Source organism: Sorangium sp. So ce363, from assembly GCF_051520435.1.
Classification (GTDB): domain Bacteria; phylum Myxococcota_A; class Polyangia; order Polyangiales; family Polyangiaceae; genus Sorangium; species Sorangium cellulosum_B.
The window spans coordinates 4816593-4874263 of sequence record NZ_CP150333.1 but is presented as its reverse complement, the minus strand read 5'-3'; the positions used below and the strand labels follow the sequence as shown (position 1 = coordinate 4874263).

Genomic DNA, 57671 nt, shown 5'->3' with positions numbered 1-57671 from the left:
TGCCGATCCGCCGCGCCCGGCGCGAGGAGCTCGTGCCGTGGCAGGCGGCGTTCGTCGACGGGTGCAGGGCGCTCGGCCACCCCGAGTGCGCGGACACCAACGATCCGCGCGCGCCCGGCGGCGTCGGGCCGCACGCGATGAACAAGATCGACGGACAGCGCATGAGCGCCGCGCGCTGCTACCTGACCGCCGAGGTGCGCCGGCGCGAGAACCTGCGGCTCCGGCCGCGCACGACGGTGCGGCGGGTGCTCGTGCGGAACCGCCGGGTCGAGGGGGTCGAGATCGAGACGGACGGGCGCGTCGAGGTCGTCGCGACGCGGAAGGTGGTGCTGAGCGCCGGCGCGATCGCGACGCCCGGGATCCTCCTGCGCAGCGGGATCGGACCGCGGGCCGAGCTCGCGCGCCTCGGGGTCGCGCTCGTGTCCGACGTGCCCGCCGTGGGGGCGCGGCTGCTCGATCATCCGGGCGCCGTCATCGGCCTGTGGCCGCGCCGCCGCGGCCTGATCGACGTCCTGCGCCAGCCGCTCGTCCAGACGATGCTCCGCTACACGTCGCGCGGGAGCGAGTACCCGAACGACGTGATGCTCCAGCCGGGCTCGTTCTTCCCGCTGCACCCGCGCCTCACGGTGCCGGCGTTCGCGATCGCGTGCTGCATCGGCAAGCCGCGCGGCGTCGGCCGCATCGAGCACGTGAGCGCCGACCCGCACGCGCGGCCCCGCATCGCCTCGAACATGCTCGTCGACCGGGACGACCTGTCGCGCGCGGTCGACGCGCTCACGCTCGCGTACGAGATCGCCCGCACCGCGCCGATGCGCGAGCTCGGCTGGTTCGTCTGGCCCACGGAGCGCACGCTGATGCGGCGGGAGGCGCTGGAGCGGTGGATCACCCGGAGCTGCGGCTCGGGCTACCACCCGTGCGGGACGGCCCCGATGGGGCCCGAGGGGGACCTCTCGGCGGCGGTCGACGGGCGCGGGCGGGTCCGTGGCGTCGAGGGCCTGGTCGTCGCGGACGCGAGCATCATGCCGACCATCCCGAGCGTGAACACGAACCTGACAGCGCTGATGATCGGCGAGCGGTTCGGCGAGTGGCTCCGCGACGGCGCGGTGTAGCCACCGCCCGGGGGCGAGAGACCCGCTGACAGCGTTCGGCGCGCGCTCGAGGGTCGACCGGCGCTAAGGTCGCTCTCATGACGTCCACCGTGACCCGCAACACGGGCTCCACCATCAAGTACGCCGTCATCACGGCGGTGCTCGCCGGCCTCTCGTTCCTCTGTTTCCGCGCGATGATCGGCCGCTCCGGTCTGCTGTGGCTGCTCTGTCTCGCCGGCGGCCTCGGGTTCGCGGTGTTTTCGCTCGGGTCGCTCCTGGCCGCCAAGGACCTGGCCGGCACCGCGACGTGCCCGCGCTGCCAGGCGACGCTCGAGGAGATCGAGCTCAACCATACCGACGACCCGGCGTTCTGCGACAAGTGCCAGGCCGCGTACCTCGTCGACAAGCGCGTCCTCACCGTGCTCGCCGACGACTACGTCCACCCGACGCCGGGCTTTCCGGTGCCGGTGACGAGCGAGACGATCAGCTGGCCGGCAGGCTGCTGCGTGTGCGCGAAGCCGGCGACCCGCGGCATCGAGGCGAAGGCGCACGACGGCGAGACCGGGACCAACGCGGCCGTCGCCGCGGCCGGGCTCGCGCTCGGGAGCATCGCGGTGCGCACCGGCGGCGGCACGACCTACACGCTGCGCATCCCGCACTGCGCCGAGCACGACGACGGCGCGAAGCTCGAGATCGAGAGCAACAACAAGCCGCCGCTGAAGATCCGCTTTCGCTCGTACGCCTACCAGCGCCGCTTCCTCGAGCTGAACCCGAAGCCGGCGAAGGCCGCGTAGATCCGGGCCCCCCGCTCCCGGCGGGACGAGCTCAGGACGGGCTGGACGAGGGGCAGGAGGCGCCGCCCGCGGGAGCGCTCAAGGCGCCGTCGCGCAGCCGCGACCGCGGAAGACGACCAGACCGTCGAGCTGGACGCCCACGACGTCAGGGCACCCGTTGCAGTCAAAATCGGTGATGCCGACGCCGAAACCGTCGATGTTTTCGAAGGTGCCTGGGAATGGAGCCGCCTCGGCTTCGAACGTGCCCTCCTGGGTCTGGAGGAACGACCACATCTCGGCGGTGTTTCGGCTGACCGCGACGAGATCGCTCCGCCCATCGAGGTTCAGATCGGCGATCTGCAGGCCTCCTGAGACGAAAACCTGGTGGTCATCGATGGTGAGCAGCGGCTGCGGCGCAGTCAGGTGGCCGAGCTCGTCTTGCAGCAGGATCCAGACCCGCATCGGCCCGTCGGAGTACTCGTGCGTGATGGCGGCGACGTCCTGGCGTCCGTCGTTGTTCACGTCGCCCACCGCGACCGAGACGAACGAGACGCCTGAGCTCGGCGGCGTGGTCTCGAAGAAGACCTGCTGTCCGGTCGTGTCGAACCCGCGCTCGATGTCGTGCGGAAAGACGGCGATGCCCGCGCCCACGCCGGTCATCGCGATCACCGCGTCGGGGTGGCCATCCCCTGTCACGTCGCCGGTGACGATGCCGGACATGAACACGCCGCCCGGCAGCTCGTGGGTCAGCTCGAAGCCGCCGCCGCCGTCGCCCCGGTAGACGAGGATCTTGCTGTGATAACCGAGCCCGACGATGTCGAGGACGCCATCCCCGTCATGGTCCACGGCGGTCGGGGAGAACGTGGTTGGCGCGGCGATCGTCCTCGGGGGCTCGAAGGCGCCGCCGCCCTGGTTGCGGAGGAAGGCGAGCCCTTCCTGCTGCGCGACGACGACGTCGAGCGCGCCGTCGTGGTCCGCGTCGAGCAGCAACGTGTCCTCGACCGAGTTGGCCGGCGTGGAAGGGGTGTAGATGACTTCGCCGTTCAGGTCCCGTACCCGCGGATGGGTCTGCAAGTACAGCGCTCTGCGATCCGTGCTCACGAAGTCGAAGCGCCTGTCCCCGTCGATGTCGCCCAGCGACAGCTGACCCATGTACACGCCCGAGGACTCTGCGGGATAGAGGAGACCGGGCTTCAGGTAGTAGCCGCTTCCGTCGCTCGGCTCCTCGCCTGGGAACGGGCCCGCGCATCGATCGCCCACGCCGCCGCCGTTCGGCACATCGACGACGTGCTCGGCCGTCCCCGGCCGGGCAACGGGCCTGTCCGGCGAGTCGACGTCAGCCGCCTCCTCGTCCCGCGGCGGATCGACCGAGTCGTCGTGGGGAGATGGCTCGCGAACGACAACCGAGCTCTCGCACCCCGAGCTGAATCCGATGAGCAAACAACAAGCTACCAACATGCGTCCGCTGCTGTGTCGCGCACACCCCATAGGCTACCTCCGCAAGACAAGTGAAACCCACGAACCTGAACGTCTCCAGGACACGCCCGTCCCCGCGCCCTCGGCGGCTCGGCGACTACGATGCAATGAACGGGCTGCGCATTCATCGGAGCAGGAAAATCGCATCGCGTCATCTGGGGCGCGGCGGCACGTTCTTGCCCGGCGCATCGCGTCGCCGAGCCGGCCACGACGGTTCTCCCTGCCGGCAACGCGTCGTGGTGTAATTTTCCACCACGACGCGCGCCCAGCTCCGTGAATCCCCGGAGCACCTCTTCCGCGAAGGGGCAACAACAGACACCTTGCTCTTTTGCGCCTCTGCGCTCCTGGCGCCTTTGCGTTGAAGTTCTCCCCGCTCGCGAGGCAGAGCCCCGTCAGGATGTCTGACCTGCGGGTTCAGCAGATCATCCCCTGGCCGCGCATCTCGGCGAGATCCTCGTCGCTCGGCCGGCGGTGCCGCCCGAGGAGCAGGTCGCCGAGCCAGAGGAGGTTGTAATTGCAGTGCATGTACCGGTGGTGCAGGTAGTGGTGCCGGGAGATGAAGCGCACGTAGCGCGTGTCGAGCAGCCACCGCATCGGCCGCGACGCGCGGGCCATGGCCTCGGCCCGCGGCATGTGCAGGTACGGGTGGAGGACGAGCGACGACAGCGGGTAGATCACGAGCGGCAGCAAGGCGCCGACGACCACCGCCGCCGGGAGGAAGAGCGCGTACAGCGCGAAGAACGGCAGCACGGGGGCGGCGAACGCGAGGATCCCCAGGCCGGCCAGCGAGACGCCGTATTGCTCGCGGATCATCCGCCGGTCGCCCTGGGTCTCGACGATCCAGCGATCCAGCCGCTCCTGCTCCTCCCGGTTCCGGAACTGCCGCACGTGACTCTCACGGTAGGTCTTGCCGTGATGCACGACCGAATGACTCGTATGTGCGCGCAAGAGCGGGCGGCCCACGAAGCCGAGCCGCTTCGCCGCGCTTCGGACCTTGAGGGTCGCGTGCAGCGCGTTCCGGTGGAGAAACGACTCTGCCATGGAGACGGTGAGATAACCGATCACGACGCCCGCCACGATCTGGACAGCCCCTGTAGACATTGCCACGGGATTCATGGGTATGCTCCTTCGCGCAGACCTCTGGTCTGCAAGGGACGCTGGCGCGGCCGGCGAGCAGCGCGGCCGGGATGCCTTCGTCGATGCCGGTTCGTGCATGGCAACCTCGGTGCCAGCCGGCTGCGGCGCGACTCCGCCCGTCCGGCGCCGCGGTTCGGCGTCCGGAGCCCTCACGCGGCGCCGCGGGGGCGCTCCTCACATGGAGGCCAGGACCTCCAGCTGGCGGCTGGCCCCTTTACCCCGGCTGGCCGCAGGGACCCGCCGGCGGCGCGGCGCGTTGCTCGATCGAGCAAGCGGATGTCCGCGCCGATACAGCCTGGGCTCGCTGAAGCCCCGGGGACGCGCGGCGCGCCCGCGTCGGGGCGGAGGGCGGCCCACGAGGCCCGCTGGAGACTGGCATCCTTGCTGCAATGACGCCTCTCGCCGCCGCACCCACGCCGCCCCGTGCCGGCCGTGGCCGGCTGTCGCTCGGCCCGGCTCCTCGGCGAACACCCGGGGATCAGGAGCTCACGCCGGACAGCGCGCCTCGCGGCGGAGAGGAAGAGGTAGAGGACCCATGATCGAGCAGAACGCCCTTCATCGCGCATCCTTGATGCAGCGTCCCGAGCCCCTGACCGCGCAGCAGGGGGAGCGCGCGTCTCTCGTGCGCCTCGTGCGCGGCCACGCCGCGACCCTCGCGGGCTTCGTCACGAGCAGCCTCACCCCGGAGCTCACGTCCCCGGTCCCCTGGCGGTTCCGCGTCCCTGGCGGACCGTACGGCGCGGCGACGCTGACCGGCCTGTACTTCCCGTCCCCGGGCAGCCGCGAGCTGGTCGTCCTGCTGCACGGCATGGGCGGGGATGTGCGCTCGGCCTACCTGCGCGCAGCGACGGCTGCCCTGCGCGCGCAGGGGCTGTCGGTGCTCCGCCTCGGCCAGCGCGGCTCGTCGTGCGACCCGGAGGATCTCCACCACGCGGGGCTCTGGGAGGACCTCGCGGCCGTGCTGAGCGGCGATCCCATGGTTGCGCGCCAGGAGCGGATCTTCGTCGTCGGCTTCTCGATGGGCGGACACGTGGCGCTCCACCTCGCCGCGGCGGGGCACCCGCGGCTCGCGGCCGTGGCCTCGATCTGCTCGCCCCTCTACCTCGATCGCGCCGTGAGCCACATGGATCGCCCCGAGAGCGTCGTGTACCGGCGCCACGTCCTCGGGGGGCTGAAGCGGATGTACCGGGAGATCGCGCGGCGGCGGCAGATGCCCGTCCCGCCGTCGGCCGTCGATCGGGCGGCGACGCTGCGCGAGTGGGACCGCCTGACGGTGGTCCGCCGCTTCGGTTTCCGCGATCCCACGGCCTATTACGAGGCCCAGGGCGCCGGGAGGATCCTTGGCTCGCTGGCCACCCCGGCGCTGCTCCTGTACTCGCGCCAGGATCCGATGGTGCCCCCGGCGACGCTCGCCGGCCTGGCAGCGCGCGGGGGGCTCTCGTCGCCCGCCCGCGTCGTCTGGATGGACGGCGGCGGCCATATCGCGCTTCCCCGCAGGCTCGATCTCGGCCTCGGCCCGGCCGTGCCTCGGACCCCGTACGAGCAGATCGCCGCCTGGCTGCGGCGCCACCAGGCCCCCGGGGGCGCGTCATGAGCGCTCGAATCATCACCATGGCCATGACACGCCTCGCTTCGCTCGAGACGCAGAGGACGGAGCTCACGATGAAGACCGATGATGCGTTCCCCCGCACCGCGCCCGTGGCGACCGACACGGCCCCTCGCACGACCTCGCTCTCGGCCGAGGATGCCCGGCGGCTGATGGCGGGCATCAAGGCGATCCGCGCCGGCGCCTCGGCCCGGACGGGCGCGGAGGATCTCCGCCATATCAAGCGCCTGTCCCTGCTGGGCCGCGCCTTCTCCGCCCTCGGGTACGCGACGTCCGCGCTCGGGCCCAACCCGATCTCGATGATCCTCATCGCCCTTGGCCGGTTCGCCAGGTGGGTCGTTGTCGCGCACCCGGTCCTCCACAAGGCGTATGATGGCGTCGCCGGCGGCGACCCGGCCTGGAACAGCCGCACGTTCGCGCGGGGCCCGCGCAGCCTGTGGGACTGGTTCGACTGGCTGGACGCCGACGCGTGGCAGGCGCAGCACAACGTCTCTCATCACTGCTACACCGGCGACGAGCGCGACCCCGACCGCGTCGCCGTCAACATGGCGTGGCTGAAGAGCAAGCCGAAGTTCGTCCGCGCGCTCGCGCTGCTCGTGACCGCGTGCACCTGGAAGTGGCTCTACTATGGCCCGGCCACCCGGAGCGCCCTCCGCAAGCGGCGCGAGCGCGCGGCCGAGGCCTCGACGGAGGGGCGCGAGCGCGCGGCCTGGTCGCCCAGCGTGCTGCTCGACCGCGAGATGCTGCTCCGCTCGTACCTGCCGTATGCGCTCGTCCACTTCGTCCTCCTGCCGCTCGCGTTCCTGCCGCTCGGCCGCTGGGCGGCGCTCGGCGTGCTCGTCAACAGCGTGGTGGCGGAGCTCCTGTCGAACCTGCACAGCTTCGCGGTGATCGCGCCGACCCACACGGGCCTGGATATCCCCATCTTCGAGGGCGCCGCGCGCAGCCGCGAGGAGTACTACGTCCGGCAGATCGTCGGCTCGGTGAACTACGAGAGCCCCAGCAGCGCCGCCGACTTCCTGCATGGCTACATGGGGTATCAGATCGAGCATCACCTCTGGCCGGACCTGCCGCTCCGGCAATACCCCGAGGTCGCGAGGGAGGTCGAGGCCCTGTGCAGGGAGGTCGGGCTCCCGTACCGCAGGGACTCCATCTGGAGGCGGATCGCCGAGATGGTCCGCGCGGTGATCAGCGACGAGGAGGTGCAGGCCGCGCGCGTCGCGATCTCCGGCGCCGGCGCGCGCCGCGCCGGACGGAAGAACGGCGGTGGCCTTGAGCTCGCTTCCTTGCACGGATAGGCTCTGAGGCCCATCGATCGCGGGCTCGCGCGGACGTCACGGACGTCACGGACGTCGCGAACGTCGGATTCAGGAACAGGGAGAGAGGGAATCATGACGACGAATCAGGAACGACAGCTGGTGGTGACGTGGCAAGATCCTGCGCCAGCGGTGGAGAAGGTGAGATCGATGTCCGGCCTCGCCTACCTCACGGCCATGATGAACGGCGAGCTGCCGATGGCGCCGATCGCGAGCTTCCTCGGGCTGCGGGTCGCGGCGGTGGAGGGCGGCCGGGTCGTCATCACCGGATCTCCCGGCGAGCAGCACCAGAATCCGATCGCGATGGTCCACGGCGGGTATCTGAGCACGATGCTCGACTCCGCGATGGGCTGCGCCGTGCACGCGTCCCTGGAGGCGGGGGTCGGCTACTCGACCGTCTCGCTCCAGGTCAGCTTCGTGAAGGCCCCGCGCGCCGGCGGGCCCGAGCTCATCGCCGAGGGCCGCGTCGTCCACCTCGGCAAGCGCCACGCCACCGCCGACGGGACGCTGCGCGACGCCGACGGCACCCTCTACGCCCACGCCACCACGACGTGCCTGATCCTGCGGTGAGCGCCGCCCGCGCCGGCTCGCCCGTGAGCCGGCGCGGCTACCGGAGGATCTCCTCGAGCAGCGCGTTCGGCACGCCGCGGAGATCGTCGCCGAACGACCCGACGCCGAGCTCGTAAACCTGGTTCAGGATGGTGAACCAGAGATCGCGGAGCTGGCGATCGTTCCCCACAGCGTCGTAAGCGACGTGCGCGTCGTTCAGGAAGACGCCGTCGCCGCCGAGGAGCACGATGGGCAGGTCGTAGGCGTCGTGATCGTGGGTCCGCATCTCGCTCATGTACACCATGACCGAGTGATCGAGCACCGTGCCGTCGCCCTCCGGGATCGCGTCGAGCCGCTGCGCGAGCTGCGCTGTCTTCTGTCCGAGCCAGCAGTTGATCGCCGCGAAATCGAGGTTGCTCTCCTCGACGACCCTGTAGCGGCCGCCCTCCGTCGCGCGGTCCAGGTAGCCGGGGCCGTGCTGGGAAGCGTGGAAGTGCAGGCTGCTCGCCGGGTTGTGCTCGAGGCCCACCTTCGCGCGGACGTCCTCGGGGATGCACCGGTATTCGAACTCGGAGCGCGCGTCGTCGAGCATGTGGGTGACCACGCGCGTGACGTCGCACTGGATGGCCATGACGATGAGATCGATCATGACGTTCGCGTGATCGTCGTGCCTGTACTCGCCGGCTTCCGTGCTGTCGTTCTCGTTGAGCCCCTCCCCCGGCCCGGGCGGCTCGGGCACCATCCCGGGCTCGCCGATCGGCGCGCAGCCGAGGTTCGCCGGGATCGCCGCCTGGACGCGCGCCACGTTCTTCTCTATCTCCCGGAGCGAGTCCAGGTATTGCTGGACGATCTTGCGATCTTCCGAGCCGACGCGCCTCATGAGCGCGTTGGCGTCCGCGAGCACGGCGTCGATCACGCTCTTCTCGGCCGCCGCGCGGCGCTCGGCCTCGATCCTCGCCTGCTCGGCGGTCAGCCCGGGCACGGGCGCCGCGCTCGCCGCTCCAGCGCTGACGAGCGCGTCGAACACCGCCTTCGGGTTGACCGAGCGCTTCAGCGGCTCGCGCGGGCCCTTCCAGGAGATCGCCTGGTTGTACGCGTAGCTGCGCTCGTCGAAGAAGCCGGGCTTGACCCCGAGCCCCGTCTGCAGCGACGGGATGCGGGTCGCCTGCTCCGGGCCCGCCTTCTGGACGATGAGCTGGTCGACCGAGACGCCGTTGCCCACCCACGCGCCGAGGTCCTGCCCCTCGGCCCTCCCCAGCCGATCGGCGTCGACGCAGGTCGACAGCGCGGCGGTGCACCGCGAGTGGGACGGCTCGATGTACGGAGCCTGCTCGTTGCTCCACGTGTAGTTGCCGAGGCGGCTTATCATGAGCATCTTCGATTTCACCGGCGCGAAGTGCTCGAGCACCCTCGGGAGCTTGAAATCGGCTCCTCTCAGCGTCTTGCCGAACGCGGGGGCCGTCTCCCACCAGTGGTGGGGCGCCCCGTTCGGGAAGGTGCAGAGCAGGAATCGCTTCGGGGCGCCCGGCTCCCCCGCGCGCGCCCCGCGGGGCGAGACGCTCTCGAGCCACGGCAGCGCCAGGCAGACGCCCGCGCCCCGCAGCAGGGCCCTGCGCGACAGTCGCCGCTTCATGTGCCCACCGCTCCTTCCTGCCCGGGCTCGCGCAGCGCCGACGCCGATGACCCGAGCCCCATCATGGCGCGCCTCCCTGCCCGTTCCCGTGCCGCAGGCGGAACGCCTCGCTCGTCACGATCCGCTTCACCAGCTCTCCGATGGTCCCGCCGGACCAGGCCGCGGCGATCGCCTTGATCTCGGGCCTGTCCTGCGACGTCGGGCTCCGGCGCAAGGCGTAGGCGAACAGCTGCTCCGTCGGGCACGTCCCCGACGCGGCGGCCTTCTTCAGCGCGGGCACGAGGCCGGAGACGTCATCGAACGCCGTGCCCTCGTAGACGCCCGTCGCGTCGATCGCGTCGCCGTTCGGGTACGCGGTCCGGTAGGCGCCGATCGGGTCGAAGTGCTCGAGGCTCAGCCCGATGGGGTCGAGCACGTCGTGGCAGCTCGCGCAGTCGGGCGACTCCCGGTGCTTCTCTAGCTTCTTGCGCACGTTGTCGATGGGGATCGCGTCCCCGCCCGCGGCGTCGAGCTCCGGGATATCCACGCCGGCGGGAGGGGCCAGGGGGGTGCAGAAGAGCTGCGCCAGGATCGTCTTTGCGCGGGACGTGGGAGAGGTCCTGTCGGCGTGGGACGACAGCGTGAGGAACGCCGGGAGCGTGAGGAAGCCGCCGCGCGCGCCCTCCGGATCGTTCTCGTAGATCGGCGCGAGCTGCGGGCTCTCCGGGTGAGGCGCCGTCAGGAACTCGGACCAGGGCCGCTCGCCCGTCGTGAAAGCGGCGAAGTACGCGTTGGCCTGGTCGAGCATCGCGCCCCTGAGCTCGTGGCTCCATGGGGGGAACAGGGCCGCGTCGGCCTCGTGGCTGGGGAGCGTGCGGGTCCCGAGCCATTGCCCGAAGAAGTTCCGGAAGAACGCGGCGCTCTTCGGGTCGGCCAGCATGCGATCGACCTGCGGGCGGAGATCGCCCTCGGTGGCCAGCTCATCGCGCGCCGCCGCGTCGAGGAGCGCGTCGTCCGGGAGCGAGCTCCAGAGCAGGTACGAGAGGCGTGACGCGATCTCGTAGCCGTTGAGGGCGCCCGGCGACCCCGCCGCGTCGGGGCCGAGCTCGATCCTGAGGAGGAAATTCGGCGACGTCAGCAGCGCGCGGACGACGTGCTGCACCGCCTCGACCGGGGACATCTCGAGCGCGGTCACCGCGTGGGTGTACTGCGCCGCGTAGCGCTCGACCTCCGCCGCTTCGAGCGGGCGCCGGAAGGCCCGCAGCCCGAAGCGCGCGATGATGTCGCGCGCGCACCCGTCGCCCGCGCCCGCCCCGGGATCACACACGAGGATCGCCGCGCGCCGCGCCTCGTTCGAGAAGGCGTCCGCGGCGAGCTGCCTGGCGGCGTCGTAATACCCCTGGACCAGGACCTGCGAGAGGCTCGAGAGCGCGCCGACGTTTGCGTCGAAGCCCTTCGCGCCGGCGGCCGGGAAGCTGTCCGCCGGTCGCAGGCTCGTCCCGAGGAGGTGGGCGACGGTGCTGTTGTACTCCGCCGCCGTCATGTGGTGCAAAGGCATGCCGCCCGGCGCGGCGGCGGCCGGCGCCGGCGTCGGCGCGTCGTCGCACCCGAGGAGGCCACCGCACGGGACGCTCAGCAGACACCCCAGAGCGGCGAGCCGGAGGCGCGCGGCGGCTCGATCGGGTCGGACGGGTCGGAACGTCATCGTCGGCTTCCCACGTGCGGATTGCGGCCTGACAAATCCCTCATTTGTTGGCATTTTCAGCAGAAAATTGAACAGGGAGGCGGGGAGACGGGGAGATTTTGGGGATTGTACTCCCCGTCTCCCCGCCTCCCTGTTCAATTTTCTCGAAAAATTCGAGAGCGCCGCGGATCCCCGGGCCTGGCGGTGTCAGACGCTCCTCGTCTGCGACGTCTTCCCGGGGCGCGGGACTCGGCACCTCTTCGCCAGGAAGCGGAATCACAGAGGCGCCGAGGACTCCGAGGGAATCGCAGAGAATCGCTGTGCGCTCCTTGCCCTCTGTGCTCACTGCACCTCCCTGGCCGGATCCCGGGCACTCGAGCGACGGGGGCGAAAGGCATCTCCCGCAGGAGGCCCGAGGCTTGCTCTCTCCAGCGCAGGTGCGTCGATGGCACCGGGAGGGGCGCATGTGGACTTCGAAGACGGGGAGAACCAGCGGTAGGTCAACAAGGGGTAAAGGCGTCGTCCAGGGGCTCGCCGGGCTTCTCGGGATCGGCCTCTGTCTCGGCATCTCCAGCGCCTCCGCCGCTGACGCGACGCAGGCGGCCTCGCCTCAGGCCATCTCGCCTCAGGCGCCGGCGCAGGGTCGTGTCACGCCGTCGCGGCAGACCGCGACCATCGCGCAGCGCGCCCCGCAGCGGGTCGCGACCGCCGCCTACGTCGCGAACCCGCGGAGGGCGCGCTGGATCATCGCGGGCGCGTCGACCCTGGGCGGCTTCTGGGTCGCGTCGGCCGTCCGCGGCGCCGCCCTCTCCCTCGCGCAGCCGGAGGTGCGGATCCGGCTGGTGCCGCAGTGCTCCCAGGGCGCCTGCTTCGTCGTCCGGCGCCACGAACGCACCTCGGCCAACCCCGCCTCGCTGCTGATCCCCCTCGCGGGTCCGTGGATCCACCTCGGCACGGGGCGGCCGACGGCGGCCAGCGCGGTCGGCCTCTCCCTCCTCGGCGCCGGGCAAGCCGTCGGCCTGGGGATGCTGCTCGGCGGCATCGCCATGCCTCGGCAGGTGCGCGTGCCGCTGCAGCGCGGCCAGGTCCTCCAGGTGGGCGCAGCCCCGCTCGTCACCCCCGACGGGCTCGGGCTCTCGATCAGCGGATCGCTGTAGGCGCGCCCGTCACCGCGGGAGGCCCAGGATCGCCCGCACGCGCAGCCGCTCCTCGGGCGTGAACGAGCCCTCGAGCAGCGCCTCCTCCTCGGCGCGCCGCGCGTCGGGATCGGCCACCGTCGCCTCGATGTCCGCGCGCGCGCCGGCGAACGCGTCGAGGCGCTGCTGCCAGGCCGCCCGCTGCCGGTCGAGCTCCGCGAGCCGGTCCGCGGCCTCGGGGCCCACGGTCGCGACCCGGTGCGCGTGCAGCGCCTCGTCCGAGGCGCCCGCGTCCCGGAGCGCCTGCTCCTCGGCCTGCTGCGCGAGCGGGCGCGTCGCCGCCTCCCGCGCCTCGCGGACGGCCTCCGGGAGCGCCGCCTCGACCTCCGCGATCCGCGCGTCGCGCTCCTCCGGCGAGAGGGCCTCGTCCGCGAGGATGCGGGACTCCTCGATCGCCGCCTCGATCTCCCGCTCCTCGTCGCCGAACAGCCGCGCCGCGGCCGCCTCGCCGAACCATGCGCGCCGGATCGCGCGCAGCGCGTCGAGGCGCGCCGCCGGATCGGCCTCCTGCTCGACGCGCGCCCCGCCGGCCGCCTCGCGGTAGCCGAGGTACCGGTCGAACAGCGCGATCGCCTGCTCCGCCGCGCGCCCCGTCGCCCGCTCCCGGATCGCCGCGACGACGCGGGCCCTGATCGCCGGCGCCGGCTCCTCGCCGGTGGCGCTGAGGAAGTAGTCGAACAGCCCGAGCAGCTCCGGGCCGACGACCAGATCGCCGCGCTCGTCGGCGATCACCGCGCCGTCGACGCCGGTGCCGCGGAGCGAGGGCGGCGCGGCGATCGCCGGCGGGCGCGGCGCCGCGTGAGGCCGCGAGACCGACAGCGCCTGCCGGAGGCGCGTGGGGGCCGGCGCCACCGACAGCGCGGGCAGCGCCTCCTTCCGACCGGGGCGCGCGGCCCCGTCATTCGACCTGCCAGAGGGCGCCGCCGGTCGAGGCCGCTCCCCCGAGAGGAGGCGCCCCACGCCGACCGTCGCGACGAGCGCCATTGCCACGAAGAAAGCGGTCCTGCCACGACGCGCCACGAAGAGCCCTCCAGAAGGTTAGAGGCCGACGGCCTTCAGCCGGCTCGCGTGCGACCGGAACACGGACTTCGGGTTCGGGCCAGACAGGTTGATAAACCCGAAGAGCTGATTGACCTCGTCGAGGTGGTTCATCGCATAGTCGTCGCGGACCACCTCCCCGAAATGGGAGCTGCACCTGCCCACCATCCCGTCGTTCGACTCCGAATACAGCGTGGAGATGAGCTTGAGCGTCAGGTCCGTCGGATCGATGAGGCTCGTGACGACCGCTGTCCCCGACCACGAGAAGAAGCGCACGCCGCCCTCCTCGGCGGGGCCCTGCCCGCACCGGCCGTCGGGCAGCCCGGCGGGGTAACGCGCGTTGAACTCGCGCATCCCGGCGGCGGACAGCGATCTGACGGCGGCGATCGCGTCCTGAGGCGCCGTGTGCCCGCTGAGCAGGCTGAGCACGGCGCCGAGGCCGTTGGCGAGGAACGAGAGCGCCCCCTCCGCGAACCCGCCCTCCCGCAGGTTCTCCTGGAGGAAACTGGCGAGCTCGGCCCCCTGATGCGGAGACCCGATGGTGGTCACCGAGGCAATGAGATCCGGCCGCACCGCGGCGACATACCGGGCGTCGAGCCCGCCATGGCTGTGCCCGACCAGGTTGACCTTCCCGCTCCCGGTGCGCGCGACGATATCCTCGACCTGCGCGAGCAGCGCCTCCCCCCGCGCCTCGGTGCTGTCGAACTGGGGCACCTCGGTGGCGTACACCTCCGCTCCGCCGGAGCGCAGCGCCGCCGCGATCCCACCGAAGTAGTCGATCACCCCGAACATCGCCTTGAAGCCGGCCATCCCGTGACAGAGCACGATCGGATACCGCGTCTGCGCATAGCTCTTCATCGCCAGCGCGCCCTCGCCGACCTCGGCGCGCTCCACGTCCGCCGGCTCGTCCATCGACGCGACGCATCCTTGCGAGAGCAGCACCACGACAGCTCCCGCCGTGCACCGCAATGCGTCAATCCACATCCGGCGCCCGGCCCATCGTTTTCTCTCGACTCTCTGATTTCGAGCGGGTGTGACGGCGGTGGGTCGTGCAGCGCGCATGCTGGAGGAATGAGCTCGTCTGATCACCTGTCACCTCTGATAGAGTATTTGTTTAATTCGAATCAAGCAGAACTCACAGGCTCTCAGCGCGACAAGCACCTCGCGTATCCTGGACAATCGGAAGACAGGTGTCCTCCCCTTCACGGGTCACGTCGGTCCAGGCGGAGCGACAGGGCATCAGCGCGGGGGCGCCCAACCGCTCATGTCGCGGCGAGGGCCTGGGACACGCGGACGGGCGAGGCGGAGGGCGCGCGCCCTCGGGGCGGCTAGGTCGCCGTGGCGCCGCGGACGATGCGCGCGTTCTCGGGCACCGCCGTCAGGAACCGCTCGCGCCGCCGCGGGTCCGCGATCCGCCGCGCCCGCGCGAGCAGGAGCTCCCTGGCCTCCGAGAGCACCGCGGCCGCCTCGCCGTGGGCGCCGGACGCCGCGAGCGCCTCGGCGTAGGCGAGCCGCACGAGCGACTCGCCTTCTTCCAGGGATCCGAGCGCCGCGAGCTCGCCGAACGCCGCCCGCGCCGCGCCGAGCGCCGCCGCGACCTCGCCCGCGGCGAGCAGCGCCCGCGCGCGCACCGCCACGGCGGCCGCGCGCAGCCGGGGGGCCACGTGCAGCGCCGCCTCGGCCGCGCGCGCCTCCCGCTCGGCGGTCGCGGCGTCGCCGGAGAGGAGCGCGATCTTCGCGAGGTAGGTCCGCGCCACGCCCTCCATGCGGAGGTCGCCCCGCTGCTGGAACGCCTCCACCGCGCGCCGCTCGACGAGCTGCGCCTCGTCGAGCTTGCCGAGCTGCCCGAGCGCGTGGCCGAGGTTGTGCAGCGCCACCGTCTCGAGCTCGCGCAGCCCCATCCGGTCCGCGGCCTCCAGGGCCGCGCGCAGGACGGACTCGGCCGCCCCGAGCTCGCCGAGCTCGGCGTAGATGAAGCCGAGGTTCGCGCCGATCACGCACGCGCTGCGCCTGTCCCCGGCCTGCTCGAAGGCCGCGAGCGCCGCCTCCAGGCCCTCGAGGCACGCCTCGGGATCGCCGCCGGCCGAGGCGCGGATCGCGCGGAGCTGCTGCGCCATCGCGACGAGCTCGGCGTCCGGCGGCGGATGCGCGCGGAGGTCCTCGTCGATGCGCGCGAGCAGCGCGTCGGCCTCGGCGTAGCGGCCGCCGAAGACGAGCTGCGCGCCGCACTCGCAGAAGCACGCGATCCGGGCGCGGCGCAGCGCGGCCGCGCCGGAGGACAGCGCCGCGGACGCGGCGGATAGCGGCGCCGGGGGCGCGAAGGACGGCGGCCCCGCCTGCGCAACGGAGGGCGGCGCCGGGGGCACCCAGGGCGGCGGCGCCGCGGACGCGAACGTGGGAGGCGCCGCGGACGCGTAGGAGGGCAGCGCCGCGGACATCCCCTCGGCGACGGCGGCCCACCGCGCAACGCGGTCGACCGCGCCGAGCTTCCCGGCCGCGGCGGCGATCTGGGTGACCGCCCGGAACCACCCGGCGCAGCCGGCGGGGAGCAGCTCGGCCGCGGACGCGCCCAGCTCCTCGGCCGCCGCGAGGTCGCCCGTCCAGACGTTGACCTCGGCCGCGACCAGCCGGAGCGCGCCGAGATCCTCGCCCTCGGCGCCGCACGCCTCGCCGCACGCGGCGCGCTCGATCGCGGCGCGCAGGTCGTTCGCCTCGAGCGACTGCTCGGCCGCGCGGCGGTACCAGCGCACCGCGCGGCCGGGCTCTCCGCCGCGGCGGAAGTGCTCGGCCACGCCCCGCGGATCGGCGGAGGCGCTCCGCTCGAGCCACGCGCCCGCGAGCCGGTGGCCGAGGGCGCGGTCGCGCTCGGTCAGCATGGCGTACGCGGCCTCGCGGACGAGCGTGTGGCGGAAGACGTAGTCGGCGGCGTCGGCGAGGCCCGCCGACGCCGAGGCCGGCGCGACGAGCTCGCGGTCGGCGAGCGCCGTCAGCCAGGCCTCCACGTCGGCGAGGCGCTCCTCGCCGCCGAGCAGCGCCGCGACGCCGCGCTTCGAGAAGCGATCGCCGAAGATGCTGGCCGCCCGGAGCACGCGCTTGCCCTCGTTGCCCTCGGCGTCGAGCCGCGCCTCCACCGTGCCGAGCACCGAGTCGGGCAGGAGCTCCTCCTTGCCGCTCGCGACCGCGCGGATGAGCTCTTCCAGGTAGAACGGGTTGCCGCCGGCGCGCTCGACGAGGTGCGCGACCACGCCCTCGGGCACGGGCTCGCCGAGCGCGGCGCGCACGAGCTCCGCGCTCGCGCGGCGCGGCAGCGGGCCGAGCTTGATCGTCTGCACCTCGCGCTCGGCCCACAAGCTCGGGAACAGCCGGTGGACGTCCGGGCGCGCGAGCGCGAGCAGGATGAGCGGGAGCTCGCGGAGATTCCGCAGCGTCGCGTCGAGCAGGCGCACGGTGGCGGCGTCGCCCCAGTGGAGGTCCTCGAGCGCGAGGAGCACCGGGCGCGCGGCGCACTCGGCGGCGAGCCAGTCCTCCCAGGCGGCTCCCACGCCGTCGCTCATGCCGGTGGCGCTCTGGCGCGCCGCCCGCACCAGGCGGGCGTGCTCTGGTGACGGCGCGCCGCTGATCTCGCCGAGGAACGCCGCCGCGCGATCGAGCGCCGGGCCGCCCAGGTGACGCCCGAGCCGCTGCTTCAGCTTGCGTTGCCGCGCCCACGCCGGGTCGCGCGCGCGGAGGCCGGCGGCCCGGCAGAGCACGTCCGCGATCATGCCGAACGGCGAGCCGGGAGAGCCCGAGTCGGCGCGGCCCCAGAGGATCTCGATCGGCTCGTCCCGCTGCCGCAGGGCGGCGAAGAGCTCCAGGCGGAGCCGGGACTTGCCGGCGCCGGGCGGCCCGAGGACGAGCACCGCGCTCGCGAGCGCCTCGGAGATGCAGCCGGCGAGCACGCCGTGGAGCATCGAGAGCTCGCGGGCGCGGCCGACGCACGGGGTGCGCTTCCCGAGCAAGGCGGGGGCGATCTCGTCCACGGCGCGCTCGCCGTAAAGGAAGAGCGGCCCGCCCGGCGCCGAGGGTGCGGCGTGCGCGACGATGAAGCGCGGGCCGAGCATGTCGGCGGTCGCGCCGTCGATGCGCACCGCGCGCACCTCACGCTCATCGAGCGCCGCGCGGAGCTCGGCGAGGCCGCGGTCGATCACGTCGCCCTCGGCGAGGCCCGCGGAGAAGACGCCCCGCCCCGTGATGACGCAGAGCGGTGCGCCCGGGAGCTCGGTGCGGAGGGCGAGCGCGCACTGGGCGGCGCGCTCGGCGCGATCCACGGCGCTGCCGGGCCCGGACATCATGACGATCTCCACGCCCGGGACGAGCTGCGTGAGCCTGCCGCCGTGGAGCTCGATGAGCGAGCGGATCTCCGCGGCCCGGGCGCTCGACGTGGACGGCTGCGACCTGCTCGATCCGGGCGGCAGCTGCGACCTGCGCGAGGCGGGCGGTTGCGACCTGCGCGAGGCGGGCGGCGGCTCGCCAGGGGCCTCCTGGGGGGCCTGCGGGGCGGGCTGCGGCGCCCGGGCTGCGCCGTGGCCGGGCTCGCCGAGGAAGACGAGGCTCACGACGCGCTGCTCGCCCAGCGTGAGGGCGGCGCGGTCGCGCGGGGCGAGGCCGTGGGCCGGCGCGTCGGGCGGCGCGCCGCCCGCGAGCGTCGGCGCGTCGGGCGGCGCGGTCCACCCGCCCCGCATCGCGGCGATCCGGTCGAGCTCGGCCGCGACCTCGGCGCCGTCGCGCGGGCGGTCGCCGGGCTGCCTGGAGAGCATGCGCGCGACGAGCTCGTCGAGCGGTGCCGGCGCGTCCGCGCGCACGTCGCGGAGGCGGGGCGGGCTCATCAGCAGCACCCTGCTGAGCGAAGCCATCGGGCTCGCGCTCGCGAAGGCGGGCTGGCCGGCGAGGCACTCGAAGAGGACGCACCCGAGGGAGAACACGTCGCCGCGCGGGTCGGGCACGCTGTGCGCCTCGACCTGCTCCGGGGCCATGTACCCCGGCGTGCCGAGGACGCCGCCGGTGACGGTGACGCGCCCCGCGTCGCTGCTGGGCCGCGCGATGCCGAAGTCGACGAGCTTGACCCGCCCGGCGTCCCCGCCCGGGAGGAAGAGGTTGCTCGGCTTGATGTCGCGGTGGACGATGCCGCGCGCGTGCGCGAACGCGAGGGCGTCGGCGGCCCGGCGCACGAGCAAGAGCCCCTCGCTCGCCGGCAGGACGCGGCGCGCGAGGCGCGCGGCGAGGTCCTCGCCGTCGAGCCACTCCATGGCGAGGTAGCGATCGCCTTCCGGGGTGCTGCCGTGCGCGACGTAGCGAACGATGCCCGGGTGGACGAGCGCGGCGAGGAGGGCGGCCTCCCGCTCGAACCGCTCGATCTGGATCTCGTTCCTCAGCCGGACAATCTTGAGGGCGACCGCCGCGCCGCCGAGGCGGTCGTACGCCTTGTAGACGGTGCCCATCCCTCCGGAGGCGGCCTCGCCCTCGACGACGAAGCGCCCCGCGATGATCTCCGCGTGGCCCACGTCAGCGCAGGAACACGGTGACCGAGCCGGGGTTCGGCGTCCTCTCGACGATGAGCTTGCCCGAGCTGCTGCGGATCTTGCCGCGGCAGTTCGGGAAGCTTCCGTCGCTGTTCGGCTCGTCGCACAGGCTGTCGCACGAGCCGGCGACCTTGATCGCGCACGTCTCGAGCGAGGGCCCGCAGGCGCGCGCGAGCGACGAGGCCTCGGGGGGGAGGCACGCGTTGTAGCGAGGCAGCGGCGCGAAGATGTCACCGTAGTAGGTGGCCTCGCGCGTCGGGTAGGCCGCGCGCTCGACCTTGCCGGCCTGGAGCTCCTTGCGATCTCCGCGGACGGAGATGTTCACCTTGTGCCCGAGGTAATTGACGCGGGCGAGGACGCAGCCGCTGACCCAGGACCGGCACGCTTCGTCGCAGGCGCCGCCCTCCTCGCCCCAGCTCGCCGCGAGGCCGAGCTCCCCTGGGAAGGAGAACTCGTCGCCGTCGACGGCGACGGTGAAGCCTTCACCCGCGGGCAGCGCGCAGCCCGCGACGTACTTCAGCAGGGTGCGCGCGGCCGGGTCGCGGAGCGCCTCGGCCGTGCGCGGGTGGCCCGAGAGCGCCTCGGCCGTGAGCGCGTTCGACGTGAGCGCCTTCGACGTGAGCGCGTTCGACGTGAGCGCGTTCGACGTGAGCGCGTTCGACGTCAGCGCGTTCGCCGTCTGGGCGGCCTGGGACGCGGCGTCCCCGGCGTCCTCGGCCGGAGCGTCCGGATCGAGCGCCACCGCGCACGCGCTCGCGAAGAGCGCAGCGATGGCCAGGAGGAGTGCAGCTAGCTTCGGCGAATGCTCCATGGATAACGCCCCCCTGGGATGCCCATGAGCGCATGGCCCACGAGCTCCCGAAACGACCGGCGCCGAGGCGCGGGCCAAGGGGTACGCGCATCGAACACCGGTGCGTGATCTTGTTCAGATGCACGAGCCGCGAAGAAGCCCACGAGTCGGAGCGGCCGATGGGGCCATCTCCGCTACAGAGACAAATGGAAAGATGTCACTGATACCCCGCCGGGCAAAGACCGACGCGCACGCAATGGTCTCTTTTTTTGTGTCGCGGCGCGATCGCTCTGTTGGCGCTGTTGGCGCGAGACTCCTGCTCTGTCCAAGGCATCACGGACAGCGATGCTGGGCACCGGGGACGGAGGAGCGATGGGGTGCGGTCGAAGTGCGATGGTGGCGACACGATGGCCTGTCGCCGACAGCCAACCTCCTCGCCGGGAGGCGCCCGGAAAGGCGCTCGGCGGGGAGCGATCCATCCGAGCGGACGACGGCCCGGGCCTGCGCCTCCCGGGCCCCGCCGTCGACTCCCTGAGCTCCCCCGGCGGGCCCGCTGGCCGCCGGGGCGGCCGGCAGGGGGTGCCGAGGTCGGCCGAGCCGGCCGGTGCGTTGCGCCCCCGGCCGTCCGCAGCGGTTGCGCGACGGAGGGCGCTGGGGCGGGGGCGTTGCGGAAGGACGGCGGCTGGACGGGCTGCTCGGCGCGGTGCGTCGACGCCCTTGACGTCGCTGCGTGTTGATCATTACATGCACCGGACCATGAAGGGCCATGCGCGCAATCTGATGACCGAGCGCGTTATCGCTTTGGAGCAGGGCACGCCGGTCACCGACATGTTGCAGCTGTTCGCCAACCATCACCTGAGCGGCGCGCCGGTCATCGACGGGGGGCACCACATCGTCGGGTTCGTCAGCGAGACGGATCTCCTGGGCGTGCTCCTGCGCAAGGAGTACGCAGGCATGACGGCTGCAGACGTGATGAGCACCCCGCCCATCTGCGTGGACGAGTTCATGCCCACGGACGAAGTGATGACCCTGCTGCGCGCGAACCGGATCCACCATCTGCCGGTGGTGCGCGAGGGGCGCCTCGTCGGGATCATCACCCCGCAGGACATCCTGCGCTATTTCGTGGAGTGCGTGATGCCGCTCCCGCCGACCTCCGCCTGACGTCGCGCGCCTGCCCGCGCGAGGCGCCGGTCAAGCCGAGGACGCCTCCCCGCCCGGCGCTCGACGCTGGCGCGCGCGGTGGATCAATGTAGACGAGAGGTCACGAACCACTCCGGGGAGATGTATCCGTCGGGGCTCGAGATGGGGATCGTGCAGGTCCCGTCGAGCGCGGTATAGGACTCGATCCGCGTCTCCGTGTCGAGGTACCCGACCGCCGATGCGGTGTTGCACTCATCGTACCCGGGCGGCGCGCCGCCCCCGTCGTCGAAGCGCGCGCACTCGGCGTGGGAGAGCACCGCGTAGTGCAGGTGCGAATTGCCCGGATCGCAGGGGAAGCTGTCCTTCGCCGGGCACTCCGTCCACTTGGTGTCGCAATAGAGGTTGTGTTGTCTCGGGATGTCGTCCCAATAGGCGATCTTCCCGAGCGGCGTGTCGGTGCCGATGTCCTGTCCCACGAGGGTCATCGCCAGCTCATCCACGTCGAGGTGCCCGTAGAAGGAGCAGAACCGCTTCTCCTCGCCGTTCTCCTTGAAGCGGTGCTCGACGAGCGCGATGCCGAGGTACTGCGAGCAGTTGATGCCCGCCCGGAGGAGCTTGCCAGGGGCGATCGGGAAGACGTAGGTGCCCTCCGTCCGGCCGCTCGCCTTGCCGATGTCCTCGCCGAGGTGCCGGCCCTCATTCCAGCCCGGCTTGTGGCCTATGTTCTGGATCATCTTGTGGTCGGGGAACGGGAACTGGAGGTTCCCTGTGGGCGCGATGCACGCGTCGTTCACTCGCTCGTTGACCTTGCACCCCATCGGGCAGTAGGTCGCGTGATCGAAGCGGTAGACCCGCGTCCTCTCTCGCCCGTTCTGGCCGTCGCCTTCGCGCCCCTCGCACGGTACCCAGCGCGTCGCTGCGCCCTCCTCGCGCTCGCAATACGCCTTGCACGTGTAGAGCATCCATGGGTCACCCGCGGCGTGCAGGCCGGGGTTGTGGCCGCAGTAGGCAGGGTCGTTCAGGAGGACGTCATCGCTGTTGTTGCACAGGATCGCCGCCGGGTCGGCGGTGATGTCGCTGCACGTGTTGCCGAAGAACTCCGTGATCGATCTGCAGAACGAGCTCTGGACCCCGTACGGATCCGGGCCGCAGATCCCGCACGCGGTGCCGCACGAGATCCCCGTGGCGTGCCAGCCGTCGGGGCGGTAGAGCTGCCGATCGCGGCACTCGAACACCTGCCCGCCGCGGCCGCAGACGCTCGCGCCCCGCCGCCGCGACGCCGGAGGGACCACTTTGTCCTGGTAATCGAGGATGGCGTCGCAGCGCGACGACGGGCTCGGCTCGGGCGTCGGATCCGGGATCCCGAACGGCTCCTGATCCGACGTGGCATCACACACGTCGTTTCGGCTCTTGGTGTCGAGCGGCATGCACGCCGCAGAGCACTCCTCGTAGGGCACCGGACGGCCCACGACGGCGCGCGTGGACTCCGCCGACGGCGGACAGTACGTCCAATCGTCGTAGGCGCACTGGTACAAGGTCCCAACGCGGCCGGTGATCCCGTGTTGACCGCAGAACAGATGGCGGCAGAAGCGGTTGCCGTCCGGCCCCACCCTCGTGTACACCGCGTCGGTGACCGTGGGGCACGCCTCGTCGCAGCGGTCCCAGTCGCGGATCGTCCTGGCGCCGTCCTGGGGCTGCGCGCCGGTGACCTCGTGGTAGTGCATGGCCGGCAGCTCCCGCACGGGCTTGCACTCCCCGGTGCCGCCGAGCGCTGAGCAGTCCCGATAAGGCACCGGGCGGGCGCCCGGCCCGGGGCAGGCGAAGAGCTGCGTCGCCTTTCCCTTGATCTTGATCAAGGGCTCGCCAAAGCTCCGCGCCAGGTCGTTGTTCCAGGGGCTACGAAAGACCTGATCACCGCAGAAGGTCTGGCCTTGCTCGACCGACTTCCATTTCCCGTCCTTGTCCTGGAACTGCTCCGGACAGCGACCGAACTCCGCGCCCTCCTCCTCCGGCTTGCCCGGCTCGCAGGGGCGATTGAGGTCGAGCCACCCCGCTTCTCCGCAGATCCATTCGCTGCGGTTGCCGTGGCCGAGGCCGCAGATCGTCTCGCCGCACGCGGTCGTGGTGACCTCGTTGTCGAAGCTGTCCTGCACCCCGCGGCAGGCGTTGCAGGTGCCCGCACGCTGCGTGCACGAGAGCCCCAGGCTCTGCCACCCGTCCGCGGTGCACACCATCTTCACCCCGTCGCTGCCAGCCCCGGTCGGGAAACACACGCGTTGCCCACAGGTGCGCGGGATGTGCTCGCCGCCGGCGACGGGCGGGACCTCGCACGGGCACTCGCTCGTCGCGGCGTCGGTGCACGCCCCGCGGCGGCAGCCCCCCTCGCAGATCGTCCACTCGAGCGGGATCTGCCCCGCGCCCGCGCACTGGTACAGGGCCGCGGGCTCGCCGTTCACGACGTCCGCGCCGCAGAAGGTCCCTGCGCCAGGACAGGAGAGATCCCCGCACCTGTTCCCCGGGAAGCTGCGCCAGTTGTCGTTCGCGCCGAGGTCGACGCAGTGATAGGCGATGAGGTCGCGCCCGCACACGAAGCTGTCACACCGGGTGTCCTCGATCGGGATCGCCTCGCCGTTGTAATAAAAGCCGCCGCTGCACGCGCACGCGTCGTCGTTCGCCTGCGCGCCCAGGGGCGGCGCCGCGACGGCGGGAGGGGGCGGTTCCTGGCCGCAGCCCATGCCCGCCACCACCCCGGCGGCGAGCAGCACGGCGAGCGTCCCGAGGAGGCGCACCGCCGGCACACGCCGGAGGCGGCTCGAGACAGGGCTTCGGTGCGACGGACTGCCCTCGACGCGATCACGCATGCGCTGCATCTCCCGGCTGCTCTTCAGCTCACTTCGCGATCTTGCGGACGTCCCCCGCCCGGGTCGCCCAGTAGACGAACGCCTCGTCGACGGCGATCGCGATCGCGTCGAGCTGGCCGACGGCGAGCGTCGTCACGGCGCCGCCGGCCTTCGGGACCTTGCGGATCGAGCCGACGCGGTTGGCCCAGTAGACGGCGCCGCCGTCGCCGGGATCGACGGCTATCCCGGCGGGGTTCGGCTGATCGTCGGCGAGCACCGTGAGGTCGGCGCCGTCCTTGGCGAGCCGGAACACGAACCCGTTCAGGCTGCTCCAGAAGAGGTGTTCGGCGTCGACGGCGAGGGTGTGGGGCGTGAGGTTCGTCGTGTCCACCACCTGTCCGGACGCGATCTGGCGCCGCTCGGTGCCGTCCTTGCGGAGCTTCACGACGGTGCCGTCGGTCCGGGACCAGTAGAGGTGCTCCGCGTCGCTCGCGAGCGCGCCCCCGGGCTCGGAGAACACGCCGGTGATCTCCTGCGCGCGCTGTCCGCTCGTGAGGGCGTCGACGCGGTAGATCCCGCCCTGAGAGAGCGAGGTGAACCAGACGTCGCTGCCGTCGGTGACGACCGCCCAGGGGTCGGGGATCGCGGTGGTGAGGGGGATGGCGGCGCCGCCCGACAAGGGGTACCGGAGCACGCCGGATGACCCGGTGACGATGGCGTCGGCCCCGAGCAGGGCGATGTCCTCGAAGCGGTCGGCGCTGCAGCCCACGACCCCGGGAGGAGCGCCGTTGGCGAGGCACGTCGCGCCGCCGGAGAGCTTGTCGACGCGGACGGCGATGCCGCCGGCGTGCTGGAAGCCGACCAGGTAAAGGGCGCTGTTGTCGACGACGAGGGCCGACGGCACCGCGAGGCCCGAGGCGAGCGACGTGGCGCCCGGGGCGCACTCCCCGGCGTCGCAGAGGCCGCCCGCGCAGTCGTTGCCGCACGCGCCGCAGTGGAACGGGTCCGAGGCGAGCGCGACCTCGCACCCGGTGAAGGCGTCGCCGTCGCAGTCCGCGTACCCGGCGTCGCACGCGACCTCGCAGGCGCCCGCGACGCAGGTGGCGGCGCCGTGGCGCGCGCTGCAGGTGTTGCCGCAGGCCCCGCAGTTGTCCGCGTCGCCCTCGACATCCGCCTCGCAGCCGTTCGCAGGCTCGCCGTCGCAGTCGGCGTGGCCGAGGTCGCACGCGAGCGAGCACCTGCCGGCCGCGCACGAGGGCGTCGCGTGCTGGTCGCCGCAGACGTTGCCGCAGAATCCGCAGTTGTCCACGTCGCTCGACGTGTCCCCGCAGTCGTCGCCGCCGCCCCCCGCGCCGTCGCTGCCGAGGCAGAGGCCGAACGCGCGGATCGAGCCGGTGAACGCCTCGCAGCGGGCATGGACGCCGGACATCGCGGCCAGATCGCACTCGTACGCAAGCTCAGGCTCGAGCGTCGCGCAGCACGTATCGAGCAGCGCCTCGCACGGGGCCGCGCTGAACGGCTCGTCCGGGGCGAGCCTCGGACAGCGGCCCGCGTCCGCCGCGCCGCCGAGGTAGTCGAGGCACCGCGCCGCGTCGGACTCTCCCGCGAGGGCGGCGCAGCGCTCGCGCGCCCCCTCGGGGAGCGAGGGACAGCACCGCTCCGACAGATAACCGCAGCTCTCGGCCGCGGGGTCGACGTCGGCGCAAAAGCCGTTGTCCTTGGCGTCGCTCTCCAGGAACCGGTGACACAGCTGCTCATTGCCCCGGAATCCGGTCGCGTGGCACGCTTCCCTGAGCTGCGCCGGCAGCGCCGCGCAGCACGCGTCGAGCAGGCCGGCGCAGCTCGGGCCATAGGGGACCACCGGCGCCCCACCCTCCCCGGGCCCTCCGGTGCAGAGATCGACCGCGTTGGCGCTCGCGAGGAAATCGTCGCACGCGGCGTCGTTCGCCTGGCTCGCGGCGGCGTCGCAGCCCGCGACGAGCTCTTCGGGGAGCGCGGGACAGCACGCTTCGCCGAGGTGTTCGCACCCTCGTCCAGAGCCGCTCGCCACGGGGGCACACGCGCCGAACGCGGTGCCATCCGCGCTGCACTGCTGCGCGCCGAGCGACCCGTCGGCGAGGAAACAGGCGGACAGGGCGCCTGGCGAACAGATGGCATCGTCACCGCAATCGGCGCCGAACAAGGCGAGTGCGAGGAGGAGAGCGGGGCGGAGGCGTGAGTCGTTGCGACGCATGACGGTCGGAATAACGCTAAAGCGCCCCGGAATGAGGTGTCAATTGGAGTTCCGAGCCGACGCACGCCTGAAAACGACGATCGGAACCGGGCATTGGAATGGAGCGGATCTGCCGGTCGATTCCCGACCTCGATTCTCGATTTCCCGCTCGGGCGCTCTCCGCCCCCTACCGCCGGTCGAACTGGTACCGCGCCCGCTCCGCGCCCTCGATCTCCACCACGATGCGCTTCGGGCCGAGCCGCACGACCGCGTGCGCCGCGGCGGGGCGGCCCGGCGCGTCGTCGTCGAGGTTCTCGATCAGGCTCTGGAGCGTCACGTACGGGATGCCGCGGATCACGTCGAGGTGGTTCCAGTGCAGGTGGCCGTTGAAGACGGCGAGCACGCCGTGCTCCTCGAAGAGCTTCCGCATCGCGCGCCGCTCGCGCACGAGGCAGATGTGCGGGCTCCCCTCGAACCAGCGGTTGCCCCGGAGATCCTGATCGGCCGCGCTGTGGTGCATCAGCACGATCTTGGGCAGCGGGGACGCCGCGAGGTCCTCGCCGAGCCAGGCGAGCTGCTCTGGCCCGAGCGAGATGTCGTGATCCTTGCGCTCGCGCGTGTGAAGGACCGTGAAGTGGAAGCCGCCGCGGTCGAAGGCGTAGTGGAGCCGCGTCGCCTCGGGTCTGCCCCAGGCGGACAGCAGCTCGGCCTCGCTCAGGTGGATCACGTCGTGGTTGCCGGCGACGTGGAAGAGCTCGGCCTTCAGGCCGCCGAGCGCGGCCATGCAGGCGCCGTAGCGCTCCCGGTCCGCCTCGGGCCCCTCGTCCTCGATGTCGTCGCCCAGGTTCACGACGAGATCGGGCCGCGTGATCTCGTTCATCCGCCTCACGAAGGCGCGGGTCAGCTCGGGCGCCTCGCCCGTGAGCTTGCGCAGCTTGCCCCCGAACGACGCCTCCGGGCCGAAGTGCAGGTCCGAGACGAGGGCGACGACGAGCTCCATGCGCGCCTCGCCGCTCAGCCCGACTTGGCGCCGGGCTCCGGCGCAGCCTTGGAGCCGCCCAGGCACGGGGGAGAGCGGAAGTCCGCGCCCCCCTGCCGCTCCCACTCGTCCGGCGTCATCGCGCGGATCGTCAGGGCGTGCAGCCCGGAGCGGAACTCCTCGCGCACCAGCTCGTTGACCCGGCGGTGGCGATCGAGCGGGCTCAGGCCCCGGAATGCCTCGCTCACCACGAGCACCTTGAAGTGGGTCTCCGAGCCCACCGGCACGCTGTGCATGCGGCTCTCGTTCTCCACCTCGATGTGCACGGGATCGAGCGCGCGAACGAGCTTTCCGTGGATCGACTCCTGCTTCGTCCCTGTCGTCATGGCCGCGCGAAGCTTACCCTCCGCCGCGCCGCCGGTCACCCGTGGGACGCGGTCCCTCGCCGGCAAAGGGATCGCCCGGCGCCCCCGCCAGCGGACGAGCCGCCCGGCGCGCCCCGGCCGAGCGTCACTTCGCCTGCGGATCGGCGCGCGGCAGACCTCGCTCATCGAACAGGAGAGCGATGTCGACGTGGAACTGCGCTCTGCGAGAGGACGGCGGCGCTTGATGGGAGCTGGGCGGCGCGCGGTGGGAGCTCGGCGGCGCGCGATGGGAGCTCGGCGGCGCGCGATGGGAGCTCGGCGGCGACGCGGAATGACCGCCGTGCGCCTCGCCGTCCTGCGAGCCCAGCGCGAGCGCCTCCCGCTGCGGGGGCGCCGCGCCTGGCTGCAGGCCGATGTTCTCCGCCCACGGCTGCGCGTCGCGCTGCTCCCACGGCTGCACGTCGCGCTGCGCGGCAGGCGACGGAGGCACCTGCCGCGGAAGCGCATGCGCCGCCGGCGTATCCCGACGCGGAACCACCCCGGCCTGCTGCCGCGAGCTCGGAACGGCCTGCTGCGGCAGCGGAGCCGACGCCTCCCGCCGTGCAGACGTCGCGGCCGGCGCATCCCGACGCGCGTGCGCCCCGGCCTGCTGCGAGCCAGCCACCGGCGTATCCCGCCGCGCGTATGCCTCGGCCGGATGCGAGCCTGCCAGCGGCGTATCCCGCCGCACGTACGCTCCAGCCGCCGGCGATGCCTGCACCGGCCTGGACGCGTCCCGGCGCGCAACCACCGGGCCAGCGGCCGGCGGCGGCGGGAGCGGCGTCGGAGCGGGCAGCTCACGGCGCGCCCGCGACGAGGGCGGCCCCACCATGACCCCCAGGCGCTCCGAGCGCGGCACCGGCGCCTCGCGCGGGCGGTACGCTGCCTCCCCCGGCGCCTCCGCGCGTGAGCGCTCCGGCCGCTGCGCAGCCACGGCAGCCGCCACGCGCTCGCGGTACGCGAGCTCCTGCGCGCCCGCGCTGCGCGGCCCCGAGCGCGGCAGCGGCGTCGCCTCGGGGTCGCGCCGCGACGCCGGGTCCGCCTTCATCACCCCGATGGTCAAGCGCTCCGACCGCGGCACCGACGCGCTCTCGTCCGCCGGCATCATCGAATAGCGACCGGGCGTCAGCTGCCGCGAGCGTTGCTTGCGGCTCTCGCGCGCCGCCGTGGCCAGCAGCGCCCCGAGATCGTCTTCCACCATCGCCTCGTCGACCCGCACGAGCGTGCTGACCACGTCGCGCGCGATCTCCTCGAACGCCTCGGGAGCGAGCGCGTAAGTCGACGACGTGACCACGATGACCACCGGCCGACGCTCTTCCGCGAGCGCGGCGGCCATCGATACCGGGCACGCCTTGACGATGATCCCCACATCCATCGCCGCCGTCTGGCAGCGCTGGAGCAACGCCTGATCGCCGCCGATGAGAAGGGCCGTCGGGATCTGGGCGCGAAGCGTGGCGTCAGAGATTCGCGGCATCGGTCCAGGGATCCTAACCCCGCTACTGCACGCAGAGGTCAGGAAAATCCTGTCATCGGACATTCCACGTCATGTCTGGACAACGAGCTCAGCCGATGTGGGGTATTGCGCGCCGCCGGATCACATCACGGATGCGTAGGTGCGGTGGGCAACTCGGTGAGATGGCAGGCGGCCCAGTGCCCAGGGCGACGCTCCTCCAGCGGAGGGGCCTCGGCGCTGCACCGGTCCATCGTATAGGGACAGCGTGTGTGAAAATGGCACCCTGACGGCGGGTTCAGCGGACTCGGCACTTCGCCGACGAGGGGCAGGCGGCGGCGCGTGCGCTCCACGTCGGGATCCGGGATCGGGATCGCCGACAGCAGCGCCTGCGTGTACGGATGTTGCGGTGAACGGAAGAGCTCGTCCGGGCGAGCGCGCTCCACGATCCGGCCGAGGTACATCACCGCGATCTCGCTTGACAGGTGGCGGACCACGGCGAGGTCGTGCGCGACGAACACGTACGTGAGCGAGAGCTCGCGCTGGAGCGACGCGAGCAGGTTGACGATCTGGGCCTGGATGCTCACGTCGAGCGCGCTGACCGGCTCGTCCGCGATCACGAGCTTCGGCTTCAGGGCGAGCGCGCGGGCGATGCCGATCCTCTGCCGCTGGCCGCCGGAGAACTCGTGCGGATAGCGCCGCATGTACGAGGGCGAGAGCCCGACGAGCTCCATGAGGCGCGCCACCTCGCGCAGCGCCTCGTCGCGCGACGAGACGAGGCCGTGGGTGGAGAGCGGCTCGGCGATGAGATCGTGGACCGTCATGCGCGGGTTCAGGCTCGCGTACGGGTCCTGGAAGATCATCTGCATCTCGCGGCGCGCCTTCCGCAGCGCGCGCGGCTCGAGCGTCAGGATCTCCCGGCCGTCGATCTTCACGCTCCCCGACGTGGGCGGGACGAGGCGGAGGATGCCCCGGCCCGTCGTCGACTTGCCGCATCCGGACTCGCCGACGAGGCCCAGCGTCGCGCCGCGGTCGACGTCGAACGAGACGCCGTCGACCGCGCGCACCGTGCCGACCTGCCGCTGGAGCAGGCCGCGGCGCACCGGGAAATGGACCTTGAGATCGCGCACCGAGAGCAGCGGCGGGGGGGTTACGGCGGTGGTCATGGCGCTCGTCCTGCGACGTCCTCGACGTGGCACCGCACGACGTGCAGCGCCTTCCTGTTGCCCTCGCCCGAGACGACGCGCGGCGGCGGCGCCTCCTCCCGGCACGCCGCGATCGCGTGCGCGCAGCGCGGGTGGAACGGGCAGCCCGGCGGCAGGCGCGCGAGCGAGGGCGGCATTCCGGGGATGGGCACCAGGTCCCCGCCGCGCGCGTCGTCGAGCCGCGGGATCGAGCGCGACAGGCCGATGGTGTACGGGTGCCGGGCGGCGTGGAAGATGGCGCCGACCGGGCCCTCCTCGACGATGCGCCCGGCGTACATGACCGCGACGCGATCGGCCATCTTCGCCACGACGCCGAGGTCGTGCGTGATGAGGAGGACGGCCGCGCCGAGCGCCTCCTTCCGCTCCCCGATCAGGTCCAGGATCTGCGCCTGGATCGTGACGTCGAGCGCCGTCGTCGGCTCGTCGGCGATCAGCAGATCGGGGTCGCACAGGAGCGCCATCGCGATCATCACGCGCTGCCGCATCCCGCCCGAGAGCTGGTGCGGGTAGTCGTCGATCCGCGATGCCGCCGCGGGGATCCCGACCGCCTGCAGCATCTCGACGCTTCGCCGGCGCGCCTCGGCGCGGCCCATCCGGCGGTGGAGCTCCAGCACCTCGATGAGCTGCTCGCTCACCCGAAGGTAAGGGTTCAGCGACGTCATCGGATCCTGGAAGATCATCGCGATCCGGTCGCCGCGGACGCGCTCCATCCGCGCCTCGCTCGCCTCCACGAGGTCCTCGACGACGCCGCCCTCGGACTCGAGAAGGATCTGGCCGTCGACGATCCTGCCAGGCGGGTCGGGGATGAGCCGCAGGAGGGAGAGGCTCGTCACGCTCTTGCCCGAGCCGGACTCGCCGACGATGCCGAGGACCTCCCCGCGATCGAGGCTGAAGGAGATGCCATCGACCGCGCGGACCACTCCCTCCTCGGTGAAGAAGTGGGTCTTCAGGTTCTTGACCTCGAGCAGCATGGTCCGTGCGGGCGCGCGCGTCCCGGAGATGGAGCGCGGCGCCCTTCAGTCCTTTCGGATGCGAGGATCCAGGGCGTCGCGGAGCCCGTCGCCGAGGAAGTTAAAGCAGATCAGCGTGAGCGCGAGCATCAGCGCCGGGAAGACGAGCTGCCAGGGGAAGAGGTCCATCGCGTCGGCGCCGGTGGACGCGAGCAGGCCCCAGCTCGACAGCGGCTCCTGCGTGCCGAGGCCGAGGAAGCTCAGGAACGCCTCGGTCATCATCACCTCGGGGATGGTGAGCGTCGTGTAGACGATGATCGGGCCCACCGCGTTCGGCACGAGGTGCCGGAAGATCAGCGCGGCGTGCCCGACGCCGATCGAGCGCGCCGACTCGATGAACGGCTGGCCGCGCAGCGCGATGACCTGGCCGCGGACGATGCGGGCCATGGTGAGCCAGGAGATGCCGCCGAGGGCCGCGAAGACGACGACGATCTGGAAGATGGGGAAGTAGCTCGGGTCCGACGGCTCCTTGACGAAGAGGCCGAGCGCGACCTTCCAGGCGCGGTAGAGGACCGTCTGGTCGTTCGCGAAGAAGACCATCAGCAGGATGACGAGGATGAGGAACGGGAACGTGTAGAGAACGTCCACGATGCGCATCATGATCGCGTCGACCTTGCCGCCGAAGTAGCCGGCTACCCCGCCCCAGCTCACGCCGATGACGAAGCTCACCAGCGTCGCGACGATGCCGACGGCGAACGAGATGCGCCCGCCGAAGAAGACGCGGGCCATCAGATCGCGGCCGAAGTAGTCGGTGCCCATCCAGTGGGCGAGCGACGGGGGCTGCGCGCCGAGCTTGAGATCCGCCTTGTCGTACCGGTAGCTCGACAGCTCCGGGACGAGGATGCAGGCGAGGATCATCGCGATGAGCACGACGCCGCAGGCGACCGCGGCGCGGTTCTTTCGGAGCCGCCGCCACGCGTCGCGGCCGAGGCTCGATCCCTGCTCCAGCGCGTCGAGCCGCAGCGGGCCGGCCGGGCTTGGTGCCGCGCCGCCCGCGCCGCCCGCGCCGCCAGGGGCGGCGGGCGGATCGCCGGGGGCGGCGGGCTGCGGGAGGGCGGCGTGGAGCATGGTCAGCGCAGCTCCACCCGCGGGTCGATGAAGGCGTACGCCACGTCGACGATCGCGTTGAAGAGCATGAGCAGGAAGCCGTAGACGAGCATGACCCCCATCACGAGGTTGTAGTCGCGGTTCGTGGCCGCCTCGACGAAGTAACGGCCCATGCCGGGGATGTTGAAGATCTTCTCGACGACGAGGGAGCCGACGAGCAGGCCGCTGAAGCCGGGGCCGAGGAAGCTCACGACCGGGAGCAGCCCGCCCCGGAGCGCGTGCTTCAGGACGACCTTGCGCTCGGAGAGCCCCTTGGCGCGGGCGGTGCGGATGAAATCAGAGCGGATCACCTCGAGCATCCCGCCGCGCGTCAGCCGGGCGATGTAGGCCGCGACCGGGAGCCCGGCGCAGATGACCGGCAGCACCATGTGCCGCCACGTCTCCCAGCGCGCCACCGGGAACCAGTAGAGCTTGAGCGAGAAGACGAGCATGAGCAGCGGGGCGAGCACGTACCGCGGCACGCTGAGGCCGACCATGGCGACCCCCATGGCCGCCGTGTCCTTCCAGGTGTTCTGGCGGATCGCGCCGATGATGCCGAGCGGGATGCCCGTCGCGAGGGCGAAGAGCATCGCCCAGCACCCGAGCTGCATCGACACGGGCAGGCTGAGCGCGATGATCTCGTTGACGGTGCGGTTCGGGTACTTGAACGTCGGGCCCAGGTCGCCTCGGGTGACGAGCGCAAGGAGCCAGTCGCCATACTGCTTCAGCACCGGATCGTTCAGGTGGTACTTGGCGTCGAGCTGCCGCTGGACCTCGACGGGCACCGCCCGCTCCTGGTCGAACGGGCCGCCCGGCACGATGCGCACCAGCACGAACACCAGGGTGGCGACGAGGAAGAGCGTGGGGATGATGGAGAGCAGCCGCTTGATGGCGTAGGAGCTCACGGCGCGCCGCCTCCCGGCCGCCGGGCCGCGCCGTTCGCCTGGTCATCCCGCCGCCTTCCGTGGATCCCGAGCGATGTCACGAGGTGCCTCCGTGCTGCCGTCTTCAGCGCGGCGACCGCCGCGAGGGCGCGCCGCGACCTCCCGCATATCACGGAACCGCCGGTCGACCGCGGCGTTTCGCGCGGCACGTCGCGCTGCGCGAAGCGCCGCGGCCGAGGCGGCCTGCGCGCTGTGCCCGGCGTTCATGCGCGCATGTTCACGGCTAGCCCTTGAGCTTGCCCTGATCGCGGAGCTTCACGAGCTCCGCGTAGCCGCCTTCGAGGACCCCGCCGACGAACACCATGGGGAACGTCGGAAAGCCGGCCCAGAGCTTGATGGCGAGCCGCTCCTTCCACCTGGAGAGGTAACTCCCGTACTCCAGGTAGGTATATTTCACGCCCTCTCCGTCGAGCAGCTGGCGTGCCTTCTTCACGAAGGGATTCTGGGCCATCCCGACGAGGACCACCCGGTCGCGGCTCACCGCCGCCGCGACCTCGTCGACGATGGACCGATGAAATCCGGCGATCTGCGACTTCACCGTGTCCGAGATCTTCTCGGGAGCAAGCGTGGGACGTTCGGCCATGGAATGAGCACCTCCGCGCCGGGAGCGTACCGGCCCGAAGACGACACGGTCAACGGCCGGATTGGCCGGAGGCTGCTCGCGTACAGCGCACGTCTGCACGCCTGAGAGAACCAGAGAGACAAGGAGCTCCCGCAGCGGGGCCGAACTTCCCAGCTCCTCCGCGCCTCGAATCGCGCCTCCGCGCGACGATTCCGTCCGTTACGGGATGAGCAGCACCTTCCCCGTCGTCGCCCGCCCGGCGAGCGCGCGGTGCGCCTCCGCCGCCTCGGCGAGGGGGTACGTGGCGCCGATCGAGATCGTGAGCTCGCCGCGCGCGATCGCGCCGAGCACGTCGGTGGCGCGCTCGAGCAGCTCCTCGCGCGTCGCGGTGTAGTGGCCGAGGCTCGGCCGCGTGAGGTAGAGCGACCCCTTCTGGTTCAGGATCTGCGGGTCGAACGACGGCACCGGCCCGCTCGACTGGCCGAAGAGCACCATCGTGCCGCGCAGGCGGAGCGCGCCCAGGCCCTTCACGAACGTGTCGCTCCCGACGCCGTCGTAGACGACGTGGACGCCAGCGCCGCCCGTGAGCCGGCGCGCCTCCGCCTCGAAATCGGCCTTCGTGTACAGGATCACCTCGTCGGCGCCGGCGCCTCGCGCGAGGCGCGCCTTCTCCTCGGTCGAGACGGTGCCGATCACGCGCGCGCCGAGCCGCTTCGCCATCTGGCACAGGAGCAGGCCGACCCCGCCCGCGGCCGCGTGGATGAGGCACGTGTGGCCGGGGCCGAGCGGGAACGTGGCGCGCACGAGGTACTGCGCCGTGATGCCCTGGAGCATCGCGGCCGCGGCGCGCTTCGCGCCGACGCCCGCGGGCACGGGGACGAGCTTCGCGGCCGGGATCCGGACGTGCGTCGCGTACGAGCCGGGGCCGCCGGTCCACGCGACCTCGTCCCCTTCCCTCACCTCGGTGACGGACGGCCCCACCGCCTCGACGCGCCCCGCGCCCTCGAGGCCGAGCGGGATGGGCGGCTCGAGCTTGTACTGGCCGCTCCGCTGGTAGATGTCGATGAAGTTCACGCCGGCGGCCTCGACGCGGACCACGGCTTCCCCCGGGCCCGGCGTGGGCGTGGGGAGCTCCTCCAGCGTCATCACCTCGGGGCCGCCTGCGGCTTTCGGTCGGATCGCGAGCATGCCGCCCATGTTGTCGAGCCGCGCTGGGCCGTCAAGCGACCGGCGCGATCATCGACCCGCATCGACGCGCATCGAACCCATTGCTGTCCCGCGCACGCCGTGGATGATGCCTCCATGGCTCTCCATCCTTCCGAGTCGCTCTCCGCGAGCAACGCCTCGTCCGCCTCGCCTTCCTCCGCGCCCCCGCCTGTGACCGCCGCCTCGGCCGGCGCAGGCCGAGCAAACGCGACGGCCGCGCCGTTTCCCGCGGACTTCCTGTGGGGCACGGCCACCGCGGCCTACCAGATCGAAGGCGCCGCCAGCGAGGATGGCCGGACGCCCTCCGTGTGGGACGTCTTCTCGAAGACCCCTGGGAAGGTCTTCGAAGGGCACACCGGAGACGTCGCCTGCGACCACTACCACCGTTACAAGGAAGATGTCGGGCTGCTCGCCGAGCTCGGGGTCAAGAGCTATCGCTTCAGCGTCTCGTGGACGCGGGTCCTCCCGGACGGCACGGGCAAGGTCAACCCGAAGGGGCTCGACTTCTACGATCGCCTCGTCGACGAGCTCCTCCGCGCCGGCATCGTGCCCATGTGCACGCTCTTCCACTGGGACTTCCCCCAGGCGCTCCAGGATCGCGGCGGGTTCCTCCAGCGCGACGTCGCCGACTGGTTCGCGGACTACACGACCGTCGTCGCCCGGCGGCTCGGCGATCGCGTGCCCTGGTGGGTGACGCAGAACGAGCCGCAGGCGTTCATCGGCAACGCGCTCCTCAACGGGGTCTTCGCCCCCGGGCTCAAGCTCCCCTACCGGGAGTACCTGACCGCCGCCCACAACCAGATGCGGGCGCACGGCAAGCAGGTGGACGCCCTGCGCGCCGCGGCCACGGCGGCGAAGATCGGCTACGTGCTCGCCACCCAGGTGCAGCGCCCGGCGACCGAGGATCCGGCGGACATCGAGGCGGCGCGCGAGGCGATCTTCTCGGTCTATGACAAGAACCCCTGGAACAACGCCTGGTGGATCTGTCCGGTGCTCGAGGGGCGGTATCCGGAGAGCGGCCTCCGGCTCTTCGGCGACGACATGCCCGAGTTCCCCGCCAGCGACTTCGACCAGATCAAGCGGCCGATCGACTACCTCGGGCTCAACATGTACTCGGCGGGCACGTGGCGGCAGGGCAAGGACGGCAGGCCGGAGCGCGTCGCCTCCCCGCCGGGCTACCCGCGCGGGACGCTCGACTGGCTGCAGATCGTCCCCAGCACGCTCTACTGGGGATCGAGGTACTTCTGGGAGCGGTACAAGCTGCCCATCGGGATCACCGAGCACGGCCTGGCGACGCGGGACCAGGTCTTCCTCGACGGCAAGGTGCACGACCCGAAGCGCATCGACGTCATGCACCGGTACCTGCTCGGCCTGGCGCGGGCGGTCCAGGAGGGCGTCCCGGTCGTCGGGTACTGGGCCTGGTCGCTCCTCGACAACTTCGAGTGGGCCGAGGGCTACAAGGATCGCTTCGGGCTGGTCTACGTCGATTACGCGACGCAGCGACGGATCCCGAAGGACTCGTTCTCCTGGTACCGAGAGGTCATCGCGACCGGCGGGCGCTCGCTCCTCGGGCCGACCGCCGTCGCGTGGGACAACGTGACCGGCTGATCCCGGCGGCCCGCGGCCCGGTCCCACCCCGGGCCGCGCGGCCCACCGCCGCGCTGCGCCGCCGCTCGTCACGCTCGCGGTACAAGCGCGTCCCTCGCGCGCACCGGCGTCGAGTTCCGGCTTTCCGAGCGCCTCATCCGTGCTCCGCCTTGAACGATGATATCGTCGCGGCGAGGGAGGCAGGGATGAACAGAAGCGCGCTTTACTTGAGGAATCTTTCTCTGGCGGCTGTGCTGGCCACGCTCGGATGCAGCGGCAGCGTCAGCGTGGACGATGGGGAAGCGACGTCTGGGAGCGGCCCGGAGACGGGGGAAGGCGGTGCTGGCAGCAGCAACAGCAGCATCAGCGCGAGCAGCAGCATCAGCGCCAGCAGCAGCGCCGGCGCCGGCGCCGGCGGCAGCGCTCCCGTGTGCGAGGCGGGTTGCCTGGCGCTCGATTTCGCCCGCCAGTTCGATAACGTTGAGCCCTATGCCCTCGCCGTCGACGGTGACGGTAACATCCTCGTGACGGGAGCCTTCGATGGCGCCGTCGACTTCGGGGGCGGTCCTCTCGTGAGCACGGGCAACCTCGACGCGTTCGTCCTCAAGCTCGATCCGCTCGGCAACCACCTCTGGAGCCAGCGGTTCGGCGATCTCTCCTCCGTGATCGAGACCCAGGCCGGGTTGGCCATCGCGGCCGACGCGGCGGGGAATATCGCCGTCGCGGGCCGGTTCGGTGGAACGACGGATTTCGGCGGCGGTCCCCTGGCGAATGGGTGGGACCCGAGCGGCTTCGTCGTCCTGCTCGACGCTTCAGGACAGCACCTCTGGAGCAAGCACTTCGGAGAGGAGTCGGTCGCGGTCCGCAGCGTCGGCTTCCATCCGGCGGGCGGCGTCGTCATCGCCGGTGACTATGCGCGAGACGTGGATTTCGGCGGCGAGCCCTTGCCCAGCGTGACAGTGCCAACCGCCTTCGTCGCCAGGCTCGATGCGTCGGGCGGCCACGTCTGGAGCAGGAGCTTCGGCGGGCCGGGAGGCGCGACCGCCGAGACCCTCGCCCTTGACGCGGCGGGGAATATCGCCGTCGGGGGGAGCTTCCATGACTCCATCGACTTCGGCGGCGGCCCGCTCCACGTCGCAGCGGCCCCGGGGCACAGCGGGTCGGCCGACGTCTTCGTCGCCTCGCTCGATCCAGACGGCGAGCACCGATGGAGCCAGAGGCTCGGCGGCGTCGATAGTGACGATCACATCGCCACGGTCGTGGATGGGGCAGGCGGCGTGGTCACGCTCGGCTCCTTCTTCACGACGTTCTCGGTCGGCGACACCACGCTGACGGGCGACGGGAACAGCGTGCCCCTCGCCAGGCTCTCCGCCGGCGGCTCCGCGATGTTCGCGAGGACCTCCGCGAGAGCGCAAGCGCTCGCCACCGACGCCGCCGGCAACACCTGGCTCACCGGCACCTTCCTCGAGGGAACGGACCTCGGTTGCGGTACGATGCCCACCAAATTCGTGGGCACCTTCGTCGCCGGGCTCGACCCGCGCGGCGATGACTTCTGCAACGTCGCGTTCGAACCGTCCGAGTACGGAAGCCTGTCCCGGATCGCCCTCGGCCCCAACGGAGCGCTGGTCGCCATCGGGAAGTTCAAGGGCACGATCGATTTTGGCGCCGGACCGATCTCGAGCCCCGAAGATAGGGAATCGATGGTCGTCGTGAAGCTCCTCCGGTGACCGCGCCGGGCTCGGCGCCGGGGATGTGGTCCCTTCTCCATGGACAGCAGCGCGGTCCATCCGGCGTCGCGCCGAGAAGGAACGCAGCGCGACCCGACGGGACGGGCCGCGCTGTATTCCTTGGTCAGCGGGGTTTGCGGCCGATCGCGATGTTCGCCGTCACCGGGACACGCACGGCCCCGCCTGGCTCGGCGAAGGACTCGATGGCGGCGCGCAGCGGTCCGCGTAGCCGAGCGCGCCCGTCGCCGTCCAGCGCGGCGTAGAGGTGCATGACGGGCAGGATCTCGTCGAGATCCGTCATGACGCGGTCCACCGAAGATCCGCCCCATGCGCCGTCGACCGCGTGCACGGCGACCTCGCCGCACCCGGCCCCGAGCATCTCGGCCTTCAGGCCCTCCAGCGAGCACAGCGCCGTCATGCCCTGGGGCGGCGGATGGATCGGCGCCTCCGGGAAGGTGCGGCGATAGGCCTGCAGGAAGAGCGGCCCCGGGCCTGCCCCCTCCGGGCTCGACCAGGTCGCCACGATGACCCGGCCCCCGGGCCGGGTCGCGCGGACGAGCTCGGCCATGCCGCGGCGCCAGTCGGGGAACATCATGACGCCGAACACGGAGCAGCTCACATCGAAGGTCGCGTCCTCCACGTCCAGCGCCTGCCCGTCCATCACCCGCGCCTCGCTCCCGGCGAAGGGCTGCAGTCGCTCGCGCAGGCGCGCCGCCATGCCGCGCGCGATGTCGGTCGCGAGCACGCGCGCGCCTGCCTCGGCCGCGGCCAGCGCCAGGGCGCCCGTCCCTGCGGCGACGTCGAGCAGGCGCTCGCCCTGCCCGAGCCCGCCCGCCAGCGACAGCGCCGCGCGCGCGAAGCCCGCCGTCAACGGCTCGGCCCAGCGCTCGTAGCTGGCTGCCACGGCGGTCCAGTGCGCTTCGTCGCTGAAGTTGAGTGGTTCAGCGCTGTTCGTCATCGGTCAATCCTCTTGTCATCGATCATGGGAGAGGAGCCTGGCACCGCCCGAGGAGCGCGTCATTGGCCGGGCTTTCGGTGGCCCTGGCCTCCTTTTCGATCGCCGCACATCTCCCGCGGCCACGGCGAGGGCGGCGCGCTCCGCGGGATTGTCGCTGGCGCCCTTTCGTGCTCCCCTGGTGATCGCGGAGGAGCCCCGTGGCATCGGTCGCTCCCTCGCCGGTGCGACGCGCAGCTCGGGGTCCTCCCCTACGCTCCGCCGACCGCCGGCCCCTCAACGCAGTCGTGTGGAGGCTCCCATGTCGATCGCCGGTCCCCTCTTAGGAATCGTGATCACCCTCGTCGTGCTGGGCGTCATGGCCGTGGTGTTCGTCACCGTCTTTCTGCCCATGATGAAGAACGCGAACAAGATGCTCGCGGGCGCGAACGAGATGATCCAGGCCCAGACGGCGGCGGCCAACCTCCGCATGACGGGCCTGCCCGCGCAGGCCCGCGTGCTCGTCGTCCAGCCCACCGGCACGATGATCAACTACCAGCCGCAGTGCCGGGTCGACCTCGAGGTGTATCGCCCGAACGCGCCGCCCTACCGCGCGGCCATCCTCGCGGTCATCCATCAGATGGCGATCCCCCGCGTGCAGCCGGGCCTCGTCGTGCCGGTCAAGATCGACGCCGCCAACCCCAACAACATCGCGCTCGACGTCTGAATCCGGGCTGCCCCGCACGCGACCCTGAACGCCTGCACTCTCGCGGCGTGTGTCCCGCGGTCGGACGCCGGGCTCAGGCCTGCGACAGGGCGCGGGGCGAGCCCGGATGCCTCACAGGGGGACGTCGACGGGCACGAAGCAGGAGATGTTGGTCTCGATGCGGAAGTTCGACCCGTCGGTGTGCCGCTCCGCGTGGAAGATGTCCATTGCGTAGCTGTTGCCCGGGAAGATGCCGAGATCCTGGGCCTGGGCATCGAAGTCGATGACCCCCGTCTCCGGCCCGTGCATGCTGCCGAGATCGAGCGCGAGCTTGCCGTTGATGAAGATCCAGATGTCGTCGTCGCCCCGGAAGGTGAACGTCTGACCGGCGACGTAGCCGAACATCAGGTGAATCTCGGTGGTGAAGAGGAAGTTCTGTCTCTTGCCGTTGTTGGGCGGGGTGATCCCGAACCCCTCCTCCGGCGCCAGCGGGAAGAAATCCGCGCTGTCGAACACGTACTGCCCCGATCCGGGCGGCGACTCCTGGAGCGCGAGCTCCTTGGTGAACGTCATGTTCACGCCCGCCGCGTCCCGGTACCACTGGTTGAAGCTGTCCTCGCTCGTGATGGTCTTCTGATTGCCGACCCCGTCCCTGCAGCCGAGCGGTGTCTCCATGTCCGCGAAGCAGCCCACGGAATCGAGGAACTGCGGCTTCAGGTCGCCGTCGAGCGTCGGCTTGATGAGCTGGCGACGGACGACGTCGCCCCTGAAGTTGGCCATCTCGAAGTCGGGGTGCGTCTCCTTGAAGTCGCGATAGGTGACATCGAGGACGCTCTTGCAATCGCTGCCGCCTGCGCCGCCTGCGCCGGCGCTCGCGTTGCCCCCCGTGATGGTCCCGAAATCGTCGCCGGTCGAGCTGCTAACGCCGCTCGTCGGCGTCCCGCTGCTGCTCGCGGGCGTCCCGCTGCTGCCGCCGGACCCGGAGGTCGGGCCGCTGCTCTCGTCGGGCGTCGAAGAGCACGCCAGGGCTACCGCTGCGAAGGTCAGAAGAAAGAAAGAACGAGGGTACATGGTGCACTCCTAGAGAGCAGTAGCACAACCATATTTCGCGACTTTTGTCAACCGCGTCTCATGGCGATCGCGCGGTGAAGTGGTGCGGCAAGCGTTGCCGCAAGTGTGCCGGCAAGCTCGGGGAACATGCCTTGTTCGATGGGCCAGGCGGCGGCTGCGGCGCGCCTCCCTCGCTTCCCGCGGTTTTCTTGCTTCCCTCGCTTGCCGTCCCTGGTTTCGCGTTCCGCACCTATCGAATCCGGCCACCTCCCTGGGCGGGCTCAGGCACTCAGACGAGGCGGTGTCCCCCGTCGACGCGCAGCACCTCGCCCGTGGTGAACCCGTTCCCCATGAGGAAGAGCGCGGCGTGGGCGATGTCCGCGGGCGCGCCGACGCGCCCGACCGGGAGGCGGCGCGCGTGCTGCGCGAAGCGCTCCTGCTTGGCGCCGCCCGCGAGCGAGTCCCAGACCGGCGTGTCGACCCAGCCCGGCGACAGCGCGTTCACGCGCACCGGCGCGAGCTCCACGGCCAGGGCGCGCGCGAGCGCCATGAGCGCCCCGTTCACCGCGGCCACGACCGCCCCGCTGGGCCCCGGCCGCTCCGCCGCGATCCCCGCCGTGAACGTGAGCGAGCCGCCCGGCTCGATCCGCGCGTGCTTGGCGACGTGGAGGGCTGCCACGAGCTTCGAGTCGATCACGCGCCGCGCCGCGGCGATGTCCAGCGCGCGAATCGGCTGGTAATGGCCCTCCACCGCCGTCACCACCACATGGCGCGCCGGCGGATGCTCGTTGAACAGACTCCGCACCTCGGCCTCCTGCGTCGCGTCGGCCGGGAAGGTGCGCACCCGGCGCGGCTCCCCGAGCTCGGCCGCGGCGCGGATCGGGAGGACGAGCCCGCGGGCAGGCTCCGGGTGACGGCGCCCGTGATGACGGGCGCGCAGCGGATCGCGCCGGCGCTGTTCTCCTTCGCCGCCCGGCACCCGCGCCTGTCGCTGGAGCTCACGCTCACGAACGCGGTCGTCCCCCTGGTCGAGGAGGGCGTCGATCTCGCCTTCCGCGCCGGGCCCGTTCAGGACGCCGACCTCGTGGCGCGGCGGATGTGGTCGCTCCCGTACGCGCTGGCCGCGTCGCCGCGCCTCGTGCAGGACGCGCTCGAGGGCCGCTCGCGGCTCGCGCGCGCGTCGCTCGGGTCCGTGCCCGCGGTCCTGAGCCACCCGGGCGCCGCATGGCGCCTTCGCCGGCGGGACGGCTCCATCGAGGAGGTCCGGCCGCGCGCGCAGTTTTGCGTGAACGACCCGCGGGTGGCGATCGCCGCCGCCGCGCAGGGGCTCGGCGTGGTCTGCGCTCCCCGCGAGGTGATCGAGCAGCAGGGCGAGGCGCTCGTCGAGCTCACGATCACGGGGCGCACGGTCGAGCCCCGCCAGCTCTTCGCGGTGTACCCGTCACGGCGGCTGCTCTCCACGCGGGTGCAACTGGCGATCGACTGGGTGACGAAGCACCGCTGATCGGGGTCCTGGCGGCAGCCGTGTAAAAACCTACGGTAGCGCTCCGGCGCGGTCGCCAGCGCGGTCGAAGTGGTAGGTCCCGCTGGGGATCACGTGGGCGTGTGCGAGACACGCGCGAGGTCCTCTCGCGCAACGGGCTCGCCGACCGAGACCTCCAGGCCCTTGACGATCTCGGCGAAGCGGACGGCGCGGTCGGACGGTGAACTCGCGGCGAGCCCTATCAAGAACGACGTGCAACGGCTCGGCGGAAGGTAGCCGAAGCCGTCACGGAAGCTCGGTCGGCTCGGAGCGCGGCAGGCCGTTCATCTCGTGCCGCAGCTTCGACACCGCTTCGTAGGCCGCCCGCCGGGCGCGGTTCATCGAGCCGAGCGGCCGGTGCTCCGGCAGCGCATGCCAGGGCGTGAACGACAGAAGTTCGGCGAGCGCGAGGTCCTTGAAGTCCGCCGGGTTCTGCTTCGGGATCCGCAGGATGGCGACGCGCCGGAACGACGAGAGCTCCTCGCTCCAGATAATCGTCGAGTTTTCGATGGGCATCTTCACCGGGTCGGTCTGCTGCTGCACCATGAAGTCGAAATAGACGTCCTCGCGCTTGAGCTGCTCGAGCAGCACCTCGCGCAGGAAATCCGGTCCCGGATTCTCGGGCCTCGGATCGCCGGTTCGCGAGACCGGCTTGGCCGAAAACTTGATCGCGCCCGGTCCGAGCTTGTAGGGGACCTCGCTCCAGTACTGCGACTGAAGCGGATTGTTGAGGACCTGGGATGCCATGAGCGCACTCAGCCTGTCGATCTCCGGGTGCGCTCGCATGTACGCGGCGCGCGCTTCAGGGCCCTCCGCGACGGCCCGGAACAGCTCCAGGTAGTCCTTGAGGTTGCTCACGGCAAATCCCGGGAAGTTGATCATGATGAAGTCCTGGGTCTTCTCGTGCTTCTCCGCTGGAAGGAGCTTCTCCCCTTCGACCCCCAGGAGTTTGATGGCCATGCCCCGCGGCTCCGGCTCCGTGTCCGGCTTCACGTTGGTTCCTCCCGCGGAAAAGCGAACGAGCGCATCGAACTTGCGGGGCGCCTTGAACACGCCGTACCGGAGCTCCTTCGGCAGGTCGTCGAGCACGATGAGCTCCGCCTTCACGACGGCGAACGTCTTCGGGTGGGCGTCCCGGCGGACCGGGCGCACGCCCGGCGGATACTGCTTGCGGATGATCCGGAGCGTCTCTTCCTTGATCGCGTCGATCAGCGCAGCCTCGTTCGGCTCGAGCGTCTCCTCCGCGATCCCGAGCGACGGAATGCTGGCCGTGCGGGTGACGCACCCCGGACAGGAGAGAAACAACCCGATCGCCACGGCACTCCTCCAGAACGACGTCTTCATTCGGTACCTGCCGGCCCTGCCTGGTAACCCCCAGGGTGTTTGACGTGGTAAAAAGTCGGATCCTTCCAGGCGGCGATCGGGTCTTTCGGTCCGCCGAAAGGCGCGATCTGGCGTGGCTCCTCGGGGAGGATCTTCAGGTACTCGATGATCGCCCAGCGTTCCTCTTCCGAGAGCCGCCTTCCGATGACTCCGTCGCCGACGGGGCCGTCCTCGAACGAGTGGCCGGCGTTCGAGTTGCCGACCAGCGTCGTGTCGAAGAGAAACTTGCCGGAGGCTCCCGACGTGTCCACGCCCACCTTGACGGGATCGAACTCGCGCCCGAGGTAGAAGCGCTTCGAGCGGTCCTTCGCGGGGATGAGGAGCTCGTAGAGGTTGGGGACCGAGCCGTTGTGCAGGTAGGGAGCGATTGCCCACATCCCTTCGCTGGGCGCCGCCTTGTACAGGCCGTTCGGCGGCACCGGCTCGGTCTCGTTCCGGTAGCCGGTCACGTTCTCGGTCTGCTCAGCGCTCAGGCCGAGCTTCGCGAGGGCTTTTTCGGTCACGCCCGAGACCGCGGTCACGAGAACGACGAGCGCGGGCGCGATGCTCTGCCCTTTGTGGGGAGGGGGAAGAAACGGAGCGAGGGCGCCCGAGAAAACGGTCGGGTTCAGGCCGTAGGCGAGATTCTGCACCTGGGTCGGGTCGGTGCCGATGGTCTTCGCCGGAATCAATGCGTTCTCGATGAAGCGCATGCCCTTCCGCTTCGGCTCGCCCCACCGATGGGGCCACTGCGAATGGCACTGGGCGCATTCCTGCCGGAAGAGCGCCTTTCCGGCCGCCGCTTTCACGCGGTCTATCTTTCCCAGGACCTCTTCGGGCCAGCGTGGCGGCGCGAGACGCCGCAGGAGACCCTCCATCGCGATCTGGCCGTTCATGTCGGCGGTCGTGTCGAACAGGCCTTCCTCGGGAGTTTTCGCCGTCAGGTTGGCTTTCACCCACAGCCCCATCGACTCGCCGATGTTGCGGGACAGGGGAAATTGCTGGGTGCCACGCCAGCCGATCCACGCCGACTGCGGCGCATTCCAGAGAAAGGGCCACTTCACCGGAGCGTTCAACGCCATCCAGTTCTCGGGATACCCTAGAGAGTTCGCCACCACCTGATTGTGGACGAGATTGAGCGCGTCCATCCGGCCCGGCCCGACCCGGGTCGAGGTGCGGAGGTACCGGCTGCGGATAGCGTGGACCTCGGCGGCGTTGGCCGCCAGGCGCTCGCGCAGGTTGCTCGCGGGGATGCGCCGCTGGAGACGGGCGAACTTCCCCGGGTCCTTGTTCGCCGCTTGTAAGGCGTCGTCGAGCCCTTCGAGAAAGGCGAAGAGATCGAGCGTGTGGTTGAAGCCGCCGTCGATCCGGATGCTCGTTCCGCGGTACTCGAGCTGGCCGTTGTGGCAGGCCGCGCAGGAGATCCCCGCCCAGTCGCCTTTCCACCGGCCTTCCTTGACCACCGTTCTCGTCCATCCGATCGGAAGTCCGTCCGGGTTGCGCCGACGATCGGCCGGCTGAGGAACGAGGCCGTACCTCACCATGTTCTGGTCGGCACGGAATGATCGCTCGCTTCCGGCTTCCTCGAGGTGCAGGAAGATGTCGTACGACATCAGCGCCGAGCCCTGCGAAGTCCGGTAGTAGATCTGCCGCTCGTCCTCGGTCCAACCCTGATCGAGCAGCACGACGTTGGCAGCGGCGAGTGTCGGTGTCGCCAGGACGACGAAAGCCGAAGTGGCGAGGTGCCTCAGTCCCATCATTTCATCTCCCGTTCAGGCGCAGCAGACGATGCAATCGGCGGACCGGCCGCGCGCGGGCACGGGCATGCTGCGCGGTGGCATCTCTCTAAACGCAGCAACAACCGCTACGCTCGCGGGGCTCCCTGCGTGCCGTAGCCTGGAAATAAATGAGGGTCCTCCGGCAAATCTGTGGGTCCAGAAGCGGACCCGAGGGCCGTGGACTTGTGGCGTCAGGCCCCTGGATCGCGTGGAGAAGGGGGCATTCGCAGGCCTGGCCCCACAGGGTCCACAGCCCCGACGACGACGTTGAAGGCGAGGATTTGTCGGAAGGCGGCGACAATTTATCATTGTTCTATAAGGGGAGCGAGGAGCCGTCCGTGAAGAAGTATTTTTATTACCACCTTCACCAATCCACGCCGGGAGCGTAGGAAACGGTAGGCCCTGTGCTCGGGTCAAGCTCGGATAAAATAGACTATCTAACCCGTCGAGCGACTCGTCGAGCTGCCATGCTCGGTGCGGGGTGCAGAGAGCGCTTGCCCAAGGCACACCTCTGCAGCCACGGCCGCTGCGAGCGCTGGTGATGCAGGCACTTCAACAGCAGCGTGCTTACGGCGCCGCCGCGATCAGGACACCTTGAGCTCGATCCGCTGCCAGTCGGCCGCGACCTCGATCTCGACGCCCCCGTCGATCGCGCGGTGCGACCTGGCCCCGACCACGGAGCGCGGCGCCGGCACGCCGTGGACGCGGATCGTCTCCACCTCGCGCGCGAGCGGCAGATCGCCCGTCGCGCTGCGCTCGAGCGAGAACATGGCGCCGTCGAAGCCGCCCTCGATCCGGGTGGCGCGCGACGCGCCGTGGCCGTCGCCCTCGTCCTCGACCAGGCGGCCGCTCACGCGCTCCGCCGCGTGGACGTGCCACGTGATCTCCTCCCAGCTCGCGCTCGTCGTGTGCATCCGAGGCGCGGTGAGCGCCACCGCGCCTCCGGCGCGCAGCCACACGGGGACCACCCCGAGCGGCGCATCGGCGATCACGTGCCGCCCGCCCTGATCCACGCTCCCCGCGCGCTCCAGGTTCGCGAAGTCCATCCATGCGCCGGCGGGCAGGTACACCAGCCGCTTCGACTGCCCTGGCCGCACCACCGGCGCCACGAGCAGATCGCCGCCGAACAGGAGCTGATCGAAGGCGTGGAGCGCCTCGGGATCGTCCGGCGCCGCGAAGGACAGCGGCCGCAGGACCGGCAGCCCCGTCTCCGCCGCCTCGTGCATGAGCGTGTACAGGGTCGGCAGGAGCCGGTAGCGCCGCTCGAGCGCCGCGCGCGCGAGGCCGAGGTACGGCTCGCCGAAGCGCCAGGGCTCCTGCGCCGGCCTGCCCCTCGCCGCGTGGTTGCGCATCAGCGGATAGAACAGCCCCGCTTGCATCCAGCGCACGAGCAGCTCGCCGTTCGCGCGCCCCGTGAAGCCCGGGATGTCCGCGCCCACGAACGGCACGCCCGAGAGGCCGAGGCCGATCAGCATCGGGATGGACGCTTCCAGGTGCGTGAAGTTGCTGGCGAAGTCGCCCGTCCACACCGCGGCGTAGCGCTGGATGCCGGCGAAGGCGGCGCGCGTCAGCACGAAGGGGCGCCGCTCCGGCGCCTGGCGCGCGAGGCCCTCGTGGGCGGCCCGCGACATGCCGAGTCCATAGACGTTGTGGACCTCGAGGTGGCGACGGGCGCCGTGGCGCGCGTCGTCGGGGAGCGTGCTGCCCTCGATGGCGCCGAGGCCCGCGGCGCGCCCGCCGCTCGGCGCCGGCAGGCCCCTGTCGGGGCGGACGGAGAAGCACGCCGGCTCGTTCATGTCGTTCCAGATGCCGGCGATGCCCGCGTCGACGAACGGCTTTTGCAGATCACCCCACCAGCGCTGCACCTCCTCGCGCGTGAGATCGGGAAAGACCGCCGGATCGGGCCAGACCTCTCCCACGAGGGGGCCGCCGCGAGGCAGCCGGACGAGGTAGTCTCGCGCTCTCGCCTCCTCGTAGACGGCATATCCCTCGTCGGCCTTGATCCCCGGGTCGACGATCGTCACCAGCTTGACGCCCTCGGCCGCGAGCTCGCGCGCGAGCCGCGCCGGGTCGGGGAAGCGCGAGCGGTCCCATGTCCAGACCCGATAAGCATCCATGTAATCGATATCGAGGTGGACCACGTCGAGGGGGAGGCCGCGCGATCGGTAGCCGCGGACGACGCCGCGCACGTCGTCCTCGGTCTCGTAGCCCCAGCGCGACTGGTGCGCCCCGAGGCTCCAGAGGGGCGGCATGGCCGGGCGCCCGGTGAGCGCGGCGTAGCGCCGGAGGACGTCGGCCGGGTGCGGGCCGGCCAGGAGGTAGACGTCGAGCTCGGGGCCCCGCGACTCCCATTCGATCCGGGTCGGGTCGTTGAGGGCGATATCGACCTCCGAGCGCCACGGCTCGTCGAGGAAGAGGCCCCAGGCCACCCCGCCGCGGAGGGCGATGAAGAAAGGAATCGAGGCGTAGAGCGGGTCGGACTCCACGTGCGGCGGGAAAGCGTCGGTGTTCCAGAACGTGAATCGCAGGCCGCGCTTGTCGAGCGGGCCGACCTTCTCGCCGAACCCGAGGTAGGCCTCGCCCGGCGGCGCCGCGAGCGAGAGCCTGGAGCGGAGCTCGTCCACGGGGAACGCCGGCCGGACCTGCCCCGAGACGGCCTCGCTGCGCGCGAGGGCGCGGCCCGCGGCGTCGCTGAAGATCCATGTGCCCGAGGCGAGCGAGACCTCGAGAGAGGCGCCCTCGGCGCTCACGTGGAGCGTGTCCCCCTCGCGGCGCGCGGAGAGCGGCAGCGCGCCGTCTGCCACCACGGCGAAGGAGTGTTTGGGCGGCAGCTCGGGGTGAGTGAAGCTGGTCACCGCGGACGAGGGGGCGTGCCGCACGCGCAGCACGCCGGGGCCTGGACAGCGGATCTCGACCGCGGCGCGGGCGCCCCAGAGGAGCACGTGCGTCGCGCCGATCGAGGCGTCGGTGAGGAGGCTGCGCGCGCCCGTCATGGCCCCCCGAGCCGCCCCGGCGGCGGCAACTCCAGCACGGGCGGCGGCTCCCCGGCCGGCCCCTTCTGCCAGTCCGGGTCGATCCAGAGCCATTTGATGAGCTGCGTGTTCCGCGCGTTGGGGATGAACCCCCTCACCCACGGCTTCACCAGGGTCGGCTTCTCCTCGAAGTAGAGCGGTATCCTGCACATCCCGTCGAGCGCCCGCCGCTCGGCCGCGCGGAAGCGCCGGATGCTGTCCCTGGGATCGGCCGTCGCGGCCGCCTCGCCGACCGCCTTGTCGAACTCCGCGTCTGCCCAGCCGGTCCGGTTCTGGGGGCTCTGCGACAGGAACGTCCCGAGCCACGTCTGCGGATGGTTGTAGTCGGCCAGCCAGCCGAGCCGGATCACCTGGAAGTTGCCGTCGCGGAGGTCCTTGAGCATCACCCGCCACTCCTCGCTCCGCAGCGTCGCGGAGACCCCGAGGTGGCGCTTCCACATGTCCTGGATGGCCACGGCGACCTGCGCGTGCCCCTCCCCCGTGTTGTAGAGGATCTCGAGCGGCGGAAACCCCTTCGCCCGCAGCTCGTCTCCCGCGCGGACGACCTCGTAACCGGCCTCGGCGAGCAGCGCGCGGGCGCGCGCCGGGTCGTGGCCGACCTCGGGGCTCGAGAACGGATCCACGCCGCGCGCCCTGTCCTCCGCCGCCTGCTCGGCATAGCCGGATCCGGTGATGTCGGGCACGTAGTGGGTCGCCGGCTTCCCGAGCCGCGTGATCTTCTCGACGAGCTCCCGCTTGTCGATCGCGAGGTTCAGCGCCCACCGGACGCGCGGATCGTCGACCGGCGGCTTCCTCGTGTTGAGCTCGTAATACACCGTGGAGAGGAACTCGCTGCGCCGGAGATCCTTCTTCCCGGACAGCCAGCCGCGGTGGTCGTACGGGAGCTCGCAGTTGTCTCCCAGGTAATCGATGTCCCCCGCCTTGTAGAGCTGCAGGGTGGCGTTGTACTGGGCGATCTCCATCCAGACGATCCGGTGGATCCTGAGCGCGTCGTGGCCCCAGTACGCCGGGTTCCGGTTCATCGTGATCTCGTACCGGAACTTCCACTCGTCGAGCCGATACGGCCCGTTGACCACCAGGTTCTCGGGGCGAAACCAGAGCTCCGGCTCGCCGCGCGCCTCGAACGGCTCGACGACGTCGCGGCGCACCGGGAACAGGGTGACGAAGCTCGTGAGATCGGTGAAGTACGGCGTCGGCTGCTCGAGCTCGACGTCGAGGGTCAGGTCGTCGCGGGCCCGCACGCCCACGGCGGTGTCGTCCTCCGCGAGCGAAGACGTGGCGACGAACCCGGTCGCCCCTCCGGAGCCGGAAGGCGGCGCGGCGCGAGCGCCCGCCGCGGCGGGGTCGTACGTCGGGAGGCTCGCGTGAGGCGCGACCAGCGCGTACGCGGCGCCCTCCACGGGCGCGAGCAGGCAGCCCGGGAGGAAGCCGCGGCCCGCTGGCCCCTCGATCTCGAACCAGCGATCGGCCGCGCCATTGCAGGCGACCGGCGGCCCGGCCGCGAGGAGCGCGACCTCGGCGCCCCGCCACCCGCCGCCTGGGGTGGCGTCGCGCGGCGCGGGCGGCGGGGTCGCGCCGGCCGCGTCGAACGAGAGCCGCTCGCCGGCGCCGGTCGCCTCGTCGGGCTCGGCGTACGTCACCGAGGTCACCCCGGTGGGCGGCGCCGGCAGGGGCGCCACCGCCGACGTCACCCGGGCGGGCGACTGGCCGAGCACGACCACGAACGCCCCCTTGGGCAGCTCGAGCGCGGGCGGCGCGTCGGGACGAGGCGCGCGGCGCAGCGTCGCGCCCTCGCGCAGCGCCTTGAGCTTGCCCAGGTTGAAGAGCTCGCCGTTCTTGAGGACGTGCAGGTTCGTCGCGGCGAGCGAGGCCGTCGACGGGCGCAGCACGCGCTTCCACGCGTACTCGAAGTCGTGCGCCGTCACCGGCTTGCCGTCCGACCAGCGCGCCTCCGGCCGCAGGTGGAACCGGAAGAACCGGTTGTCGTCGCTCCGGTCCCAGCGCGCCGCGACCCCCTGCGCCGCGTGGAGATCGCCGGGCGCGTAGCTGGTCAGCCCCTCGAACATCTGGTGGAGCAGCGTGATGCTCACGGAGTCCACGGCCTTGCCGGGATCGAGGTACTCCGGCTCGTCGCCGTTGTTGACGTAGAAGGTCGTGACGTCCTTGCCGACGCGCGACGTCGTCCCGACGTAACCCTCGGTCTCGCTCGCGCAGGCCGCGAGCGGGCACGAGAGGGCCGCGAGCAGGAGCGCGCTATCGCGCCTCAGATCCGCGGCCCTAATCGGCGAACCCCTTCGGGTTCTGCTCTTGCCAGCGCCAGCTGTCGCGGCACATGGTCTCGAGATCGCGCTCCGCGCGCCAGCCGAGGAGCTCGACCGCGCGCGTGGGATCCGCGTACACCGAGGCGACGTCCCCGGGGCGGCGCGCCACGATCTCGTGGGCGACGCGCCTCCCGCTGACCTTCTCGAACGCGGCCACCATCTCCAGCACCGAGTGTCCCCGCCCGGTGCCGAGGTTGACGGTGAAGCTGTCGCCGACGGTGAAGATGCGGTTCAGCGCGGCGAGGTGCCCGAGCGCGAGGTCGACCACGTGAATGTAGTCGCGCACGCCGGTGCCGTCCGGCGTCGGCCAGTCGCCCCCGAACACCCGGAGCTTGTCGCGCCGCCCCACCAGGACCTGCGTGATGAACGGCGTCAGGTTGTTCGGGATCCCGTTCGGATCCTCCCCGATGAGCCCGCTCTCGTGGGCGCCCACGGGGTTGAAGTAGCGCAGCGACCCGAGCGACCAGCCCCCGGTGGCCGCCACGTCGCGCAGGATCTGCTCCACCATGAACTTGGACTGCCCGTAGGGGTTGGTCGGCCCGAGCCGGCTCCCCTCGTCGAGCGGCACGCGCTCGGGATCGCCGTACACGGTGGCGGACGAGCTGAACACCAGCTTCCGCGCGCCCCGCGCGTCGAGCGCCTTGAGCAGGCACACGGTCCCCGCGACGTTGTTCTCGTAGTACGAGAGCGGCTTCTCGACCGACTCGCCGACGGCCTTCAGCCCCGCGAAGTGGATGGTCGCGTCGATCGGTTGCTCGGCGAGCAGCCGATCCAGGAGCGCCGCGTCGCGGATGTCGCCCTGGATGAACGTCACCTGCTTCCCGGCGATCCGCTCCACCCGCTCCACCGCCGCCTTGCGGCTGTTGCAGAGGTTGTCGAGGATCACCACCCGGTAGCCCGCGTGGAGGAGCTCCACACAGGTGTGCGAGCCGATGTAGCCCGCGCCTCCGGTGACCAGGATCGTCTTGCTCATGTCGTTCTCCCGAGAGGGTCTGTGCCGCGCTCTCGTCGATGAGGCCACGCCACAGGCCGGCGCGTCAACGGGGACCTCACGGCGCGGCCGGCCGGCCGGCCCAGCGGTGCCGTCAGGGCGCGTCAGGGCACGCCTAGCCGCCCCGGCGCCGGGAACTCGAGCTCCGGAAACGCGGTCTCGTTCGACGGGTTGTCGCGCCAGCTCGGGTCGTTCCACAGCCACTTCACGAGCTGCACGCCGCGCGAGTTGCCCTTGAACCCCTTGACCCACGGCTTCACCAGCGTCGACTTCGTGTAGAAGTAGAGCGGCAGCTTGGGCATGCGGTCGAGGGCCCGCTTCTCCGCCTTGCGGAACGCCCGGATGCTCTCCTTCGGATCGGCCGTCGCCGCGGCGGCGCGCATCAGATCATCGAACTCCTGGTCGGCCCATCCGGTCCGGTTCTGCGGGCTGTACGAGAGCAGCGTGCCGAGCCACGTCGCCGGGTGGTTGTACTCGCCGATCCAGCCGAACCGCACGACCTGGTAGTGACCGTCGCGCACGTTCTTGAGCATCACCTTCCACTCCTCGTTCCGCAGCGTGACCGAGACGCCGAGGTGGCGCTTCCACATGTCCTGGACCGCGACCGCGATCTGCTTGTGGCCCTCGCTCGTGTTGTAGAGGAGCTCGAGCGCCGGGAAGTTCTTCGCCCGGTACCCGTCGCCCTCCCGGACGACCTCGTACCCTGCCTCGGCGAGCATCGCGCGGGCGCGCTCCGGGTTGAACGCGACCTCCGGCGACGAGAACGGATCGACCCCGAGCTTCCTGTCCTCGGCGACCGCCTCGTCGTAGCCCGATCCGGTGTAGTCCGGGACGTAGTGCGTGGCCGGCGTCTGCCCCGCCCGCGTGACCTTCTCGACGATCTGCCGCTTGTCGACCGCGAGGTTGAGCGCCCAGCGGACGCGGGCGTCGTCGACCGGCGGCTTCTTCGTGTTGAACTCGAACCAGTAGATGGAGAGGTACGGGTACCGCTGGAAATCCCGCTTGGTCGACAGCCAGTCCATGTGCTCGGCGGGGAGCGAGGTGTTGTCGCCCAGGTAGTCGAGATCCCCCGCCTTGTAGATGTTCATCGTGGCATTGTAGAGCTCGACCTCCAGCCACACGACGCGGTGGATCTTCAGCTTGTCGTGGTTCCAGTACATCGGATTCCGCTTCATCGTGATCTCGTAACGGAACTTCCACTCATCGAGCGTGTAAGGGCCGTTGACCACGATGTTCTCGGGGCGGAACCAGAGCTCGGGCTCGCCGCGCTTCTCGAACGCCTCGATCACGTCCTTGCGCACGGGGAAGAGCGTCACGTAGCTCGTGAGATCGGTGAAGTAGGGCGTGGGCTGTTCCAGCTGCACGTCGAGCGTATGGTCGTCCCTTGCCCGGACGCCGACAGCGCCGTCGTCCTCCACGAGGAGCGCGTCGGGCACGAAGCCCACGGGGGGCTCGCCCTGGGCGGCGCTGCCGGAGGGCGGCGCCGCGGCGTCGTACGTGGGGAGGCTCGTGTGCGGCGTGACGACGGCGTACGCCTCCGACCGGGGCGCGGCGCCCGCGCTCTCCTTGCCCGGGTTGCCGGCGTTGCCCGCGGGGGGGACGAGCGCGCAGCCCGGGAGGAAGCCGCGCGCGCCGCCCCGCTCGATCTCGAACCACCGGTCGGCGGCGCCGTTGCATTTGCACGGCGGGCCCACGCGGACGATGTCGACGACGGCGCCCTGCCAGCCGCCGCCGGGCGCCGAGCCGAGCGGCGCCGCGTCGCCCCCTGTCGCGCCGCCTCCTGCCGCGCCGAACGAGAGCCGATCGCTTGCGCCGCCCTTCCCGTCGCCCTTCGCGAACGTCACGGCGGCGGATCCCTCCGGCAGCGCCGCGAGGGGCGCGATCGCCGTGTCCACCTGGATCGGCGAGCGCGCCAGCACCACGACGAACGCCCCCTTCGGCAGATCGAGCGCGGATGGCGCGTCGGGCCGGGGGGCCGCGCGGAGCGGCGCGGCCTCGCGCAGCGCCTTGAGCTTGCCGAGGCTGAACAGCTCGCCGTTCTTGAGGACGTAGAGGTTCGTCGCGGCGAGCGACGCCGTGGAGGGGCGCAGCACCCGCTTCCACGCGTACTCGAAGTCGTGCGCCGTGACCGGCTTGCCGTCGGACCAGCGCGCCTCCGGCCGCAGGTGGAACCGGAAGAGCCGGTTGTCGTCGCTCTGCTCCCAGTGGGTCGCGACCCCCTGCACCGGGCGGAGGTCGCCGGCGCCGTAGGTCGTCAGCCCCTCGAACATCTGCTGCACCAGCGTGGAGCTCGCCGAGTCGTTGGATTTTCCTGGATCCAGGTACTCGGGCTCGCTGCCGTTGTTGATGTAGATCGTCTCTGTGTCCTTGCCGACGCGCGCGGTCGTCCCGGCATACCCGCCTTCGCCCTCGCTGCACGCCGAGAGCGCGAGGATCGCGAGCCCGAGCGCCGCGGAGGCGCCGCGCGCCCCGCAACCGGCGCTCCCGCCGCCCCCCGCGCCGCCGGCACCTCGTCGCTCCGAAGCCCGTCGCATAGCGCGCGCGTAGCACGGCGCTCCGGGGGCAGGAAGACAGGGGTGGTTTCGTGTAAGGTCGCGCGCGCGCCATGCTGCACGATCGCGTGTCCTCCTCGCCGCGCGCTCTCCCGCTCTGCTCCGCGCTGCTCCTCGCGCTGCTCGCCGCTGGCTGCGGCGGCGCGGCCTCCCCGGGCGCCACGCCCGCACAGGCCGCCCAGTGCGATCCTGCGCACCTCGACGCGTGCGAGCGCGCCCTCGCCGCGGCGCTCGCGGAGGGCCGGCCGCCGCGCGAGCTCGCCCTCGGCTACGTCGCGGCCCGCGCCGCCCGGGACGCCGACGACCCCTGGGCGCTCTTGCTCCGCGACCTCGACCGGCGCGGCGGGCGCGGGCCGCGGGCCGCGGTCGTCGTCGAGGCGGGCGCGGAGGCCACGGCCGCGGCGCGAGCGCCTGCGGCCGCGGCGGAGGCGAAATGGATCCGCGCCGCGCCGCTGCCGCCCCCTGGGGCCCTCGCCGCCGACGCGCTGCTCCTCGCGATCGGCGAGGCCGTCGGGTACGAGCACCTCGTCCACGCGCGCGCCCGCCATGGAGCCGTCCAGCTCTTTCCGGCCGATCCGCTCGCGCCGTTCATGGCCGGCCTCGCGCCGATCACGCGCGGCGACGCGTCGCTCTCGCGGGTCGCGGACGACATCGCGCTCGCCGCGCTCGTCCGCCGCGCCTTCGGCGCCGCCGGCCGCTTCCGCTACGTCGAGGCCGCGGCCGCGGCCGACGCCCTCGCGGCCGCGGTGAAGGGGCGCGACCCGAACGACGAGCCGGTCCTGCGCGGCCGCTACGCGCTGCAGCTGCTCGCGACCGCCGGGGTCGCGCTCGAGGAGGCCGAGGACGACGCTCCCTTCGCGCCCTCGGCCCCCCGGCTGGACCCGCCGCCCGCGCCGGGCGACACGCCTTACGGCGACCTCCTCCGCGTGCGCACGGCCCGGGACGGCCGCGCCGCGTGGCGCGCCCGCGGCGCGGCCGTGCTGCGGGCCGTCCCCGCGGACCGGCGCGCCGCGCTCGACGACCTGCTCGGCAAGGCCCCCGGCTGCGGCCGGGACGTCGCGCCCCCCATGGAAGGCCCGCGCGACCTCGTGTTCGCCGCGGCGCTCGCCGGCGCCCTCGCCCCGGGCGACCCTGCCGCTGCGCCCGTGAGCACCGCGGCGGCGCCGGGACGACGCCTCCCGCTCGACGCGTGGCTGCCGCGCTACGAGGCGCTCGTCCGCGCCGTCGAGCAAACGAGCACCGCGTGGGCCCACGCGCCCGCCCTGCTCCACGAGCGCAGCCCCACGCCCGCCGCGAGCCAGGCAGGCAGCGCGGGCAGCGCCGTCCACCGCCGCGCCACCGAGCTCGGCCTCGCGCACCTCGCCGCGCTGCGCGCCCTCGCGGAGGCCGAGCCGCGCCGCTACCGCGCGCTCGCGCTGATCCCCCTCGCCTACAGCCCCGGGGTGCTCGCCGACGAGCCCCTCCGCGACGCCATCGTCGACCTCACGCAGATCGCCGTGCAGCGCCGCATGGCCGAGGCGCACGACCCGGAGGCCGTCCTCGGCGCGGCGCTCGCCGGCGTCTTCGCGGGCATGGCGTACCCGCCCGAGGTGCAGCCCCCGCACTTCCTCGCCCTGCAGGGCGCGCTCACCGCCAAGCTCCGCGGCGAGCTCACCGAGCAGGCTGGATGGGGCGTCGCCGGCCTCTACGCCGCCGACGCGCTGTACCGGCTCGCCTCCGGTCAGGCGCCGGATCTCGCGTTCTCGTCCGCGCAGATCGAGCGCGCGCTCGCGCCCGCCCCGGCGCTGCCCTACCCCGGCCTCGCGGCGCTCGCCGCGAGCCTCTCCCGCTACGCCGCGCTCGGCGCCGCCGGCGCGCTGGATCCGCAGGCGACCGGCGCAGCCAGGCTCCCCCCGGAGCGCCGGCAGGCGCGCGACGCGCTCCGGCGCGCCGTCGCGGGGCTCGCGGCGCGCGATGCCGAGGCCGGCGCCGGCGCGGCCAACGCCGCGGAGGCGCCCCCGCCCGAGCTCGTCGAGGACGTCACCGCGCTGGCCGACGGCGTCCTCGCCGTGCTGCTCACCGAGCGCTCGCGCAAGCCGCCGCCGGCCGGGGCCGCCTGCGCCGCCGGGCGCGGGCCGAGCCCCGAGGCCCGCCGCGCCCTCGCGCGGCTCGGCGACGTCCGCCGGCGGATCCTGCTCGCGCCGCGGTACCGGCAGGGCGACGGCCCGTGGGCGCGCCGGGCGCGGCTCCTCGTGACGCTCCTCTCCGACGCCATCGATCTCCTCTCGGCGCCGCCGCGCGCCGCCGGCGCGCCGGCGCGCGTCGCTCCGCCGCGCTTCACCCTGCCGGCCGCGGACGCCGAGGCCGCCGTCGCCGCGGGCCTCTCCGGCTGGGTCGACCATGACCTCGCCGACGCGCTCACCGGCGGCTACGCGCTCGCCCGCGCGCTCCTCGAGTCGTCCACCGCGGAGCGCTTCGCCGAGCGGAGCGGCGCCCCGCTCGGCCGGGTGCTCCGCGGGCTCTCCGCGGCGTTCCGCGACGATCCGGCGCGGAGTGGCGGCGTCGGACGAGGCCCCGCCGGCGGCGCGCTGCTCGACGCGCTCGCGTCGCTCCCCGCCGCGCGCGACGGCGGCGGCGATCTGCGGGGCCTGTTCGTCGGCTACGCCCGCGCGTTCTCGGCCCTCGGGCTGCGCGACCAGGCCGACCTCGCGCTGCTCGCCTCGCTCCTCGGCGCCGCCGTGCTGGGCGGGCCGCCGTCGCCCGACGCCATCGCGCTCGCGAACGACAGCGGCAGCCGGGTCGCCTGGGCGCTCTCGTACCTCGGCGAGATCGCGAAGGCCCGGGCCGGCATTGCCCCGGATCCGTCGGCGTACGCTGCCGCCATGAGCAAGGCGTCGGACGACGCCTGCCAGGCGGCCGACACCGGCGACGTGCTCGCCCTCGTCGGCGCCGTGCGCGACTTCGCCGGCGGCCGGCGCGCCGAGGCGCGCGACGCCCTCGACCGCGTCCTCGCCGCCGCCGACGCCCGCGGCCTGCGCGTGCCGCGCATGACCTACCGCTACGAGGAGAAGACCGCGACCCGCGTCTTCTCGCTCAGCTTCGACGTCTCGTACGGCGCCGGGCTCCTCGAAGGGGCGAACGGCTTCCAGCTCGGCCTCGGCCTCCGCACCCGCGGCGAGCCCGAGGGCTCCCTCGCCGCGGCGCTCGCGCCCGAGGGCTCGCCCCGGAGCGACGAGGACGCGGCGCGTGCGTACGTCAGCGCCGCGGCG

41 protein-coding genes (2 of these 41 cut by a window edge) are annotated in these 57671 nt (G+C 71.9%); 13 read left to right on the top strand and 28 right to left on the bottom strand.

Annotated elements, in window-relative coordinates; all coding sequences use genetic code 11:
• Together WMF12_RS18540 and WMF12_RS18535 are read left to right on the top strand one after the other, a co-directional pair.
• A protein-coding gene (locus WMF12_RS18540) for a GMC family oxidoreductase (protein WP_437872893.1) crosses the window boundary here: on the top strand, positions 1 to 1109 show its 3' portion. The gene continues 460 nt to the left of window position 1, outside the view; 1109 of the gene's 1569 nt are visible here — the last part of the coding sequence; its start codon lies beyond the left edge, outside the window; it ends in the stop codon at positions 1107 to 1109.
• Between the two features lie 77 nt (positions 1110 to 1186).
• A complete protein-coding gene (locus WMF12_RS18535) occupies positions 1187 to 1882 on the top strand; it encodes a hypothetical protein (protein WP_437872891.1) in 696 nt (231 codons plus the stop codon).
• 78 nt (positions 1883 to 1960) lie between these two features.
• On the opposite strand, the gene WMF12_RS18530 is transcribed toward WMF12_RS18535, so the two are convergent.
• On the bottom strand, positions 1961 to 3319 hold the full coding sequence (locus tag WMF12_RS18530) for an FG-GAP repeat domain-containing protein (RefSeq protein ID WP_437872890.1): 1359 nt from the start codon (positions 3317 to 3319) through the stop codon (positions 1961 to 1963).
• A 432-nt stretch (positions 3320 to 3751) separates the two neighbouring features.
• The gene (locus WMF12_RS18525) at positions 3752 to 4453 is read right to left on the bottom strand and encodes a hypothetical protein (protein WP_437872889.1); all 702 of its coding nucleotides are present in this window, start codon (positions 4451 to 4453) and stop codon (positions 3752 to 3754) included.
• A 556-nt stretch (positions 4454 to 5009) separates the two neighbouring features.
• Here WMF12_RS18525 and WMF12_RS18520 point away from each other — a divergent pair.
• From WMF12_RS18520 to WMF12_RS18510, 3 genes are all read left to right on the top strand, one after another.
• The gene (locus WMF12_RS18520; RefSeq protein WP_437872888.1) at positions 5010 to 6068 is read left to right on the top strand and encodes an alpha/beta fold hydrolase; all 1059 of its coding nucleotides are present in this window, start codon (positions 5010 to 5012) and stop codon (positions 6066 to 6068) included.
• Complete coding sequence (locus WMF12_RS18515) at positions 6065 to 7378, top strand: fatty acid desaturase family protein (RefSeq protein WP_437872887.1); 1314 nt, start codon at positions 6065 to 6067, stop codon at positions 7376 to 7378. The genes WMF12_RS18520 and WMF12_RS18515 overlap by 4 nt, the downstream gene beginning before the upstream one ends.
• Positions 7379 to 7471: 93 nt before the next feature.
• The gene (locus tag WMF12_RS18510; RefSeq protein WP_437872884.1) at positions 7472 to 7966 is read left to right on the top strand and encodes a PaaI family thioesterase; all 495 of its coding nucleotides are present in this window, start codon (positions 7472 to 7474) and stop codon (positions 7964 to 7966) included.
• A 37-nt stretch (positions 7967 to 8003) separates the two neighbouring features.
• On the opposite strand, the gene WMF12_RS18505 is transcribed toward WMF12_RS18510, so the two are convergent.
• The gene (locus WMF12_RS18505; protein WP_437872883.1) at positions 8004 to 9578 is read right to left on the bottom strand and encodes a DUF1552 domain-containing protein; all 1575 of its coding nucleotides are present in this window, start codon (positions 9576 to 9578) and stop codon (positions 8004 to 8006) included.
• Between the two features lie 61 nt (positions 9579 to 9639).
• Positions 9640 to 11262, bottom strand: a complete 1623-nt coding sequence (locus WMF12_RS18500; RefSeq protein WP_437872882.1) for a DUF1592 domain-containing protein — start codon at positions 11260 to 11262, stop codon at positions 9640 to 9642.
• A 443-nt stretch (positions 11263 to 11705) separates the two neighbouring features.
• Here WMF12_RS18500 and WMF12_RS18495 point away from each other — a divergent pair, with 443 nt between their 5' ends.
• Positions 11706 to 12398 (top strand): hypothetical protein, encoded by a 693-nt coding sequence (locus WMF12_RS18495; RefSeq protein WP_437872881.1) that lies wholly within the window; start codon positions 11706 to 11708, stop codon positions 12396 to 12398.
• 9 nt (positions 12399 to 12407) lie between these two features.
• Here the strand turns inward: WMF12_RS18495 and WMF12_RS18490 are convergent, their stop codons facing one another.
• From WMF12_RS18490 to WMF12_RS18475, 4 genes are all read right to left on the bottom strand, one after another.
• Positions 12408 to 13421 carry a lipase secretion chaperone gene (locus tag WMF12_RS18490; RefSeq protein WP_437873868.1) on the bottom strand — a complete coding sequence of 338 codons (1014 nt, stop codon included), beginning with the start codon at positions 13419 to 13421 and terminating at the stop codon, positions 12408 to 12410.
• A 54-nt stretch (positions 13422 to 13475) separates the two neighbouring features.
• On the bottom strand, positions 13476 to 14387 hold the full coding sequence (locus tag WMF12_RS18485; RefSeq protein WP_437872879.1) for an esterase/lipase family protein: 912 nt from the start codon (positions 14385 to 14387) through the stop codon (positions 13476 to 13478).
• 416 nt (positions 14388 to 14803) lie between these two features.
• A complete protein-coding gene (locus WMF12_RS18480; protein ID WP_437872878.1) occupies positions 14804 to 19015 on the bottom strand; it encodes a serine/threonine-protein kinase in 4212 nt (1403 codons plus the stop codon).
• Position 19016: 1 nt separating this feature from the next.
• Positions 19017 to 19844: a hypothetical protein gene (locus tag WMF12_RS18475; protein ID WP_437872877.1), complete on the bottom strand. Its 828-nt coding sequence runs from the start codon at positions 19842 to 19844 to the stop codon at positions 19017 to 19019.
• 696 nt (positions 19845 to 20540) lie between these two features.
• Here WMF12_RS18475 and WMF12_RS18470 point away from each other — a divergent pair.
• A complete protein-coding gene (locus WMF12_RS18470) occupies positions 20541 to 20984 on the top strand; it encodes a CBS domain-containing protein (RefSeq protein ID WP_437872876.1) in 444 nt (147 codons plus the stop codon).
• A gap of 83 nt (positions 20985 to 21067) precedes the next feature.
• Here the strand turns inward: WMF12_RS18470 and WMF12_RS18465 are convergent, their stop codons facing one another.
• The 11 genes from WMF12_RS18465 to WMF12_RS18415 form a co-directional block, all read right to left on the bottom strand.
• Positions 21068 to 23824 (bottom strand): hypothetical protein, encoded by a 2757-nt coding sequence (locus WMF12_RS18465; RefSeq protein ID WP_437872875.1) that lies wholly within the window; start codon positions 23822 to 23824, stop codon positions 21068 to 21070.
• 28 nt (positions 23825 to 23852) lie between these two features.
• Positions 23853 to 26036 carry a hypothetical protein gene (locus WMF12_RS18460; protein WP_437872874.1) on the bottom strand — a complete coding sequence of 728 codons (2184 nt, stop codon included), beginning with the start codon at positions 26034 to 26036 and terminating at the stop codon, positions 23853 to 23855.
• Between the two features lie 166 nt (positions 26037 to 26202).
• Complete coding sequence (locus WMF12_RS18455; RefSeq protein ID WP_437746962.1) at positions 26203 to 27015, bottom strand: metallophosphoesterase family protein; 813 nt, start codon at positions 27013 to 27015, stop codon at positions 26203 to 26205.
• Positions 27016 to 27029: 14 nt separating this feature from the next.
• Entirely contained in the window at positions 27030 to 27380 is a 351-nt protein-coding gene (locus WMF12_RS18450; protein ID WP_437872873.1) for a BolA family protein, read from the bottom strand.
• Positions 27381 to 27504: 124 nt separating this feature from the next.
• Complete coding sequence (locus WMF12_RS18445; RefSeq protein ID WP_437872872.1) at positions 27505 to 28872, bottom strand: hypothetical protein; 1368 nt, start codon at positions 28870 to 28872, stop codon at positions 27505 to 27507.
• A 125-nt stretch (positions 28873 to 28997) separates the two neighbouring features.
• Positions 28998 to 30014, bottom strand: a complete 1017-nt coding sequence (locus tag WMF12_RS18440) for an ABC transporter ATP-binding protein (RefSeq protein ID WP_437872871.1) — start codon at positions 30012 to 30014, stop codon at positions 28998 to 29000.
• Positions 30011 to 31024 carry an ABC transporter ATP-binding protein gene (locus WMF12_RS18435; protein ID WP_437872870.1) on the bottom strand — a complete coding sequence of 338 codons (1014 nt, stop codon included), beginning with the start codon at positions 31022 to 31024 and terminating at the stop codon, positions 30011 to 30013. The genes WMF12_RS18440 and WMF12_RS18435 overlap by 4 nt, the downstream gene beginning before the upstream one ends.
• A 45-nt stretch (positions 31025 to 31069) precedes the next feature.
• Positions 31070 to 32131, bottom strand: coding sequence for an ABC transporter permease (locus WMF12_RS18430; RefSeq protein ID WP_437872868.1), 1062 nt, complete (start codon positions 32129 to 32131; stop codon positions 31070 to 31072).
• A 2-nt stretch (positions 32132 to 32133) separates the two neighbouring features.
• Positions 32134 to 33054 carry an ABC transporter permease gene (locus WMF12_RS18425; RefSeq protein WP_012236088.1) on the bottom strand — a complete coding sequence of 307 codons (921 nt, stop codon included), beginning with the start codon at positions 33052 to 33054 and terminating at the stop codon, positions 32134 to 32136.
• A gap of 262 nt (positions 33055 to 33316) precedes the next feature.
• Positions 33317 to 33676 carry a glutaredoxin gene (locus WMF12_RS18420; protein ID WP_437746957.1) on the bottom strand — a complete coding sequence of 120 codons (360 nt, stop codon included), beginning with the start codon at positions 33674 to 33676 and terminating at the stop codon, positions 33317 to 33319.
• 198 nt (positions 33677 to 33874) lie between these two features.
• Positions 33875 to 34843, bottom strand: coding sequence for a quinone oxidoreductase family protein (locus WMF12_RS18415; RefSeq protein ID WP_437872866.1), 969 nt, complete (start codon positions 34841 to 34843; stop codon positions 33875 to 33877).
• A gap of 114 nt (positions 34844 to 34957) precedes the next feature.
• On the opposite strand from WMF12_RS18415, the gene WMF12_RS18410 reads away from it, so the two are divergent.
• Both WMF12_RS18410 and WMF12_RS18405 read left to right on the top strand, forming a co-directional pair.
• Positions 34958 to 36469 (top strand): GH1 family beta-glucosidase, encoded by a 1512-nt coding sequence (locus WMF12_RS18410; RefSeq protein ID WP_437872865.1) that lies wholly within the window; start codon positions 34958 to 34960, stop codon positions 36467 to 36469.
• A gap of 206 nt (positions 36470 to 36675) precedes the next feature.
• On the top strand, positions 36676 to 38175 hold the full coding sequence (locus WMF12_RS18405; RefSeq protein WP_437872862.1) for a hypothetical protein: 1500 nt from the start codon (positions 36676 to 36678) through the stop codon (positions 38173 to 38175).
• Between the two features lie 124 nt (positions 38176 to 38299).
• Here WMF12_RS18405 and WMF12_RS18400 read toward each other — a convergent pair whose 3' ends face one another.
• Entirely contained in the window at positions 38300 to 39133 is an 834-nt protein-coding gene (locus WMF12_RS18400) for a class I SAM-dependent methyltransferase (RefSeq protein ID WP_437872861.1), read from the bottom strand.
• A 298-nt stretch (positions 39134 to 39431) separates the two neighbouring features.
• Here WMF12_RS18400 and WMF12_RS18395 point away from each other — a divergent pair, with 298 nt between their 5' ends.
• Complete coding sequence (locus WMF12_RS18395) at positions 39432 to 39836, top strand: hypothetical protein (RefSeq protein WP_437553661.1); 405 nt, start codon at positions 39432 to 39434, stop codon at positions 39834 to 39836.
• A gap of 111 nt (positions 39837 to 39947) precedes the next feature.
• On the opposite strand, the gene WMF12_RS18390 is transcribed toward WMF12_RS18395, so the two are convergent.
• Complete coding sequence (locus WMF12_RS18390; RefSeq protein WP_437872860.1) at positions 39948 to 40595, bottom strand: fibro-slime domain-containing protein; 648 nt, start codon at positions 40593 to 40595, stop codon at positions 39948 to 39950.
• 37 nt (positions 40596 to 40632) lie between these two features.
• On the opposite strand from WMF12_RS18390, the gene WMF12_RS18385 reads away from it, so the two are divergent.
• Positions 40633 to 40899 carry a hypothetical protein gene (locus WMF12_RS18385; protein WP_437872859.1) on the top strand — a complete coding sequence of 89 codons (267 nt, stop codon included), beginning with the start codon at positions 40633 to 40635 and terminating at the stop codon, positions 40897 to 40899.
• Between the two features lie 255 nt (positions 40900 to 41154).
• On the opposite strand, the gene WMF12_RS18380 is transcribed toward WMF12_RS18385, so the two are convergent.
• Positions 41155 to 41709, bottom strand: coding sequence for an SDR family oxidoreductase (locus WMF12_RS18380; protein ID WP_437872857.1), 555 nt, complete (start codon positions 41707 to 41709; stop codon positions 41155 to 41157).
• Between WMF12_RS18380 and WMF12_RS18375 the strand changes: the two genes are divergently transcribed.
• Positions 41647 to 42369 carry a substrate binding domain-containing protein gene (locus WMF12_RS18375; protein WP_437872856.1) on the top strand — a complete coding sequence of 241 codons (723 nt, stop codon included), beginning with the start codon at positions 41647 to 41649 and terminating at the stop codon, positions 42367 to 42369. The genes WMF12_RS18380 and WMF12_RS18375 overlap by 63 nt on opposite strands.
• A 264-nt stretch (positions 42370 to 42633) precedes the next feature.
• On the opposite strand, the gene WMF12_RS18370 is transcribed toward WMF12_RS18375, so the two are convergent.
• The 6 genes from WMF12_RS18370 to WMF12_RS18345 all read right to left on the bottom strand — a co-directional run bounded on the left by WMF12_RS18370 (position 42634) and on the right by WMF12_RS18345 (position 54405).
• Complete coding sequence (locus WMF12_RS18370; protein WP_437872855.1) at positions 42634 to 43704, bottom strand: catalase family protein; 1071 nt, start codon at positions 43702 to 43704, stop codon at positions 42634 to 42636.
• A 23-nt stretch (positions 43705 to 43727) separates the two neighbouring features.
• Positions 43728 to 45509 carry a di-heme-cytochrome C peroxidase gene (locus WMF12_RS18365; RefSeq protein WP_437872854.1) on the bottom strand — a complete coding sequence of 594 codons (1782 nt, stop codon included), beginning with the start codon at positions 45507 to 45509 and terminating at the stop codon, positions 43728 to 43730.
• 602 nt (positions 45510 to 46111) lie between these two features.
• The gene (locus tag WMF12_RS18360) at positions 46112 to 48520 is read right to left on the bottom strand and encodes a glycoside hydrolase family 31 protein (RefSeq protein WP_437872853.1); all 2409 of its coding nucleotides are present in this window, start codon (positions 48518 to 48520) and stop codon (positions 46112 to 46114) included.
• Positions 48517 to 50658 (bottom strand): peptide ABC transporter substrate-binding protein, encoded by a 2142-nt coding sequence (locus WMF12_RS18355; protein WP_437872852.1) that lies wholly within the window; start codon positions 50656 to 50658, stop codon positions 48517 to 48519. The genes WMF12_RS18360 and WMF12_RS18355 overlap by 4 nt, the downstream gene beginning before the upstream one ends.
• Positions 50659 to 50836: 178 nt before the next feature.
• Positions 50837 to 51853 (bottom strand): UDP-glucose 4-epimerase GalE, encoded by a 1017-nt coding sequence (gene galE / locus WMF12_RS18350; RefSeq protein WP_437872851.1) that lies wholly within the window; start codon positions 51851 to 51853, stop codon positions 50837 to 50839.
• Positions 51854 to 51975: 122 nt separating this feature from the next.
• Entirely contained in the window at positions 51976 to 54405 is a 2430-nt protein-coding gene (locus tag WMF12_RS18345; RefSeq protein ID WP_437872850.1) for a peptide ABC transporter substrate-binding protein, read from the bottom strand.
• A 71-nt stretch (positions 54406 to 54476) separates the two neighbouring features.
• Between WMF12_RS18345 and WMF12_RS18340 the strand changes: the two genes are divergently transcribed.
• Positions 54477 to 57671, top strand: partial view of a hypothetical protein gene (locus tag WMF12_RS18340; protein WP_437872848.1) — the 5' portion only. It continues 1227 nt past the right edge of the window; 3195 of the gene's 4422 nt are visible here — the first part of the coding sequence; it begins with the start codon at positions 54477 to 54479; its stop codon lies beyond the right edge, outside the window.

Coding starts and splice junctions, on each gene's coding strand:
- WMF12_RS18535 (WP_437872891.1), top strand. CDS start 1,187: ATGACGTCCACCGTGACCCGCAACACGGGCTCCACCATCAAGTACGCC.
- WMF12_RS18530 (WP_437872890.1), bottom strand. CDS start 3,319: ATGTTGGTAGCTTGTTGTTTGCTCATCGGATTCAGCTCGGGGTGCGAG.
- WMF12_RS18525 (WP_437872889.1), bottom strand. CDS start 4,453: ATGAATCCCGTGGCAATGTCTACAGGGGCTGTCCAGATCGTGGCGGGC.
- WMF12_RS18520 (WP_437872888.1), top strand. CDS start 5,010: ATGATCGAGCAGAACGCCCTTCATCGCGCATCCTTGATGCAGCGTCCC.
- WMF12_RS18515 (WP_437872887.1), top strand. CDS start 6,065: ATGAGCGCTCGAATCATCACCATGGCCATGACACGCCTCGCTTCGCTC.
- WMF12_RS18510 (WP_437872884.1), top strand. CDS start 7,472: ATGACGACGAATCAGGAACGACAGCTGGTGGTGACGTGGCAAGATCCT.
- WMF12_RS18505 (WP_437872883.1), bottom strand. CDS start 9,578: ATGAAGCGGCGACTGTCGCGCAGGGCCCTGCTGCGGGGCGCGGGCGTC.
- WMF12_RS18500 (WP_437872882.1), bottom strand. CDS start 11,262: ATGACGTTCCGACCCGTCCGACCCGATCGAGCCGCCGCGCGCCTCCGG.
- WMF12_RS18495 (WP_437872881.1), top strand. CDS start 11,706: ATGTGGACTTCGAAGACGGGGAGAACCAGCGGTAGGTCAACAAGGGGT.
- WMF12_RS18490 (WP_437873868.1), bottom strand. CDS start 13,421: ATGGCGCTCGTCGCGACGGTCGGCGTGGGGCGCCTCCTCTCGGGGGAG.
- WMF12_RS18485 (WP_437872879.1), bottom strand. CDS start 14,387: ATGGACGAGCCGGCGGACGTGGAGCGCGCCGAGGTCGGCGAGGGCGCG.
- WMF12_RS18475 (WP_437872877.1), bottom strand. CDS start 19,844: ATGGAGCATTCGCCGAAGCTAGCTGCACTCCTCCTGGCCATCGCTGCG.
- WMF12_RS18465 (WP_437872875.1), bottom strand. CDS start 23,824: ATGCGTGATCGCGTCGAGGGCAGTCCGTCGCACCGAAGCCCTGTCTCG.
- WMF12_RS18460 (WP_437872874.1), bottom strand. CDS start 26,036: ATGCGTCGCAACGACTCACGCCTCCGCCCCGCTCTCCTCCTCGCACTC.
- WMF12_RS18455 (WP_437746962.1), bottom strand. CDS start 27,015: ATGGAGCTCGTCGTCGCCCTCGTCTCGGACCTGCACTTCGGCCCGGAG.
- WMF12_RS18450 (WP_437872873.1), bottom strand. CDS start 27,380: ATGACGACAGGGACGAAGCAGGAGTCGATCCACGGAAAGCTCGTTCGC.
- WMF12_RS18445 (WP_437872872.1), bottom strand. CDS start 28,872: ATGCCGCGAATCTCTGACGCCACGCTTCGCGCCCAGATCCCGACGGCC.
- WMF12_RS18440 (WP_437872871.1), bottom strand. CDS start 30,014: ATGACCACCGCCGTAACCCCCCCGCCGCTGCTCTCGGTGCGCGATCTC.
- WMF12_RS18435 (WP_437872870.1), bottom strand. CDS start 31,024: ATGCTGCTCGAGGTCAAGAACCTGAAGACCCACTTCTTCACCGAGGAG.
- WMF12_RS18430 (WP_437872868.1), bottom strand. CDS start 32,131: ATGCTCCACGCCGCCCTCCCGCAGCCCGCCGCCCCCGGCGATCCGCCC.
- WMF12_RS18420 (WP_437746957.1), bottom strand. CDS start 33,676: ATGGCCGAACGTCCCACGCTTGCTCCCGAGAAGATCTCGGACACGGTG.
- WMF12_RS18415 (WP_437872866.1), bottom strand. CDS start 34,843: ATGCTCGCGATCCGACCGAAAGCCGCAGGCGGCCCCGAGGTGATGACG.
- WMF12_RS18410 (WP_437872865.1), top strand. CDS start 34,958: ATGGCTCTCCATCCTTCCGAGTCGCTCTCCGCGAGCAACGCCTCGTCC.
- WMF12_RS18400 (WP_437872861.1), bottom strand. CDS start 39,133: ATGACGAACAGCGCTGAACCACTCAACTTCAGCGACGAAGCGCACTGG.
- WMF12_RS18395 (WP_437553661.1), top strand. CDS start 39,432: ATGTCGATCGCCGGTCCCCTCTTAGGAATCGTGATCACCCTCGTCGTG.
- WMF12_RS18390 (WP_437872860.1), bottom strand. CDS start 40,595: ATGGCCAACTTCAGGGGCGACGTCGTCCGTCGCCAGCTCATCAAGCCG.
- WMF12_RS18375 (WP_437872856.1), top strand. CDS start 41,647: ATGCTCGTTGAACAGACTCCGCACCTCGGCCTCCTGCGTCGCGTCGGC.
- WMF12_RS18365 (WP_437872854.1), bottom strand. CDS start 45,509: ATGATGGGACTGAGGCACCTCGCCACTTCGGCTTTCGTCGTCCTGGCG.
- WMF12_RS18360 (WP_437872853.1), bottom strand. CDS start 48,520: ATGACGGGCGCGCGCAGCCTCCTCACCGACGCCTCGATCGGCGCGACG.
- galE (WP_437872851.1), bottom strand. CDS start 51,853: ATGAGCAAGACGATCCTGGTCACCGGAGGCGCGGGCTACATCGGCTCG.
- WMF12_RS18345 (WP_437872850.1), bottom strand. CDS start 54,405: ATGCGACGGGCTTCGGAGCGACGAGGTGCCGGCGGCGCGGGGGGCGGC.